Origin of the sequence: Parapedobacter sp. SGR-10 (genome assembly GCF_011030405.1) — a bacterium.
Classification (GTDB): Bacteria; Bacteroidota; Bacteroidia; order Sphingobacteriales; family Sphingobacteriaceae; genus Sphingobacterium.
Genome location: NZ_JAAJTJ010000012.1, coordinates 57,672 through 104,693 on the forward strand (window position 1 = coordinate 57,672; position 47,022 = coordinate 104,693).

Annotated in this window: 30 protein-coding genes (1 of these 30 cut by a window edge); 25 read left to right on the forward strand and 5 right to left on the reverse strand. The window is 44.8% G+C overall.

The genetic code is table 11. The annotated features are described in order from the left end of the window. The 4 genes from G5B00_RS10375 to G5B00_RS10390 form a co-directional block, all read right to left on the reverse strand. Positions 1–184: the beginning of a SusC/RagA family TonB-linked outer membrane protein gene (locus tag G5B00_RS10375; protein WP_163874588.1), read on the reverse strand. Its footprint begins 3,050 nt before the window's first position; only the first 184 of its 3,234 coding nucleotides appear in the window; it begins with the start codon at positions 182–184; its stop codon lies beyond the left edge, outside the window. Between the two features lie 77 nt (positions 185–261). Further along, positions 262–987 (reverse strand): MIP/aquaporin family protein, encoded by a 726-nt coding sequence (locus G5B00_RS10380; protein ID WP_163874591.1) that lies wholly within the window; start codon positions 985–987, stop codon positions 262–264. A 55-nt stretch (positions 988–1,042) separates the two neighbouring features. Continuing rightward, entirely contained in the window at positions 1,043–2,548 is a 1,506-nt protein-coding gene (glpK, locus tag G5B00_RS10385) for a glycerol kinase GlpK (protein ID WP_163874594.1), read from the reverse strand. Between the two features lie 29 nt (positions 2,549–2,577). Continuing rightward, entirely contained in the window at positions 2,578–4,137 is a 1,560-nt protein-coding gene (locus G5B00_RS10390; RefSeq protein WP_163874597.1) for a glycerol-3-phosphate dehydrogenase/oxidase, read from the reverse strand. A gap of 241 nt (positions 4,138–4,378) precedes the next feature. On the opposite strand from G5B00_RS10390, the gene G5B00_RS10395 reads away from it, so the two are divergent. Beyond that, a complete protein-coding gene (locus G5B00_RS10395) occupies positions 4,379–5,143 on the forward strand; it encodes a DeoR/GlpR family DNA-binding transcription regulator (protein ID WP_163874600.1) in 765 nt (254 codons plus the stop codon). 5 nt (positions 5,144–5,148) lie between these two features. Continuing rightward, positions 5,149–6,936, forward strand: a complete 1,788-nt coding sequence (locus tag G5B00_RS10400) for an ABC transporter ATP-binding protein (RefSeq protein WP_163874602.1) — start codon at positions 5,149–5,151, stop codon at positions 6,934–6,936. 36 nt (positions 6,937–6,972) lie between these two features. On the opposite strand, the gene G5B00_RS10405 is transcribed toward G5B00_RS10400, so the two are convergent. Continuing rightward, positions 6,973–9,522, reverse strand: coding sequence for an ATP-dependent Clp protease ATP-binding subunit (locus G5B00_RS10405; protein ID WP_163874605.1), 2,550 nt, complete (start codon positions 9,520–9,522; stop codon positions 6,973–6,975). Positions 9,523–9,751: 229 nt separating this feature from the next. On the opposite strand from G5B00_RS10405, the gene G5B00_RS10410 reads away from it, so the two are divergent. The 23 genes from G5B00_RS10410 to G5B00_RS10520 all read left to right on the forward strand — a co-directional run bounded on the left by G5B00_RS10410 (position 9,752) and on the right by G5B00_RS10520 (position 46,657). Continuing rightward, entirely contained in the window at positions 9,752–10,009 is a 258-nt protein-coding gene (locus G5B00_RS10410; RefSeq protein ID WP_163874608.1) for a hypothetical protein, read from the forward strand. A gap of 188 nt (positions 10,010–10,197) precedes the next feature. Next, entirely contained in the window at positions 10,198–11,880 is a 1,683-nt protein-coding gene (gene ettA, locus G5B00_RS10415; protein ID WP_163874611.1) for an energy-dependent translational throttle protein EttA, read from the forward strand. 48 nt (positions 11,881–11,928) lie between these two features. Beyond that, positions 11,929–13,113 (forward strand): PAS domain-containing sensor histidine kinase, encoded by a 1,185-nt coding sequence (locus G5B00_RS10420; protein ID WP_163874614.1) that lies wholly within the window; start codon positions 11,929–11,931, stop codon positions 13,111–13,113. Positions 13,114–13,321: 208 nt separating this feature from the next. Next, positions 13,322–14,383 (forward strand): response regulator, encoded by a 1,062-nt coding sequence (locus G5B00_RS10425; protein ID WP_163874617.1) that lies wholly within the window; start codon positions 13,322–13,324, stop codon positions 14,381–14,383. A 239-nt stretch (positions 14,384–14,622) separates the two neighbouring features. Next, positions 14,623–15,072 (forward strand): lactate dehydrogenase, encoded by a 450-nt coding sequence (locus tag G5B00_RS10430; protein WP_163874620.1) that lies wholly within the window; start codon positions 14,623–14,625, stop codon positions 15,070–15,072. A gap of 112 nt (positions 15,073–15,184) precedes the next feature. Further along, positions 15,185–16,540: an oxygen-independent coproporphyrinogen III oxidase gene (gene hemN / locus G5B00_RS10435; RefSeq protein ID WP_163874623.1), complete on the forward strand. Its 1,356-nt coding sequence runs from the start codon at positions 15,185–15,187 to the stop codon at positions 16,538–16,540. Positions 16,541–16,625: 85 nt separating this feature from the next. Next, positions 16,626–19,025, forward strand: coding sequence for a heavy metal translocating P-type ATPase (locus tag G5B00_RS10440; protein ID WP_163874626.1), 2,400 nt, complete (start codon positions 16,626–16,628; stop codon positions 19,023–19,025). 124 nt (positions 19,026–19,149) lie between these two features. Beyond that, on the forward strand, positions 19,150–19,320 hold the full coding sequence (ccoS, locus tag G5B00_RS10445) for a cbb3-type cytochrome oxidase assembly protein CcoS (protein WP_163874629.1): 171 nt from the start codon (positions 19,150–19,152) through the stop codon (positions 19,318–19,320). Between the two features lie 181 nt (positions 19,321–19,501). Beyond that, positions 19,502–21,625: an arylsulfatase gene (locus G5B00_RS10450; RefSeq protein ID WP_205966389.1), complete on the forward strand. Its 2,124-nt coding sequence runs from the start codon at positions 19,502–19,504 to the stop codon at positions 21,623–21,625. A 99-nt stretch (positions 21,626–21,724) separates the two neighbouring features. Then, positions 21,725–22,105: a hypothetical protein gene (locus tag G5B00_RS10455; RefSeq protein ID WP_163874632.1), complete on the forward strand. Its 381-nt coding sequence runs from the start codon at positions 21,725–21,727 to the stop codon at positions 22,103–22,105. A gap of 42 nt (positions 22,106–22,147) precedes the next feature. Beyond that, positions 22,148–23,548 (forward strand): sulfatase, encoded by a 1,401-nt coding sequence (locus G5B00_RS10460; protein ID WP_163874635.1) that lies wholly within the window; start codon positions 22,148–22,150, stop codon positions 23,546–23,548. 61 nt (positions 23,549–23,609) lie between these two features. After that, a complete protein-coding gene (locus G5B00_RS10465) occupies positions 23,610–24,602 on the forward strand; it encodes a glycoside hydrolase family 43 protein (protein WP_240894456.1) in 993 nt (330 codons plus the stop codon). A 15-nt stretch (positions 24,603–24,617) separates the two neighbouring features. Further along, the gene (locus tag G5B00_RS10470; RefSeq protein WP_163874642.1) at positions 24,618–25,841 is read left to right on the forward strand and encodes a purple acid phosphatase family protein; all 1,224 of its coding nucleotides are present in this window, start codon (positions 24,618–24,620) and stop codon (positions 25,839–25,841) included. A 32-nt stretch (positions 25,842–25,873) separates the two neighbouring features. Further along, on the forward strand, positions 25,874–27,964 hold the full coding sequence (locus tag G5B00_RS10475) for a hypothetical protein (RefSeq protein WP_205966390.1): 2,091 nt from the start codon (positions 25,874–25,876) through the stop codon (positions 27,962–27,964). A 15-nt stretch (positions 27,965–27,979) separates the two neighbouring features. Continuing rightward, on the forward strand, positions 27,980–29,572 hold the full coding sequence (locus G5B00_RS10480; protein ID WP_205966391.1) for a sulfatase: 1,593 nt from the start codon (positions 27,980–27,982) through the stop codon (positions 29,570–29,572). 12 nt (positions 29,573–29,584) lie between these two features. Further along, positions 29,585–31,261: a glycoside hydrolase 43 family protein gene (locus tag G5B00_RS10485; RefSeq protein ID WP_163874648.1), complete on the forward strand. Its 1,677-nt coding sequence runs from the start codon at positions 29,585–29,587 to the stop codon at positions 31,259–31,261. A gap of 235 nt (positions 31,262–31,496) precedes the next feature. Further along, complete coding sequence (locus G5B00_RS10490) at positions 31,497–34,625, forward strand: SusC/RagA family TonB-linked outer membrane protein (protein ID WP_163874651.1); 3,129 nt, start codon at positions 31,497–31,499, stop codon at positions 34,623–34,625. A gap of 20 nt (positions 34,626–34,645) precedes the next feature. After that, entirely contained in the window at positions 34,646–36,376 is a 1,731-nt protein-coding gene (locus G5B00_RS10495; protein ID WP_163874654.1) for a RagB/SusD family nutrient uptake outer membrane protein, read from the forward strand. 104 nt (positions 36,377–36,480) lie between these two features. Further along, positions 36,481–37,932, forward strand: coding sequence for a sulfatase (locus G5B00_RS10500; protein WP_163874657.1), 1,452 nt, complete (start codon positions 36,481–36,483; stop codon positions 37,930–37,932). 12 nt (positions 37,933–37,944) lie between these two features. After that, a complete protein-coding gene (locus G5B00_RS10505) occupies positions 37,945–39,384 on the forward strand; it encodes a sulfatase (protein ID WP_163874660.1) in 1,440 nt (479 codons plus the stop codon). Between the two features lie 47 nt (positions 39,385–39,431). After that, positions 39,432–40,871, forward strand: a complete 1,440-nt coding sequence (locus tag G5B00_RS10510; RefSeq protein WP_205966392.1) for a sulfatase-like hydrolase/transferase — start codon at positions 39,432–39,434, stop codon at positions 40,869–40,871. Between the two features lie 72 nt (positions 40,872–40,943). Then, the gene (locus G5B00_RS10515) at positions 40,944–42,602 is read left to right on the forward strand and encodes an arylsulfatase (protein ID WP_163874662.1); all 1,659 of its coding nucleotides are present in this window, start codon (positions 40,944–40,946) and stop codon (positions 42,600–42,602) included. A 50-nt stretch (positions 42,603–42,652) separates the two neighbouring features. Next, the gene (locus G5B00_RS10520; protein ID WP_163874665.1) at positions 42,653–46,657 is read left to right on the forward strand and encodes a two-component regulator propeller domain-containing protein; all 4,005 of its coding nucleotides are present in this window, start codon (positions 42,653–42,655) and stop codon (positions 46,655–46,657) included. Positions 46,658–47,022: the final 365 nt, after the last annotated feature.

Here is a 47,022-nt window from a genome sequence, read left to right on the forward strand (position 1 = left end):
CGTTGGTGGATTGATCCAATATCCGACCTTGGATCCTGATCTGTTCCTGGCTTTGGCTCATGCTGCTTTCTGCCTTGGGGATATCCTTGGCATAAAGATCATTCCCTGCGTAGCACGCAACAGCCAAAGCAGCCCATAAAACTTTCGTCGAAAATTTTATGCGTCTTATCCTTTTTTGTCTCATTGTAAACATAAGGTCTTTTAATTATAATGGTTGCGAAAATTGAAAATTAATATGAATAGTGTGTTAATTTAAAGTTTCTAATATATAACCAAATATAACACTGCAGCCAACGTAGCTCCCAACAGAGGACCCGCAACAGGTACCCAAGCGTAGGAAGCGTTGAAGGAGGCTTTGTTCTTGATCGGGAGTAGGGCGTGTACGATCCGCGGTCCTAGATCTCTGGCCGGGTTGATGGCATACCCTGTTGTTCCTCCCAATGACAACCCTATGGCCCAGACCAAAAAAGTCACCGGGATAGCACCGATAGAGCCCAGTCCGATAGGGGAGGCATCTGGCAATGAGGCATCCTTGAAATGGAGGATGGTAAAGATCAATACAAATGTACCTACAACTTCAGAAACCAGATTGATGGGGAGGTTTCTTATGGCTGGTGCTGTACAGAAAACTGCTTGTTTGGCTCCGGCATCCTCGGTTTGGTCAAAATGATCCTTGTATATCAGCCAGACCAGAAAAGCTCCGGTTATGGCGCCAATGAACTGCCCCGCCATGTATTCCAAAGCAGTATATAGTTCTATTTTGCTAAGTACCAGATTGGCCAGTGTGACTGCGCAATTGAGATGGGCCCCACTGTAAGGGCCGGCTATCGTGACACCTACAAAGACAGCAAATGCCCAAGCTGTGGTGATGACGATCCACCCGGAGTTATTGCCCTTGGTTCCTTTGAGCACAACATTGGCTACTACGCCTCCCCCCAAAAGGATCATAGCTCCTGTACCGATGATTTCTGCGACAAATGGGGTCATTGGTTATGATTTACGATTTTTGATTTACAAATTGTTCTCTCTCCACTCTCCATTTTCAATTGTCCACTCTATAATCTGCCCAAAACTTTGCTGTATCGGTCGCTCTCTGCCATTCTTTCAGTTGATCGCCGATATTCTTGTGTTTGATGGGTGAAAAAACCTTGTCTTCTTCCCATAGTTCTTGCAACTCTTTGATGTCTTTCCAAAAGCCTATCGCCAGACCAGCCAAAAAAGCTGCACCCATAGCGGTGGTTTCTGTGATAGAGGGACGAATGACTTTGGATGTGATAATGTCAGCCTGAAACTGCATCAAAAAATTGTTTTGTGTCGCTCCGCCGTCTACGCGCAATTCTTTGATTTTGGTCTTCGAGTCACTTTCCATGGCCTTGAGGATGTCGTACGTTTGAAACGCAATACTTTCCAATGCTGCACGGGCTATATGGGCATCTTTGGCACCACGTGAAAGTCCAACCAAGGTACCCCGTGCTTCTGCGTTCCAATGCGGTGCACCCAAACCCGAAAAGGCCGGTACAAGATATACGCCATTGGTATCCTGTACGCTTGTAGCCAAAGGCTCGATGTCACTGGATTTTTTGATGATGCCCAGTTCGTCTCTTAGCCACTGCACGACAGCGCCTCCGATGAATACGCTGCCCTCTAAAGCATAACTGACTTGTTTCCCAATTTTCCAGGCAACGGTTGTCACGAGTTTGTTTTGCGAAATGATAGGCTTGTTGCCGATGTTCATTAGCAGGAAGCACCCTGTACCGTAGGTATTCTTGACCATACCTTTGGAAGTGCAAAGCTGTCCAAATAAAGCAGACTGTTGATCACCGGCGATACCCGCTATAGGAATACTATGATTGATCAGTTCCTGGCTAGTCTCTCCATAGACTTCCGAACTGCTACATACTTGTGGCAGTAAGGATTTTGGTATGTCAAATATGGCTAACAACTCTTCATCCCAATCCAGGGTGTGGATATTGAAAAGTAATGTTCTTGAGGCATTGGATACATCTGTGATATGTTTTTTGCCGTTGGTCAGATTGTACACAAGCCAGGAATCTACTGTGCCAAAAGCCAGGTCTCCTTTGGCTGCAAGCGTCTTTGCACCTTTTACATTGTTCAATATCCAATGGATCTTGGAGGCAGAAAAATAAGCGTCGATCAGCAATCCTGTTTTTTCCTGTATGGCTTTTCCATGTCCTTTCTTACTGATCTCCTTGCAATAGTCGGCGGTACGTCTATCTTGCCATACAATGGCATTGTAGATAGGTTTGCCGGTCTTCTTGTTCCATACGATGGTCGTCTCCCGTTGGTTGGTGATGCCGATTGCTTTTATAGTGTCCAGTTTAGTCTTTGACTTGGCGACAACTTCGGCCATGACAGCTAGTTGTGTGGACCATATTTCCTGCGCATCATGCTCCACCCATCCCGAACGGGGGTAGATCTGCGTGAACTCTTTTTGGGCTATATTGACAATCGCTCCTTGTTGGTCGAATAGTATCGCCCGAGAGCTCGTGGTGCCCTGATCTAGTGCTAATATGTATTCCTTCCTCATCCCTAGGTTTATATTTTGGTTATATGTAATTATATAACATAGTTATTAACCAATTGTTCGTACTCCTTTATTTCGTTGGCTATCCAATCTTCGTTTTTGCCTAGTTCCTGCGCCATGATCCGGGCCACTGTGGGAGCTGCGACTAGCGAAGCTTTTGCATCCAACAACAGGAAACGGATGCGTCTGGCCAAAAAATCTTCTACCTTGCGAACCATTTCATGTTGGCATGCCCACACCACTTCAGCAGCGATAAAATCATAATCCGGATGCAGCTTTTCCTTCCATTCGGGATTTTGTTCGGCCAATTGTAGTATGGTATCTGCATCTGTGCCATATACTTGCCAGTGTCCGGCACGTTTTTGCTGCGTGGAGCCGTGGATCGGTAGATCGGTCGTGCGACATGCTTTGAATTCAAGCCCGCCCGTTTTGATAGCCAGGTCTACGGTTTCTTCGGCCATTTTGCGGTAGGTCGTCCATTTGCCTCCTGTGATGGTGATGACTCCCGATTCACTAGCGATTAGTTTGTGATCCCTGGAAATTTCCTTCGTGCTACCTGGATCTCCGTTCGTAGGTGCTGCCAAAGGGCGTAGACCGGCGAAAATGCTAAGTACGTCATTTTTAGTAGGTGCATTTTCCAGGTATTGATCTGCTGTATTTAGGATAAAATCAATTTCTTCTTTCAGTGGCCTTGGTTCGATCTGGTGTTCGTTGAGTGGGGTATCCGTTGTTCCAAGCAATACTTTGCCATGCCAAGGAACGCCAAACAGTACTCTACCGTCGCTTGTCTCTGGAATCATCAGCGCGTCTTCATTACCCAAGAACTTTTTATCTATGACAATATGTGTGCCTTGGCTGGGACGTACCAGGTTGCGATGGGTAGGAGAGTCTAGTTTTAATATGTCGTCCACGAAAATACCGGTTGCATTGATAATGGTTTTTGCCGATATCGTATGGCTTTCATGGGTTTCTCTGTCTACAAATGTAAGTCCATTGGCTTTGTTGTGTCCATCTTTTTCGATGCGGACAACTTCCGCATAGTTCAATACGGTGGCACCGTGCTCGATGGCTGTCTGTGCCAAGTTGACGGCAAGCCGGGCATCGTCAAATTGGCCGTCGTAATATAGTATGCCGCCCAACAGACCTTTGGTTTTGACTTTCGGTAATTTTTCGATGACTTCTTTTTTGCTCAGTAGAACCGATTTACCTATACGGAGTTTGCCGGCTAGCCAATCGTAGGCTTTTAGACCGATGAGAAATTTCATCTTGCCAAACCAATTGTAGGAAGGGATCACAAAACTCTGAACAAATGAAACATGAGGGGCATTTTTGAAGATCAATCCGCGTTCGCGCAAAGCAGAATAGACCAGTTTGACATCTCCGTTTGCCAGATAGCGTACCCCCCCGTGTACCAGCTTGGTGCTTTTGCTGGAAGTGCCCTTGGCAAAATCGTATTTTTCGATGAGTATGGTTTTGTAACCCCGTGAAGCAGCGTCCACGGCGATACCCACTCCGGTGGCTCCACCACCGATAATAGCAATGTCCCAACTCTTGTTTATAGTATGAATGGCTTCGTTTCTTGTTTGTTTCATTTTGTTTTGAGACGTTTTGATGTTTTGAAAGTGTAAATATATAAAATAATCGAAAACAAATGAAATAAATAAAATAAGTATATAAGAAAACGAATGGAAGAGTAAGTTCTTGTGTTTGCGCTTCTATAATGAAATCCTTGTGACTGTAAAAATGACAAGACCAGATGGAGAAGTTTAATCCATTTGCCTGTAAAACAAAGAAAAATGTGATTATTTGAAATAAGTTCCCTACATTAGATACATGAATAACGTAGAGCGGCATCAGTATATTATTAAACAAATCAAAAAGAACGGACATGTATCCGTTTTGGACTTGTGTGAAGAATTGGAAGTTTCATCAGTAACAATTCGAAAGGATTTGCAATTTCTCGAAGATTCTGGCTTAGTTTACCGGACACATGGTGGAGCTACGGGACATAATCCTTATCAGACAGACCGCCCTGTATTCGAAAAGGAAAAGATTCATGAGAGGGAAAAGCTGTTGATAGCGAAAGAGGCTTCAAAATTGATCACATCCAATGATTCGATCATTATCGGATCGGGAACCACCACGCAGTTTCTGGCAAGGGAAATGAATCCTATCGGAGATATCACCGTGGTCACGTCGGCCCTGAACGTAACTTTGCAACTCTTGAAGCACCAAAATGTGGAAGTCATTCAATTGGGAGGCTCCGTGCGGAAATCGTCCACTTCAGTGACCGGAGCCTATGCGCATTCAGTATTGAGTAATTTTTTCTGTTCCAAATTGTTTTTGGGTGTAGATGGGATCGATATCGATTATGGGATATCGACTACCAGTGCACAAGAGGCTATGTTGAATCAGAAGATGATAGAAGTAGCCCAACAAGTCATTGTATTGGCCGATTCTAGCAAGTTTGGGCGTAAGAGCTTCGGTAAGATTGTGGATTTTTCCAGGATCGATATCATCATCAGTGACGATATTCCTCCCTCATTCAAAGAATTATTTAAGGAAATGGGGATAGAGACAATTATTTGTAAAGGGTAGATTATATGACCATTAAAGCATTATTCGGTAAAGTACTCCCTTTTGTAAAGCCTTACAAAAAGTTGGTGGTTTATACCTTGCTGCTGACTGCAATAGGTTCCTTCGCAGCCCAGGTCAATGCATTCATTCTGAAGTACACGGTAGACACGATCAGTGATTTATTGGTGGCCAAGACGCCCTTGCGACAGGGTCTCTATATTCTGGGGGTGATCTCCGCCATTCTCTTGGGCAAGGAGGTGGTATATGCCTGTGTGCAATTTGGTCAAAAATATTTTGGAGAAAAGTTGCGGATTATGATTGCCCGTGATTTTTCGCAGACCATTGTCGACAAAATATTGACCTACCGGATGGCCTTTTATACTTCGACAGACAATGAATCGGGCAAACTCCAAACCAGGATAGATGCTGGGATCAGTTCATTGACCCGTTTGGTGCAAAATTTCTTTATCGATATTCTTCCTTTATTCACCAATGCTATAGTAGCGCTAGGGTGTATGTTCTATGCCAATTTCTACGTGGGATTGGTAGGTTTGTTGACTGTACCCATCTATTTTTATGTGTCTCAGTTGCAGGCCAATAAATTGTCCGGATTCCGGCGTAATATGCGTCGCTTTCGGGAAAACAAGAGCAACCAAATCATCAATCTGATCGAGTCCATTACGGTGATCAAATCTTTTGTGCGCGAAAAGGAGGAAGCTACTCGCCATCAGGATATACAGTATGAAATGACCGAAAACCAAATGGCCACCCGCAAGACAAGTTTTCTCTTTGACAGTATCAAAGGGTTTATCGAGCAGATTGGAGTGGTCATCGTAATTATCCTTACGGCCTATTTTGTGTTGAATGAGCAGATGACTTTGGGTGCAATTATGTTTCATATCATGCTCTTCAACAATGTCTCGGCACCCATACGGCAGTTGCACCGCATATACGATGAGGTCAATGATGCCTTGATCTACTCCGAAAGTTTTTTTGATATCCTCGAAGCAGATCAAGAAAGAGAGTCTACGGGAGAGTACAGACCAGCTTCTATCCGAGGAAAGATCGAGTTGCAAAATGTGGATTTTGCATATCCGAACGGAACCAAGGCCATTCATGGGGTTTCCATGCGTATCGAACCTAATCAGATTACGGCTTTGGTAGGTTTAAGCGGGGCTGGTAAAAGTACGGTCATCAATCTGTTAGACAAGTTTTATTCCCCTACATCGGGTAAAATTCTGTTGGACGGGGTAGATCTGGCAGCGTATGACACGGCATTCTTGCGGGAGAACATAGGCTTGGTTTTGCAGAAAAACCATATCTTCAAAGGATCTATTGCCGATAATATCCGTTACGGTAAAACTGAGGCTCCACTGGGAGAAGTCATAGAGGCGGCCAGAAAAGCCTATATACATGAGCAGATTATGGAGTTGCCCAAAGGTTACGATTCGGAGGCACATCTGCTTTCGGGAGGGCAACAGCAACGGATTGCTATCGCACGGATGTTTTTGAAAAATCCACCTATTATCTTTCTGGACGAACCTACGGCCAATCTGGATGCTATTGCCACCGAACAGATCAAGAACAGCTTGGATGCCATCAAAGTCGGACGTACAGTTGTTATTGTCTCGCATTCTATTTCCCAGATCATTGATGCTTCACATATCATCGTCATGGAGAGAGGGAGGGTGGTAGAGGATGGTACGCACGAAGAGCTCTACGAGAATAAAGGTACGTATCATCGTATATTCAGTGCGATGGCCAACAGCTTGAATATTCAGAAAATAACGGAGAGTATGAATAATGAGCATTAAAAAAGGTCACAGCTTAAGCTGTGACCTTTTTTAAGTTTAATGTTCGTTCTCTCCACTGACATCCGAGGAGACTGAATTGTCATGATCGTTTGACCCTTGGCCTTTGACGACGATTTCTTTTTTCTCCTCATCCAAATCGACAACAATAGTTTCATTGGGTTTGAGTTCCCCTTTGAGGATCTCTTCGGCAATAGGATCTTCCAGATGTTTTTGGATAGCCCGTTTCAGTGGCCTTGCACCAAAATTGCTGTCATAGCCTTTTTCGGCAATGTATTCCTTCGCTTTTTCGGTCAAGTTGATGGTATGTCCCAAAGCTTCGATACGGACAAATAGGGATTTCAATTCAATATCAATGATCTTGAAGATATGTTCTTTTGTCAATGAGTTGAATACGATTACGTCATCGATACGGTTTAAAAACTCAGGAGCAAAAGCACGTTTCAAAGCCGTCTCGATGACACCTCTCGAATGCGCATCGGCTTGCGTTTCCTTAGCCGTAGTTGTGAAGCCTACACCTTGTCCAAATTCCTTCAATTGGCGTACACCAATGTTGGACGTCATGATGATGATCGTGTTTCTGAAATCCACTTTACGTCCCAAGCTATCCGTCAACTGTCCTTCTTCCAGAACTTGCAGCAAGAGGTTGAATACATCAGGATGTGCCTTTTCGATTTCATCCAGCAATACGACGGCATAAGGCTTACGACGGACTTTTTCAGTCAACTGTCCACCTTCCTCATAGCCTACATATCCTGGAGGCGCACCGACCAAACGTGATACGGCAAATTTTTCCATATATTCACTCATGTCTACTTGGATGAGTGAATCTTCCGAATCAAACATAAAACGAGCCAATTCTTTGGCTAATTCGGTTTTACCGACACCCGTGGGACCCAGGAAGATAAAAGAGCCGATAGGTTTCTTTGGATCTTTCAACCCTGCTCTTGTACGTTGGATCGCTTTGACCAATTTTTGTACAGCATCGTCCTGACCGATGATACGACCTTTCATGGACTCAGCCATATTCAATAATTTTTGACTATCCGTTTGGCTCACACGCTGTACAGGGATACCTGTCATCATGGACACAACTTCGGCTACATTATCTTCGGTGACGGTATAGCGTTTGGTTTTCGTTTCCGCTTCCCAAGCTGCTTTTTCACGTTCCAATTCTTCCAAAAGCTTTTTTTCCGTGTCACGTAGTTTAGCCGCTTCTTCGTATTTCTGTGAGCGTACTACTTTGTTTTTTTCTACCTTGACCTCTTCGATCTTTTCCTCGATATCCAGGATTGTTTGCGGCACATGTATATTGGTGAGATGCACCCGAGAGCCTGCTTCATCCAGGGCATCAATGGCCTTGTCCGGTAAGAAGCGGTCGGTGATATACCTTGTGGTCAAGCTTACACAAGCTTCAATAGCCTCAGGTGTATAGATGACGTTGTGGTGTTCTTCGTACTTATCCTTGATACGGTTCAATATTTCGATCGTTTCATCATGGGTAGCAGGTTCTACCATGACTTTTTGAAAACGACGGTCCAGTGCACCGTCCTTCTCGATATACTGGCGGTATTCATCCAAAGTAGTCGCTCCGATACATTGGATTTCACCACGGGCCAACGCCGGTTTGAACATGTTTGAGGCATCCAAAGAGCCCGAAGCGCCTCCGGCACCAACGATTGTATGGATTTCATCGATAAAGAGGATGACATCGGGAGATTTTTCCAGTTCGTTCATCACCGCTTTCATGCGCTCTTCAAATTGTCCACGGTATTTAGTGCCGGCGACCAATGAGGCCAGGTCTAATGTTACGACCCGTTTATTGAACAATACACGGGACACCTTACGCTGTACGATACGCAGGGCAAGCCCTTCGGCAATGGCAGATTTACCCACACCGGGCTCACCGATCAGGATCGGATTGTTCTTTTTGCGGCGGGATAGGATCTGTGATACGCGTTCGATTTCTTTTTCGCGACCTACGATTGGATCCAGTTTGCCCTCTTCGGCCGCCCTTGTAAGATCACGCCCAAAATTGTCCAATACTGGAGTTTTGGATTTTATGTCGGATACTTTTTTGGGAGCCGAAAAGCTTTCTTCTTCCGCAAAGTCATCGTCTGGCGTAGAAGAACCAGGAGCCTCGTCCGTGATGGTTGTTTTATTTTGTTCCACCTCGTTTTTAAACAGATCGTAAGTCATGTTATATTGGTGCAAGATCTGTGAGGCGATATTGTCTTCGTCTCGCAATATGGCTAACAACAGGTGCTCTGTACCAATGATATCACTTTTAAAGATCTTAGCTTCAAGATAAGTGATTTTGAGGACTTTTTCAGCCTGTTTGGTCAGAGGCATGTTGCCTATAGGCGCTCTGGATACAGACGAACCTTTGACGGCATCCTCTATAGACTGACGAATAGCTCCAATATCTATTTGTAGATTTTTAAGAATTTTTATCGCCACACCATCACCTTCTCGGATCAACCCAAGCAAAAGATGCTCTGTACCGATATAGTCATGACGAAGTCTCAAGGCCTCTTCGCGGCTATACGATATTACGTCTTTTACTCTTGGTGAGAATTTTGCTTCCATGTAAATTACCTTTCTTTCTTAGAATAAGTTAAGAATGTTATAAATGTATGAAATTATTGTAAATCCCCAACTTATTATTTATTATAATTTATCAACAATTAAGCCACAAACAGATGTAGACAAAATGTCAGTGGGAACGTTGAAAGACTTCTGAAGTTTTCGAAACTTCGCAAGTCTGATACTTATCTAGATAACGCATAAAAGTCTCATTCAGCTACACTAGATTTTTATGAAAAGCGAATTATACGGGCTCGATTCGGTCAGTGTTCGGCAAGTATTCGGTTCGGCCTCGGGACACAGTCGGGATTCCGTCGGAACTTGTTCGGCTCTTGTTCGGCCCTCCTTCGACTGTTCTTCGGCAACGACCCGAACAGAGGCCGAAGAGGAGTCGAAGAACACCCGAAGAGCTCCCGAAGAGCTCCCGAAGAAAGCCCGAAGCAGTCCCGAAGCGGTCTCGAACAGGGGCCGAAGCCATGTCGAACGATAGCCGAAGGAACAGATTGCTTATATGATGCCCTAATGCGCACTGTCCGTAGTTTTACAATGTTTTTATATTTAATCGAAAATTTGATATCTTTTAATATCTTTGAAGCTAGGGGGTAATCTGTTCGAAACAATACCTAAGAATAATAAAACTAAATAGACTTGGGCTGTCGCCCGAGAATAACGATTGATATGTCAGACGAGAAAATAATCTTTTCCATGGCGGGAGTAAACAAAATTTATCCCCCGCAAAAGCAAGTTTTAAAAAATATATACCTGTCATTCTTCTATGGTGCCAAGATCGGTGTCATCGGTCTGAATGGTTCGGGCAAATCATCCCTGTTGAAAATCATTGCAGGATTGGACAAATCATACCAGGGTGAAGTGGTATTCTCTCCGGGATATTCTGTGGGTTATCTAGCACAGGAACCCGAGTTGGACAACGATAAGACTGTTCGTGAAATCGTAGAAGAGGGAGTCGCTGAAACTGCGGCCATATTGAAAGAATACGAGGAAATCAACGAAAAATTCGGCTTGCCCGAAGTGTATGAGAATCCCGATGAGATGGACAAGCTGTTGGCGAGACAAGGTGAATTGCAGGACAAGATCGATGCGACAAATGCCTGGGAGCTTGATACGAAGTTAGAGCGGGCGATGGATGCTTTACGTTGTCCCGAACCGGATGCCAAGATCGCCAATTTGTCAGGTGGCGAACGTCGTCGTGTAGCATTGTGTCGTCTGCTATTGCAAGAGCCGGACGTGTTGCTTTTGGACGAACCTACCAACCATTTGGACGCCGAGTCTATCGACTGGTTGGAGCAACATCTGCAACAGTATAAAGGAACCGTCATCGCTGTCACGCACGACCGGTACTTTTTGGACAATGTCGCTGGATGGATATTGGAGTTGGATAGGGGAGAAGGTATTCCTTGGAAGGGCAATTATTCCTCTTGGTTGGATCAGAAGGCCAAACGCCTCGCACAGGAAGAAAAACAGGAAACCAAACGACAGAAGACATTGGAACGGGAACTGGAATGGGTGCGTATGGCTCCCAAAGCCCGTCACGCCAAGTCCAAAGCCCGTCTGCACAATTATGAAAAATTGGCTTCGGAAGAGACAAAGGAACGTGAAGACAAGCTTGAGCTATTTATTCCACCTGGGCCGCGTTTGGGAAATGTAGTCATTGAGGCCGATAATATCTCGAAAGCATACGGAGACCGGATCCTGTTCGAAAACCTAAGCTTTTCCTTGCCTCCGGCAGGCATAGTCGGTATTATTGGACCTAACGGAGCTGGAAAAACGACCTTGTTTCGTTTGATTACGGGGCAGGAGCAGCCCGATACAGGTACATTCAAGGTCGGCGAAACCGTGGTGCTGGGCTATGTAGACCAAATGCACGATGACCTTGATCCCGAAAAGTCGGTATGGGAAAATATCACCGATGGGCAAGACAATATTCTGCTCGGCAATCGCCCGGTAAATTCCAGGGCCTATGTGTCGAAGTTCAATTTTAACGGTGCGGATCAACAGAAAAAAATCGGTGTGCTTTCAGGTGGAGAACGTAACCGTGTCCACTTGGCGATCACATTGAAAAAAGCATCCAACGTGTTGCTTTTGGACGAGCCTACCAACGATATTGATGTGAACACCCTACGGGCATTGGAAGAAGGCCTCGAAAACTTTGGCGGATGCGCCGTCATTATCTCCCATGACAGGTGGTTCTTGGATAGGATATGTACCCATATCTTGGCGTTTGAAGGAGATTCCCAAGTGTATTTCTTCGAAGGCAACTACTCTGAATATGAAGAAAACCGTAAAAAGCGCCTAGGAGATGTGGCACCGAAACGTATCAAGTATAAAAAATTGGTGAAATAGACAAATCTGGCGCTAGCAGGAGGGATCAAAGTAAAATATGAAATAAACATGGATTCGTCGAGGTTATTAGCAGCGATTATAGATACAGCGATAGATGGTATCGTTACGATTGATCATATGGGGATTGTAGAATCCATCAATCCCGCTGCATTGGCGTTGTTTGGATACGAAGCGCAGGAAGTGATCGGAAACAACATTTCCATGTTGATGCCCGAACCGGACAAAAGTCGTCACGATGGCTATATCGACAACTATAAAAGAACAGGAAAGAAAAAGATCATCGGTATCGGTCGCGAAGTGCGTGGACTCCGCAAGGACGGGACAACCTTTCCTTTTCGTTTGGCAGTCAGTGAAGTGTTTTACCAAAATAAAAGAGTCTTTACAGGGTTTGTGCACGATCTCACCAAGGAGAAAGAAGTAGAAGAACAATTGCTGAAACACACGCTAGAACTGGAAGAAATTGTCCGTGATCGAACCAAAGACTTGATTTCCTTGGTTTCTGAGCTCGAAAAGGCAAAGACAGATGTGAGCAATTCGCTAGAAAAAGAAAAAGAACTCAACCAGTTGAAGTCCCGTTTTGTCTCGATGGCCTCGCACGAGTTTCGCACACCGTTGAGCTCCGTACAGCTTTCGGCTTCCTTGATTGAAAAGTATATTGAAAAACCTGATTTCCAGGCCGTGCTGAAACATACTGCACGTATCAAAGGTGCCGTGCAGTTATTGAACAGTATATTGAATGATTTTTTATCTTTGGAAAAACTAGAGGCCGGCGTCGTGACGGTAAACAAGAACAAGATAAACGTCGTTCACCTTGGGGAAGAAATCGCAGAAGAGATGCAGTTGATCTGTAAGAAGAATCAGCATATCGTCTATCAGCATACAGGGTTGGAAGCAGAGTTTGTGTTGGACCCCCATCTCTTGAAGAGCAGTATTATCAATTTGGTGTCCAATGCCGTGAAATACTCGGGGGAAGACACATTTATCGAATTCTCGACCGAGATCAACGGTGATACATGCACTGTGATCGTCAAGGATAACGGTATAGGTATTCCCGACGAAGATCAGGTCAACCTGTTCGAACCCTTTTTTAGGGCGCACAATACCGGAAATATCCCCGGTACAGGGTTGGGGCTGAATATCGTAAAGAGGTACATTACACTCATGGGAGGCAAATTGGAGTATTGGTCAGCGATCCATAAAGGCACAATGTTTAAAATGATTTTTACACAATAATATGGCTGATGCGTGCGATCAATGTCATTAAGTTAGTGTTTTTTGTCATCCTGAGGCTCGTCCGAAGGATCTGAAAACCATGTCGTACAGATGTTTCGGCAAGCCTCAACATGACATGGTGGATATTGCATCCTTAACTTAATGACATTGCGTATACGCTAGCAGAAGAAAAAAAGGTTAAAATAAAGATTTTGTCAATATCCATACAATGAAAAAAAGAACCATTCTGATCATCGAAGACAATGAAGAAATCAGGGAGAGCACCCAAGAGATACTGGATCTGACCGGAGGCTATGAAGTCATCACAGCCGAAAACGGAAAGATAGGTGTAGAGATGGCTGTTAAGCACTTGCCCGACCTTATCCTTTGCGATATTATGATGCCGGAGCTCGATGGTTACGGGGTGCTGTATATGCTCAATAAATTCGAAAATACCATGCATATACCTTTTGTCTTTCTGACGGCTAAGTCAGAAAGAACCGATATACGCAAGGCCATGGAAATGGGGGCTGATGATTATCTGATCAAACCCTTCGATGATATCGAATTATTGAATGCGATTGAAAGTCGGTTGCGAAAGAGAGATAATCTGCAAGGCAGTATCCATAGTCCCAATTTTGTTGGTCTCGACATGGAAGAACAGGATTACCTGCTAACAGATCTTGTGGAACAGGCACGTATCAAGACATTCAAGAAAAAGCAGCTGATTTATGAATCTGGCGATACTCCCGTATTTGTTTACTTCATCCGTACCGGAAAAGTTCGTACCTTTCTGTACTACCAAGACGGCCGGGAATTGTCTACCGGTATCCATATAGACGGCCAATATTTGGGATACGAAACCGTGCTATTGAATGAAAAATATACCGACAATGCCATTGCCTTGGAAGATGCGGAGATAGCATTGATACCGAAGGAGAACTTTTTCGAGTTGATGTACAAAAAACCAGCAATTGCAAGCAAATTTATTAAAATGCTTTCCGGAAATGTCAAGGAAAAGGAAGAGCAGATGCTCGGGTTTGCCTATGATACTGTGCGGAAGCGTGTGGCCAATGCTTTGGTCAATGTTGCGCTAAAGACCATAGAAAACGATACCCAGGACGAAGTGGTCATTCGTATTTCTAGGGACGATTTAGCAGCTCTGGCGGGTACCGCAAACGAAACGATCAGCAGGATGCTCGCCGATTTCAAAGATGAAAAACTGATCACCAAAGAAGGAAATGCTATACGCATTTTCTCCATTCTCAGACTAAAAAACATTAAACAATGATTTAGTGGACAGTTGACAGAGGACAGTTGAGAGTTGAGAGTTGATAGGGGAGAGTTGATAGGGGAGAATGGAAGGGCATCACGTAACAATTCGTAATTCAAAAAAACGTAAATCATAGTTTAGTGGTTAATCACTCACCCTGTAAGTGATGAAAATCATATATTAAGCTGACCACCTACATTCACAAGTATTGGTACATGCCCTAGTTTTGGAGAAATCTTGTGAAATCAGGGGTGTACATGAAAGTCGTGGCATACAATATTCGGGAATTTGAGAAAGAACAACTTGCCTTGGCTAATGCCAAGGTGCATGACCTTACGTTGATATCAAACGGGTTGGATATGGGAACCCTACATTATGCAGTGGGGAAGGAAGTCGTCATCATTTCCGATAGGGATGTGCTTGATAGTACATTGTTGAACAAGCTGGATCAGATCGGCGTCAAGAAAATCATTACACGTTCCATTTCTCTGGATCATATCGACATTTCCCATGCCAACAAACTTGGTTTGCACATTGCCAACACTCCTTTCGAAGACCAAAGTACCCTTGGCATAGCCTATCAGACCATCATGAACCTCAACAACTGGGGGGACGAAAGATGCCTCGGTTTGGCCTGTCAGTGTGTGCTCGAATGTGAGAAAAAAGGAGTTCCTTTGAAGCAAAACTATGAACGACAAACAAAATGAAACATAAGGCCTGTTAACTCTGGCGCAAGCATTAGTGAAACGATGCTTGTGCCTTCTGTGCAAGCGTGCCGCTTGTGATCCCTATTGTCTGTGTTAACATAAAAAAAGACAAATGCAAATACACAACCTCATATCAAAATACAATGTTGCCGCACCACGGTACACAAGTTACCCTACCGTACCGTTTTGGGAAAATCACTGCTTTAATGCTGAGCAATGGAAAGAACGTGTCGTACAGAATTATCAAAAATCCGGTAAAGAAGGCATAAGCATTTATATACATTTACCCTATTGCGAAAGCCTCTGTACCTATTGTGGCTGTAATACGCGCATTACCAAAAACCACAATGTAGAAGAGCCCTATATCAATTCACTGCTTAAAGAATGGAAAATGTACAAGGAGATTTTGGGCGATAAAGAATTAAAAATTGCTGAAATCCATTTAGGTGGAGGTACGCCGACTTTTTTTCATCCCCTTCATCTGGAGAGGTTGCTTTTAGGTATTCTTGATGGACAGGCTAAAGCAGAAAATGCCTCATTTTCGTTCGAGGCGCATCCGGCTAATACAACCGCCGAACATTTGCAAGTGCTATATGATCTAGGCTTTAGACGGTTGAGTTTAGGAATTCAGGATTTTGACAAAAAAGTACAGTTTATTATCAATCGCCATCAGACAGTAGAAGATGTGATGCGTGTCATGGATCAGGCGAGGGGTATAGGCTACGAGTCGATCAACTTTGACTTGATTTACGGTTTGCCATTACAGACAGCTGATTCTGTGCGGATGACTATTGAACAATCCTTGTGTATGTCTCCAGACCGTATTTCCTTTTACAGTTACGCGCATGTACCATGGATCAAGCCCGGCCAGCGGCGCTTTACCGAGGAAGATTTGCCACAAGGTGAAGAAAAGCTATCTTTGTACAAGTTGGGAAAGGAGATGATCCAACAAGCTGGGTATAAGGATGTGGGGATGGATCATTTTGCGAAAGAAAAAGATGCTTTGTTCGTTGCAGCACAACAGGGACGATTACATCGCAATTTCATGGGCTACGCCGACCGATATACGCCTTTGTTGATAGGTCTGGGGGTATCCTCGATCAGCGACGCTTGGACTGCCTTTGCGCAAAATGTCAAAACTGTCGAAGAATATCATACACGGATTGCAGAAGGTCGGCTTCCTGTATTCAAGGGACATCTGTTGGGTGATACAGATGTTGTTATTCGCCAATATATTCTTGACATGATGTGTAGGGGAACGGTGAGGCTGCAAGAAGGATTTGTATGCAACGAACGGATTCTGGCTCGGTTAGATCCTTTGGTCGGAGATGGACTGGTCACGGTAGATGGGGACGTCGTCCATGCCACCGAAGTAGGTAAATCTTTTTTGCGTAATATATGTATGGCTTTCGACGAACGCCTGCATCGTAAAAAAGACCAGGAAAACCTTTTCAGTCAAGCGATATAGTAGGGGTAAATTGTTATTTGCCCATTATTTGCCCGAAGCCCCAAGGCACACGAAGGGATTCGTGCGCCAACATAAAAAACAAAAAATGTCGAAAGTCAACGATCTGACCATCAACAAAAAAATCTGTTACCACTGCGGAGATATGGCAGAGGACACCACATATATGCTGGACGACCGTCCATTCTGTTGTCTCGGTTGTCAGACCGTGTATCAGATACTGAACGAGAACAACCTTGGTAGTTACTATAGATATAATACTCACCCCGGCAAGTCCCAAAAAGTACAGAAGGAAGATCTGAGCTACTTGGATGAGCCTAATATTGTGGCCAAGCTTGTCGACTATCAGGATGATGAGATGGTGATCATGACTTTTTATATACCCGCCATACATTGTAGCTCCTGCATTTGGCTGTTGGAACACCTTTATAAGCTACATCCGGCCGTAAAATCTTCACAAGTTGATTTTATGAAAAAACAGGCCAGTATCACGTTCGACAAAAAGGGTATTTCCTTGAAAGCGCTTGTACAGTTGTTACACAATATCGGTTACGATCCTAAGATTACCCTACAGGACGTTGTCAAGGAAGGGAAGAAGTTCAATCAGAAAGGACTGATTGCCAAGATTACCGTGGCAGGATTCTGCTTTGGAAATTCGATGATGATCAGCTTCCCCGAATATTTCGGTATGGCAGAGTTCGAACGCCAGTATGCTGCCTTTTTTGGCTATATGAATTTGGCTTTCGGTATTCTGGTACTACTGTATTCGGCTTCCGATTACTTTAAATCGGCTTGGTATAGTCTCAAACAAAAACAGCTCAATCTCGATGTCCCGTTGGCATTGGGTATATTTGTCCTGTTTTTTCGTTCAGCCTTCGAGATATTGACCCAGACCGGAGCCGGATTTATGGATACCTTATGCAGTTTGGTGTTTTTTATCCTAATAGGTAAATGGGTACAGCAGCGTACCTATTATCACATCTCTTTTGAGCGTGATTACCGCTCCTATTTTCCAGTAGCTGTCACCGTATTGGAAGATGGAAGAGAACGGCCTACACAGATCGCGGATCTCAAAGTTGGCGATAGAATATTGGTCCGGAACAACGAGATTGTTCCTGCCGACGCCATTTTATGGAAAGGCACAGCTTCGATAGACTTTAGTTTTGTGACGGGAGAAAGCCGTCCTATAGAAAAAGTATTGGGCGAGATTGTATATGCCGGAGGACGACAAGTCGGAGAGGCTATTGAAATGGAAGTTGTCAAGCCTGTATCTCAAAGCTACTTAACCAAACTCTGGAACAACGAGAACTTTAAGGTTCAAGAAAAAAAATTCGATACCTTTGTGGGGTATATCAGTAAGTACTTTACCATAGGACTGTTGTGCATAGCTCTGTCGGCAGCTGTCTTTTGGTTGGCTGGAGGCAATACGGAAAGGGCATGGGCAGCCTTCACAGCTGTATTGATTATTGCCTGTCCCTGTGCATTGGCGCTCAGTTCTCCTTTTACACTTTCTGCAGCATTAAGTATTTTTGATAAAAATAAACTCTATATCAAAAATACAGCTGCTATAGAGCAGATGGCCGCCATCGACACCGTCGTATTTGACAAGACAGGAACCATATCCTCGCCTCATGTTTCCACCATGCACTTTGAGGGTGAGCTATCCACACGGGACAAAAGCCTAATTTATTCCCTCTGTCGCAATTCCAACCACCCCTTGAGTCGGGAGATTATCAAGTGGTTGGGCGAATGTACGGTCTTGCCTGTCACGGATTACGAAGAGATTGTAGGGCAGGGGCAGAAGGGGCGATTTCAGAATGATGAAATCAAATTGGGCAGTGCCACGTTCGTAGGAACAAACAAATCTCCTTTTGAAGGATCTGTTGTCTACATCCAGGTAAATGAAGAAATAAAAGGTTGTTTTACATTGGAACAATCTTGGCGTAAGGGTTTGTCTGAAGTTGTAGGCAAGTTAAGTCACTGCCATTATGACCTGCATCTGATTTCTGGCGATAACGAACGTCGTGCGGAATCCCTACGTTTGATATTTCCGGTACAGTCCGAACTGCTGTTTAATCAAAGTCCTGGCGACAAATTGCGCAGGATAGGCCAATGGCAGCAGGAAGGGAATAAGGTATGTATGTTGGGGGATGGATTGAACGATGCGGGAGCATTGCGCGAGGCTGATTTGGGTATAGCTGTTTCGGATGATATCAACAACTTTTCGCCCGGGTGTGATGCTATATTGGATGGGGAGGCTTTCGAGAGATTACCTCGGTTTTTTGTGTTCAGCAAAGATGCCGTCAAGGTCATTAAAATGAGCTTCGTGATCTCGCTGATGTATAATGTCATCGGTTTGAGTTTTGCGGTACAAGGCACGATGTCACCCTTGTTTGCGGCCATTTTAATGCCTATCAGTACCGTTACCATCATCTCCTTCACGAGCCTGACGACACGATGGTACGCACGACGCAGGAAACTTATTTGAGGGGGCAGTTGACAGAGGATAGTTGACAGCAAACAGAGAGCAGTAAACTCGCACCCCGAAACAAGTAACAAAGGAATTAGGAACAAAAACAATAAATCTCAATACGCAATACAATACTCAAAAAATGAACATCATATTCTTTCTAATCGGTTGTAGTGTTTTTATTGCCTTAATTTTTTTGGTTGCTTTCTTTTGGGCCAACAGGACCGGTCAACATGACGATACCTATACTCCCTCTGTACGGATTTTGTTCGATGACGAGGTAGAGGGAGAGGAAAAAGAAGAAACGAAATAATATTTTTAGAAAAAAAATGATTGTTTTGTTAACTATCTTATTATTAGATATTTAATTTGTTTTTGTTTGTGTTGTGGTCTTATTGTGCACAAAATTTCAAGTGTTTGACCTAAAATTTATAGGGGATAGAGGGATAGGTTTTGTAAACTTGTGAAAGTTATACTATATAAACCTACATGATATGCTGACCCGTATAAATAGGCTTGCACCAAAAGCAGTTTTAAGATTTATTCCCGCCAACATGTGGATTTGTCTGTTGGTGATCTCCTTATCCCCGAATAGGGTATTGGCAATGACCGATACATTATCCCATGATAGCCGTCCCAATATCGTACTAATTATGGCTGATGATTTGGGCTTTTCAGATATAGGCTGTTATGGGGGTGAAGTGGAGACACCACAGTTGAACGAATTGGCGAAAAATGGATTGCGATATAGACAATTTTACAATGCGGCGCGTTGTTGTCCATCCCGTGCGGCATTGATGACAGGCCTTTATCCACATCAAGCAGGAATGGGGTGGATGGCAGCAGCAGATATGGGTACACCTGCTTATGCAGGTAATCTCAATAACAATAGCGTGACCATTGCCGAAGTACTCCGTTCTGCCGGATACAGTACCTATATGAGTGGAAAATGGCATCTGACCAATGAACGTAAAATAGAAGGAAAAGTTATAGATAACTGGCCTATACAACGGGGTTTTGATCGTTATTTTGGGATTATTCCCGGTGGCGCAAATTATTTCAAAGCCACTATATACAGCAATAATCGTTCCTATCGTACCCCTAAAAATTTTTATTTGACCAATGCTATCAGCGATACCAGTATAGCCTATATCCGCGAACATGCCCAAGCCGGCAAGAAAAATCCTTTCTTCCTGTACGTAGCGTATACTGCTCCCCACTGGCCACTGCATGCGCTAAAACCGGAAATAGATAAATACGTGGAACGGTACAAAAAAGGATGGGATGTCCTTCGGCAAGAGCGATTTAAGAAGATACGTGAAATCGGTCTTATCAGACAAGATAATGCATTCTCTCCGAGAGATAGTAAGGTACAGGCATGGGATCGGCTATCGGATCAGGAAAAGGAAGATATGACGATGCGCATGGCCATCTATGCAGCGCAGATAGACCTTATGGACCAAGGGATCAAGCATATTGTCGATGAACTGAAAAAACAAGGACAATTTGAGAATACGCTTATTTTCTTTCTCAGTGACAATGGTGCTTGTGCCGAATATATCAGCCGGGAAAAAGAATATTTGGACGGAACAAAAGCAGATTCTTACGAAAGCTATCGACAGTCTTGGGCCAACCTGAGTAGTACACCTTTTAGAGAATACAAACATTATGTACACGAAGGCGGTATTGCATCACCTTTGATCGTACATTGGCCCAAGGGTATCCGCAAGGATTTGAACAACTCCTTTATTGATAGCTATGGACATATTATCGATCTGATGGCAACTTGTGCGGATGTAGCTGGTGCTTCTTATCCGGAAAAATATAATGGACATACCATTCAGCCTTTGGAAGGTAAAAGCCTTGCTCCCCAGTTTGTGGGAAAACAGGTAGATAGAGGGAAAATCTTTTGGGAGCATGAGGCCAATATCGCTATGCGGGATGGAAAATGGAAGATGGTCGCCAAAACCAAAGAACGCACCGATTTCGACAAGGCATCCCTTGAATTGTACGATATGGACAATGATCCATCCGAATTATATGATTTGGCCAAAAAATATCCTAAACAATTGGAGGACATGTATAAGGAGTGGCATGCTTGGGCAGAGAGGATAGGTGCCTTTCCTTTGAATACCCGTACCTATGGCGAACGTGCTCAAGCTTATAGAAGAATGATAAATGGGGATTTTGAGGATCGTCTCGGTGACTGGAAAATCTATCAAGCCGAACGAGGCTTGGCTCGGATAGAAGTGGATACAAAGGATGTGATTCAGGGACGAAATACGGCCAAAATTACGGTGCAACGTAAAGCTTCTAACACAAATGCTGTAGCCCTGCGCTGGCCTTATCCGGCAAAAAAAGGAGAAAAATTTAGGATTGAGTTGGCCTCTAAAGCCAATCGACCGAAAACTACCCTTACGATAGCCGTGGAGCCTGTGGCAGGAGGCAGGCCTGTTCTCAACGAACAAGTCGAAATATCTGGTGATGTGGCGGTGTATCGTTTTGAAACCGAGTGTATTCCAAAGGATGAAGGGTATAGGGTGAGTCTTAAGTTCGGAGATGTACCGGTCGCTACGAGTGTATGGGTAGATGATATCAAGTTGACTAGTCTACAGTAGGTTCGTTGATCCATATTTTAAAATGAATACGATCCGGGAGTAGCATTGGATGTCGGGTTGAGTAAGTAACTAAATAAACTAAAATTAAATGTTATGAAAATGAAAAGTTTAAAATCAGGTATGAAATTAGTGATCGGTACACTATTATCAGTCATGTTTTTAATGACGGCACAGGCACAGGAATCGCCGGAGATATTGGCAAAGCAAAAAACAAAGAGCTTTAAAAAAACCTTGAAGCTGACAGACGAACAGAACCAAAAGGTCGGAGAAACTTTTTTGACGTTCTATACCAAACTCCAGAAAGCAAAGGCTGAGGGTGTCGATCCGGCTGAACGGAAAAAAAGGACGCAGATAGCTGTCAAAGAGCGTGAAGAAAGTTTTAAGAAAATACTGACCACTGAGCAATGGGAAGGCCTGATGGAAAAGAGGAAAAGAGAGAAAGAACATGCTAGACAAAAAAGAGCGCAGCAAAATCAATAGTATAGGCAACCTTGTATAATGAGAGTATATCAATTTTAAAATATGAACACAGTTTGGTTAAGTAATGTGCTGGTCTCAGTATGTTGTTGGTTAGGAGTATCGCTGTTTGCTTTTGGGCAGACAAACCCCTCAAAAAACTATGCCGGGGATCATCGCAAACCCAATATCGTCATTATCATGGCCGATGATTTGGATTCTAAGCAATTGAGTTGCTATGGAGGACAAAATCTGAAAACACATCATATCGACGAATTGGCTGCATCCGGCATGCGTTTTACCAATATGATTGCTTCAGAGGCAATGTGTGTGCCTACTCGGGCATCGTTGTTTACGGGACTGTACCCGGCTAGGCATGGCGCATACCAAAATCATAAGGCTGTCAATGACGGGTTGAAAAGTGTCTGCCATTATTTGGCTGATCTGGGATACCGTGTAGGGCTAACGGGGAAAAATCACGTAACAAAACCCCGAGAAATATTTCCTTTCGATATAGTACCGGGGTTTGAACCCAATTGTGTAAAACGTACGGATGATTATTTCTTGGATAGTATTGAACGATATATCACGGCACCGGAGCCTTACTGTCTCTTTGTGATGAGTATCAATCCACATGTACCATGGACAGCCGGAGATCCCTCGGAGTTTGATCCCCAAAAGTTGATATTACCTGCGCATTGGGTGGACACGCCGGTTACCCGTCGTAACTTTGCTAATTTTTTGGCAGAAATACGACGTTTAGATAATCAAGTGGGGGATGTGATGAAGATGTTGGAAAAAAACGGACAGTTGGACAATACTATCGTCATGTTTCTGGGAGAGCAAGGCCCTCAATTTCCCAGAGGAAAATGGACGTTATGGGATTATGGTCAGCGTAGTTCCATGATTGTACGGTGGCCGGGTGTCGTAGGCAAAGGCAGCACTTCGGAAGCTTTAGCGCAGTATGAAGATGTCGTACCGACACTTATAGAAATTGCCGGTGGCCAAAAGCGGGATGATCTGGATGGTATTAGTTTTTTGAGCGTATTAAAAAACGGTGGTTTAGGAGCGCGTCAATATGCTTATGGTATCCATAATAATATTCCTGCCGGGACGGCTTATCCAATACGCAGTATTCGTGATAGAGACTACAAGTTTATATGGAATCTCAGCCCGGAAAGAGAATTTTATGTCAAGATGATGAATCCACAGTCCAAAGGTAGTCTTTGGAATACCTGGGTGAATAGGGCAAACCGCGATCCAGAAGCCGAACGAAAAGTACGACAGTTTGTCAAACGCCCAGAATTTGAATTGTACGATTTGAAATCCGATCCTAGCGAGATGAACAACCTCGCCGGAAACCCGAAGTATACCCGACAGTTGACATCATATAAAAAACAGCTAGAGCAGTGGATGGGACAGCAAGGCGACCCGGGAGCGGCATTGGATGTAGAGTTGAATAAGTAACCTAAAAAACGTTTAGTTGAGATATAACAATATGAATAAAACTTCGCTCAGCAGGGTATCTATGCTGATATACTATTGTCTTTTTATAATATCATGGAGTTGGGCACAAACTAGTCCATCGAAAGTCCATATTAAGGATTTAAATATTCGAGATCCTTATATTGTGGCAGACAAACAGTCGCAGACTTATTTCCTTTACAAAGCTGCGAAAGTAAAAAACGATCAAGGAAAGTTTTCGAGCGGAGTAGTCACCTATAAAAGTAAGGATTTAGAAACATGGGAAGGTCCGTATACAGTATTCGTGACTCCACCGGACAATTGGATCAGAGGTGTGATATGGGCACCCGAAGTACATCATTATAAGGGTAGGTATTACCTGTTTGCCACACTTAATTCCAGTATTCCGTGGAAAAAGAATCAGGAGGGGTGGCCTGAGTACAATTTTCGGGGTACGCAGATTTTTCATGCCGATAGTCCGATGGGACCTTTTCTCCCTTTTGAAGACAAACTCCCCCATACCCCAATAGATCGTATGGCTCTTGATGGGACTTTGTGGGAGGAGAATGGTAAGCCCTATATGATTTATTGCCACGAGTGGGTACAGATCAAAGATGGAAGTATGGTATTGGTAGAATTGGAGCCAGATCTATCTAGACCCAAAGGAGAGCACGTGACCTTGTTTTATGCTTCGAGTGCGAATTGGTCTACGGGGCAGAAAAAACCAAATGGTGATACCGCTTATGTGACCGATGGATGTTTTGTATACCGCACGAAAACGGGAAAACTGTTGATGCTGTGGTCGAGCTTTAAAAATGATAGTTATGCCATCGGGATTGCAGAATCTGCCACAGGTAAGCTGACAGGGCCTTGGAAGCAGCAACCTGACCTGCTTTTTGGTCAGAATAGCGGGCATGGAATGCTGTTTGAAACTTTTGACGGTCGCCTCATGCTGACATTCCACGGTCCCAACTCGCCATCTGGAAAGGAGCGGGCGCAGATTTTTGAAATGGAAGACACTGGAAATACTTTAGTGCTGAAAAAGAGGGTGCTTTAGTTTGAGGAAAATATCATGAAAGATTTAAAATCGAACAGAAGGAGTTTTCTGGGGAAGGCGGCAAAGATAGCAGGGTTATTGAGTGTTGCCAACTTGCCGGTTCTGCGGGCAGAAGTGCAACATAAAGGTGTTGCTGACGATCCGGAACACAAATTCTTAACAAAACCCTATTTGCAGAATCCGCTGCATGGAGAAATCACAGTGAGGTTTATGACCAACAAACCTACGTATAGTTGGGTAAAATACGGATTGGATGAAAGTCTGAAGAGTAGTGCGGAGACCGTAAAGCTTGGACTGGTAGAGGCTAATAACCGTATTCATGCCATCACATTAAGAAATCTGGAACCCGGCAAGAAATATTACTATAAAGTACTCTCTAAAGATTTTTTCGAATACAAACCCTATGACGTCGTCTTTGGAAATACCATTGAGAGCGAGATGTACAGCTTCACAGCACCGGACATGAAAAAAGAGGAGTTTTCAATGTTGGTGCTGAATGATATCCACGAGCGGCCAGATGCAATCGAGCAACATATTGGTTTACACGGCAACGCACCTTTGGATATGGTCTTCTTTAATGGGGATATATTCAATTTTCAGACAGATGAAAACCAAATTATCGAGAAGATGATAGATCCGTGTACGGCATCATTCGCGACGCATAAACCTTTTCTGTTTGTGCGCGGCAATCACGAGACAAGAGGGAAATTTGCGAGGCGATTACCGGACTATTTTGACAATATTGATCATGCTCCCTATTTCACCTTCTCGCGGGGATCAACTTTCTTTATCTGTCTGGACTCGGGCGAGGATAAGGCAGATAATCACAAGCAGTATTTTGGTCTGGCAGCGTTTGATGCTTATCGGGAGAAACAAGCCGAATGGCTGGAACAGCAGTTGGAGAGTGAAGCCTATAAAAAGGCAAAATACCGCATCGTATTGATACATATACCACTCTACCATTTTCACCGCGACCCGCCTGGGGTAGCTCATTGCAGAAAAGTATTTGGCCCGTTGCTCAACAAGTACAAAATAGACCTGATGATCAGCGGACATACGCACAGATATGGCTTCCACGAGGCAGAGAAAGGGAGGCACAATTACCCGATCATGATCGGAGGCGGCCCTAATCTGGGCACGCGGACACAGATTCATGTGGTTGTGGATAAGGAAAAGTTGGCGGTGGTGATGAAAAAAGACGATGGGGAGGTGCTTCATCGGTATGAAGTCAAAGGGTAGTGAAAATTAAGTATAGAGATAACCACATAAAGATGATAAAAAGCTATAAATACCTATTTTTCCTGCTAATTTTAGGAACTTTTGACATGGTTCACCATAGCCATGCCCAAAACCTGAATAGGTTGGAAATTTTTTCGGAAAACTATCCGCGGGCCGGATATTTTCGTGTCGCCGAATTTACCATACGGCAAAGCTACCGGGATCAACCTAGTAAATATAAAGAATGGCGGGATCGCTTCTCTGATCTCAGTGGTATTCTGGGAAAAACGGAGCATGAGGAACTTTTGCGCAACAACCCCCACGAACAAATATGGGATTGGTTCAACCGCTACAAGAAAGATTTTCCCGACAAGTTTGTTATTGTACACATGAATGGCCGGGGCCGTATTCCTAATTATCGGTTGGACAAATTCTCGGCAGGGCACTGGCTCTATTTTGAGGGTTCGGAGGTGCAGTCGGATCTGCCCGGAAGAAGTAGTCGGTTCGAGAAAGACATGTGGATCAAGGTAGCCAATCCCGATAAATTTCAGTTGGACAATGGTGCTAGAAGGCGCTCAAAAGATGACATTACACTGGTGCGCAAGAAAAAAGACGGAAGTTTGGATTGGGAGCATGCAGAATATGTCCGTTTATTGGAGAAGGATGGTGACAGGATTAAGATAAGACGTGCCATGTTTGGCTCCAAGCCACTCGAATTTTCAAAAGAAAACACATATGCTGCGCCCAAGGTGATGGAGGGACCTTGGGGCGAAACACAAAATATGGTTTGGTATTACAACCTCTCAACACACTGCCCCAAAGATAAAAATGGTAAAACCTGTGCCGACATCTTGTTGGAAGAACTATCCGGAAATTTTAAAAAAGGAGGACGTTGGCAGCACTTCGACGGCGTACAGTTTGATGTGATGATGGGGGTGCCGGTTATGGGTTCCCATGCCAGTCGCCGGGTGTTGGGGCAATGGCCTGATGTCAATATGGATGGGGTAGAAGATAAAGGTGTCGTTGATGATCTTCAAAGCTACGGTATCGGTGTATTTCATTTCGTGAATAGATTGCGGGAGGCTGTTGGTCCTGACAAGATCATTGCTGCGGATGGACGGAATGTCGCGAGCCAACAAGTAGGAAACAAGGCATTCAATGGTGCGGAGATGGAAGGTTTCCCTTCGCAAGAACCCCGTGGCTTTGTACACTGGTCGACACCCATTAATCTGCTGAACTTTTGGCGGGGTGTAACCGGAGAACCATATTTTAACTATGCGGCCTTTCGGTACGATGGACCGCATCATATAGATAAGAAAGATTTATTGGCCCATTACCGATTGGCCTTTGCAGGGACGGCGTTTACCAATAGCTTTATTTTAGCGAATAGTTGGACGACGAAAGACGGAATCCCTGAATTGCATGAAGTCTTCGGGTTGCCCCAAACAGAAAGCTCGATAGGATGGTTGGGCAAACCCATAGGCGAGGCAGTCCATCTGGCTGGAACTGCGCCGTACGGTGGATCTGATCTATTGGGGGGAAGAGGAGCTCCTGCACAAGCGGCTATCCTTAACCCCAGCAATAATGCGCCCTTTCTGTCTGTTGCGGAGAATACTACGGCTCGATTGAACGACAATGGTGTTCTAGAACTCGCTCCTGCCAAATCGGTCGATGGGTTGAAATTCAGTATCAAGAACCTCCCTTTTGAAAATGAACAGATCTATGTCGAACTTACGATACGGTCGGGCAAGATAGACAGCCGTTATCCTGAAGGATATTTGCGTTCGGCGAGTTTGATACTGAATGGCATAAGTCGACCAAAAGAAACCGTGAATTTTATCAAGATGAATGAAGATTGGTTCACCTACCGTATCTATTTTGGAAATGCTTTTGACACAAAGACCAAGAAACCTGTTGTGTACAACAAAAAAGGAGAGCAAGTGGTCGATCTTAACATGGTGGTGCACGATGGCTTGGGAACAGTGGAAATATCCAAAGTGACCGTCAACAACGCTCCAGAGATCGTATACCGTGACTTTGAGCATGGCACGATCGTCGCCAATCTTTCTACACAGGACTTTGTCTGGAAAGAGCGGAACCTAACGGTACCAGCTAAGGATGCACTGTTTATCCGTAAAAAATAAATTAAAAAGAGAGATATGAATACGTTGAACAACCGATTTATTTTTATGCTATTTTGCACGGTTATCCTTGCATCGTGTGAAAGACAAGCTCCTACCGAACTGCGAGGCAAGCGACCCAATATTTTATTGGTCATTGCAGACGATATTTCATATCCCCATATGGGGGCCTATGGAACCAAGTGGGTAAAAACGCCGGCCTTTGATATGATAGCGGAACAGGGAATCCTGTTTGGCAACTGCTACACGCCTAATGCCAAATGCGCACCGTCGAGGGCGGTACTACTCACTGGACGTAACTCATGGCAATTAGAAGAAGCCGCCAACCATATCGGATTTTGGCCACAGGACAAATATCCCACTTTTTGTGAAGTATTACAGGAAAACGGTTATGCGGTAGGCTTTACAGGCAAAGGCTGGGCACCGGGAAATCCGGGTAACAAAGACGGTGAGAGACGTCTGTTGACGGGAAAACCTTACCAAAAACGTAAACTGGTGCCACCCACAAAGATGATTAGCCCCAACGATTATGCTGCCAATTTTGCAGATTTTCTTGCTGATGTATCACAAAATGAACCTTGGATGTTTTGGGTCGGTGGGCATGAGCCCCATCGCGCATACGAATTTGGTACGGGTGTGTCTGTTGGGGGAGCATCCTTATCTGATATTGATCAAGTACCGAGTTTTTGGCCCGATAGTGATACCGTGCGCCACGATATGTTGGACTATGCACTCGAAATTAATCATTTCGATACCCATCTGATGCGTATTATGGCCAAATTGGAAGAAATCGGACAATTAGACAACACCATTATTATCGTGACAGCAGACAACGGTATGCCTTTTCCAAGAGCAAAAGGCTTGCAATATGAATATTCCAATCACTTGCCTTTGGCCGTGATGTGGAAAGACGGTATATCGCAAGCCGGACGAAGCGAGAAAAGTCTCATCAGCTTCGTGGATATAGCTCCCACGTTGATGGAACTTGCCGGTGTGCACGAAAACCAAATCAGTGATTTGGATATGGCAGGCAAGGATATGTTGGATATTTTCGCTAACGATAAACAGCATGACCGTTCGTTCATACTATTGGGGCAAGAGCGCCATGATTACGGAAGACCACAGAATCAAGGATATCCCATTCGTTCCATCATCCAGGACGGTTACCTGTACAGTTACACGTTTAAACCCGATTTATGGCCAGCCGGGAACCCGGAGACGGGATACCTTAATACCGATGGATCGCCTACCAAGACGCAGATCTTGAACATGAGAAGGCGAAACGAAAATGCCAAGTACTGGAAACTGAACTTCGGCAAACATCCGCAGGAAGAGTTGTATCACCTCACCAATGATCGCGAATGTATGCACAATCTTGCACAGGAGGATGTACACTGGGAACGTAAAGAAAAAATGAAAAAATTGCTATTTGCGCAACTTGAAAAACAAGGGGATCCACGAGTGCTGGGAAGAGGCGATATCTTTGATCGATATCCTTTTCATCAACAATCAAGTTTCTTTTTTTATGAACGATTCAAAGAAGGGGAAATTATCGAATACCAGACGGATTGGGTGAGCCCAACAGATTATGAAACGGAGGTTATTCAATAAATGGATACCATTATGAAATATTTTATCATCCTATATGGGGTATTGCTCTATGCTTGTGTAGGACAAACGCAGGAACAAACACAAATACTGCTCTTAGAAACACCCAAAACCGGGACTTGGGGAGACCAGGGAGACGGTACGTTCCGCAATCCGGTACTCAATAGCAATTATCCGGACAGCGATGTGGAAAAGTGGGGCGATAAGTGGTACATGATTTCCTCTAAAGGGAGGTATATGAAAGGTATGACCATTCTAGAGTCAGAAGACTTGGTGAACTGGTCTATTTTGGGCGGTATTGTAGACAGTGTAGATTGGTATGATGCAGATGAAAAAGATGGCGAAGGAGTATGGGCAGGTGATTTGGTGCGACATGGAGATCGTTGGCTCTGTTATTTCATCGACATAGACAAGGGTTTGTTTGTCTGTACCAGTACAGATATCGAGGGGCGATGGAGTGCACCACAGCTTATCTTGGAGCGTAAGGGCATGACGGATCCGGCCGTTTATTTTGATGACGACACTCAGGAAGGCTATTTGATCTGTAACTATAAAATTGAAGACGTCCACAATGAAAAACGCCTATACTATAATAGACTGTTTAGGCTGAGTTGGGATGGAATGAAAGTGCTGGATAAAGGGCAAGATATATATGTGGAATCCGGAGCAGAAGCGGCCAAAATCTATAGGATCAATAGCTACTTTTATCTGTTTTTTTCGGAGTGGACAACCAATGGGCAGGGAAAAAAAGTAGATCGTAGGCAAATTGTACTGCGCTCTAAACATATCGCCGGGCCATACGAAAAGAAGATACTGCTCGAACGGGACCCCGTCACAGGGCGAAGTAGCAGTCAAGGATCGTTGGTACAGGCACCGGACAGTTCCTGGTGGTATTTCCACCAGCTAGTCCAAAAACCGAACACATTTGAAGGCCGGCCTCAATGCTTAATTCCGGTCACTTGGCAAGACGATTGGCCGTTGTTGGGTACAGATCCAGATGGTAACGGGATAGGCAATACCGTATGGCGCAATCGTAAACCGATAACCGGAAAGCCTATCCGCAGTCCGCAAACGGATGATGATTTCCGAGCGCGTACGTTGGGTGTCCAGTGGCTATGGGACGGTAACCCTGTCAATCATTTGTGGACACTGGAAGAATCGCCTGGAAATATGCGTATGTATGGAGCGCGTCCGCGAGATGAAAACCGACCCTATGAAAGCTTGCCAAATAAATTGTTACAACGAAAAATGGGTACAGGAAAAGATACGGTAACCACAAAAATGGATGTCAGTGGTATGCAAACCGGGCAATCCGCAGGATTAATCGTGACGGGCTTTAATCACGCTGTTATCGGTGTCCACTACCATCCATCGAAAGAAAAAAGAATATATGTGGAACGGGCTGACGGCAAAATAGTGGAGGTGCCACTTGACGGTACAAAACAGTCAGTTTATCTGCGTGCTGTCATGGACGAGCGGAATCTCGACCTGATGTATAGCTTAGACGGTGTAAATTATCATTCGATAGGAGAGACTTATCTGTTGCAAACGCGAGGGTTCAACGGACTTTTTATAGGGTTTTACAGTATGTCGGCAGAGGACAATGTTCCGAAAAATGGGTACGTGGATTTTGACTGGTTTACCTACAGCTATGATGGGCCAAAGAATATGCAACTTATGGAAATAAAATGAGGTAGTTGGCGCAAAAATTCAAGTGTTTAACCTAAAAGTTATAACCTAAAACCATTATTTATAATAAAATTGTGACAATAAAGCGTAGGGGGTTGGTGTCTTTCGGAACCATCTCTTGGCCCGCTTGTCTGTGACAGTAATCTCGCGTACATGCGAGATAGTTTGTAAACCAATATAAGCAAATGTTAACAATACAATTATAACAGAATATAGACAATTTTAATCTTAAAAAATTATGACAGCAAAAAACAGAAAAACATTAGGGATGTGGTTCACGTTGCTGTGTCTGTTGCTTGGTTTTTCGGACCCGGCGATAGCAAAGTCGGGCCAGCAGAACCGTCGGGTGAGGGGGACGGTATTGTCGATCACGGACAACACACCCTTGGAGGGAGCAAGTGTACGCATCCAAGGGCGAGGTAGAAGTACGATTACCAACAGTGCCGGAGAGTTCTCATTGAATGGTGTGCGACCCAATGATATATTGGTCATTGCTCACTTGGGATACACGACTCAGGAGTATAGGCTATCCGGCACACAACAAGTCAGAATCCTTTTAGTGCCTTCTGCGGAGGATCTGGAAGAAGTTGTGGTCGTAGGGTACGGTACGATTGCCAAGAGTGATTTTACCGGATCGAGCAGTAGGGCTGACATGGAAGGTGTAGAGGAAAACAGGTTTACCTCTCCGTTGGAAGCTTTGCAAGGACGCATGGCCGGTGTGCAGGTCATCACCAATACCGGAGAAGCCGGTGGCGGTATCACGTTCAACGTGCGTGGCGTGACCTCCATGAGCGGTGGAAGACCTTTAATTGTTGTCGATGGACAGCCCATTGAGTCCGAATATGGAGCTACTCAAGCCGGAATGGATCTGGAAGCAACAATGACCGCTATACCTATGGACCCGTTGGCAGGGCTCAATCCTGCGGACATCGAGTCCATAGAAGTACTCAAAGATGCCTCTTCCATCGCCATTTATGGATCACGTGGCGCTGATGGAGTGGTATTGATCACCACTAAGTCCGGAAGAGCGGGGAAAGACAGGATCAGCTACACGAGCCGGCTAGATTATAATACCATGCCCAAATACCTTGATGTGCTCAACTCGCGTGAATATATGTTGCGTACTAACGAAGCCAGGGAAAATATGGGATTGACACCTACCTATACCGAGGAACAGATCGAAAATCCCGAAGTCGATGTTAACTGGCAAAGGGAGGTTTTGCAGAATCGGTATTCGCACAATCAGCAACTGACTGTGTCCGGAAGGGATGATAGAACCCGGTACATGCTCTCGGGCAACTTTTCTGACCAGAATAGTATGATAAAAAACAGAGGATTCGATCGGTACAGCCTGCGTGCTAACTATCAGCGGAATGTATCGGATAAATTCATAGTATCTCTCAACGCCAATATGGCGATGATGAACAGGCAGTTTGGACTGCAGTCCAATGCCGGTGCAATTCCAAACTCCAGTGTCGTCATGACATCCCTGATGTGGGCGCCTAACCGCAGGGCATACGATGAAGAAGGAGAAATTGACGATCAGTTTGCCAATAATCCTTTGCTGATTAGTGAAATAGTGAAAGATCATTCCAGGGTGCGCCAGACTACGGCAAATGCCACACTGCGCTACAATTTCAACAGAAATCTTTGGTACACGCTGAAAGTCGGGGTCAATGACAATTATACCTTGCGCAATGTATATCACCCTCGGGGTACGTTAGCAGGTGATGCGGCGAATGGCGTAGCTGTCCGGGGTGATAATTGGAATACCAACTATTTGGTAGACAATTTGTTGAACTTCAACAAGGTATTGTACAAAAAACACCGTATCAATGCTGTGGGAGGCTTCTCTTACCAGTTTTGGGATTATAAGAGTTCCAGTATGACCGCTCGGGATTTTCCGTCAGATGCTTTAGGCTATTATAACTTTCGGATAGCCAATGCACCGGGGATTATGCGGACTGTTTATCAGGAAAGAGCGTTGCAGTCGGTATTGGCACGTGGCAACTATGCTTATGACAGGCGGTATCTGCTGACCTTGACCGGACGTGCCGATGGTTCTTCAAGATTGGCAGCAGGTCGGAAATGGGGATCTTTCTATTCTCTTGGTCTGGGTTGGAACCTGCATAACGAGAGTTTCTTCAAAGCAGATTTTGTCAATGAACTGAAACTTCGCGGCAGCTACGGGGTAACAGGGATGGAAAGGATTGCCATAGGGGCTACGCAGGCGACTTTTACCTACAATATGGTCAATGTCGGTGATGTGATTATACCGGGCTATGTACAGAGTGATTTCGATAATCCTTATCCTACCTGGGAATCCACAACGCAGGCAAATGTAGGAATGGATGTAGAGTTGTGGAAAAATAGATTGGCGTTTTCTGTGGATCTTTACCGCAAGCGCACCACCGATCTGTTGCACAATCTGCAACTGCCTCCAAGTGCTACATATTCTAGCTATCCCGTCAATATGGGAGAAGTGCTGAATGAAGGAATCGATATAGAGGGAAACCTGTCGGATATTTTGCGGGGCAAGTCTCCTGTAAAATGGAATGCCGGTTTTAACCTTTCGGTACTGCGCAATGAAATGGTACACGTAGGTGTATTGGAAGCATTATATGGACAACATTATTTTGCGGGAGGCGGCATGTTGTTGGGGCAGCCGGTGCATACCGCCGTGCCTGGTGGACCGCTCCCGTCTTTTTGGGGCTACAAAACGAATGGCATATACCAAAATGCGGACGAGATAGCGGCAGGTCCTGAAGCTTCCACGGCAAGACCGGGAGATGTGAGGTGGGTGGATGTCAATGGTGATGGTCAGATAACAGACGACGATAAAACCATTATAGGTAATCCTTTTCCGGACTTTACCTATGGTTTTAACACCAATTTGGCCTATAAACGCTTTACGCTGTCAATGGCTTTTATGGGAAGCCAAGGCAACCAGTTGCTCAACATGAACAGTTGGATATTGGAAGCCAATAGCATCACGAATGCTTTTACGTCCACGAGCAGAGCTTACGAAGGAGCTTGGCGCGGAGAGGGGACCAGCAATAAGTATCCCAGGTTAACGAATGATTCACCACGGCTGAGCGGACGTTTCCCGGATTGGATGGTGGAAGATGCTTCCTTTTTCCGTATGCAGAGCCTGGTATTGGGCTATACTTTCCATCTGCCTCAATATCTGGGTGCATCCTCCCTGAGAGCGTATGTCTCGGGTACTAACCTGTTTACGATTACCAAGTACTCGGGCTTAGATCCGGCCATCAATGCCTTTGGTCACAGCGTGCTGAACTCGGGTGTGGACCTGGGTACATTGCCTCAGCCACGCACCTATTCCGTAGGTTTTGAATGGACATTTTAATCATTAAACTTCTAATCAAGATGAAAAAGATAACTATATTTTTTACAGGTCTTGCCCTCATGTGGATGGCAGCGGCCTGTAGTCTCGACGAAAGGATATTGGATACGCCCGGCCCCGTACAAGTGACGAGTGATCAGGAGCTGCTTCCTTTGATCAATGGGCTATATTCACGGTTCAATGATGCCAATGCGTTCAAGTTCAGAGGCTGGCTGATGTTGACTCTCTGCGCCGATGATTTCTATTCCGTAGCGGCCAATGAATTCCAACCTTTTGCAAACCGTACATACGGGGGGCCGAATGTCTCTCATTTCTACAACAGCCTATACCTTGCTGTGGGCGCGGCCAATCAGCTGATCGGGATATTGGACAAGGTGGGGGACAAGCTGACACCAGAGCTTGTAAGCCGTGCGTATGGTGAAGCCTACTTTGTCCGGGCATTTTCGTACTACTATCTGGTGCGCCTGTACGGAGGAGTCCCGCTGCGTATCAGCCCGGTCAATGCCGACAGCGATATGTACCTGCCCCGTGCCAGCATACACGAGGTATACGAACAGATATTTGCCGATTTCCGGGAAGCATCTCTCCGTTTGCCCCAAGCCTCTGAGCTGCCCGTTTCCGAACTGGGACGGGCGACAAAAGGTGCGGCGCAAGCCATTGTTGCCCAAGCTTACTTGACCTACGGAAACCAGCGCTCTCTAAGGGGCATGGACCCTACCCAACAGTACGAGGAAGCCGTCCTCTTTGCTGATTCGGTCATCCACAGCGGACAGTACCAATTGATACCGAATTATGCAGATATCTTTGATATCAATAAAGAGGTGGATGCTTATAAGGAAGTGATTTTTGGCATCCGTTTTCAGGCAGATCCTATGGCGATACTGCTCGGGTCGGCAGGATCCGAATATGCTTTCCGCTTTGGTAACTCTAATACCCACTTTGTCTCCGGTAATGCGAATAACGGGCAGGGAGATGGTAGTGTACGACCTATGCACTGGATGGCAGATTATTATCTGAATCACAATGATTATGTCCATCCTACGCAAGGCATAAGAGATTATCGCCATGAGGTGACGTTTGTAACGAGAGGTTATAACAGCACCAATGATCGTTATGTGGTACCATACCCTTTCCTTCCGACCACCCAAGAAAATCCTATTGTCTTTCCATTGCTGGCAAAATACCAGGATCCCAATGGAAGGGATCACCGCAACAATGGCAATGATTTTTTTGTGATACGATTTTCTGAAATGTATTTTATCTTAGTAGAAGCACTGAACGAACTACATGGAGGCCCGACATACAATTATAAAGGACAACAGTTGTTTTGGTGGTTTAACCGTGTCCGTGCAAGAGCACAACTAGCTGACGGCACTTCACGTAACAGACCGTTCCTGATCAATAATAGTAATTCACCGGGTATGACGCAGGACGAGTTTAGGATGAGAATATTTCATGAGAGAGGATTGGAGTTGCTGGGTGAGGGGCAACGTTGGTTTGATCTGGTACGTATGCGTCATCCTAGCGACCCGACCAAGACTATGTACGAGTACCAATTGGTGGAGGAGCTTACAAAAAGTACGTATCCTAAAGATGCGCCGACATATACCCGGAGCAGCAACAGCTACAGTAACTCTTTTTATGTCTACGAACCGTCTCTAAATGTATCTGTTCCTAAACATTTGCTGTTCCCCATCCCGATAGAAGAGATGGTGCGAAACCCGAATTTTGGCGAGCAGAATCCGAGGTGGTAATGTTGCCATTTGTAATATGAACCACATAGACACATAGGCCATATAGACTGTTGTTAATCCTATGTTTTCTATGTATCTATGTGGTTAAAAAAAGAAAAAGAACAATGATTTTAAATAAGTTAAAACAATTGTCGATCCTGATAGCCGCATTGGCCGGATTGACTGTTAAAGCACAAGAGACGAGTCAGCGTACTTCCAAGCCAAATTTCGTGTTCATTATGCCCGACCAATGGCGTGGACAGGCCTTAGGCTTTCTGGGCATCGAACCGGTCATGACCCCGCATTTGGATGCACTTGCAAAAGAAAGCCATGTTTTCACGCAGGCGATCGCCAATTATCCGGTTTGTTCACCGTCAAGGGCTATGATGATGACCGGCCAGTTGCCACTTGAGAACGGAGTGTGGTCCAATGTCAATTCAGCTACTGCGCCTTACGGAATAGAATTGGCACCGGATAAGATCTGTTGGTCGAATCTGCTGAAAGAAGCAGGGTATACCAACGCTTGGATAGGAAAGTGGCATTTGGATTCGCCTCATGAACCATACGTCCCGACCTACAACAATAAAGGTAAAGTCGCCTGGAACGAGTGGACACCGCCGGATCGTCGGCCCGGATTTGATTTTTGGTATGCTTATGGCACTTACGACAGACATTTGCGCCCCATGTACTGGGATACGCACGCCAAACGCGATGAGTTTAAGTATGTAGATCAGTGGGGACCGGAACATGAGGTGGACAAAGCCCTTGAATTTATCGAGCAGTTGGACGGAAAAACTCCGTTTTCCGTGACATTGTCCATCAATCCGCCCCATTCGGTGTACAGCCATGTGCCGGACAAGTATTTGGCCATGTACAAAGATCTGCCCGTCGCTGAATTGGCCAAACAGCCTGGTATTCCTGCGGCAGACACCGAGATGGGCAAATTGTACCGCAATACCATACAGCAGTATTATGCCGCTATCACGGGGGTAGACGAACAGATAGGAAGACTGGTGAAGGGGTTGGAAGATAAAGGCTTGATGGAAAATACCGTGCTGATTTTCCTTTCCGACCACGGTAACTGCCTCGGCAGAAACGGCGAACACGCAAAAAACAACCATTTTGAGGAATCGTTGCGTATCCCGGCCATGATTTACTGGAAAAACCGGATAAAACCCAATATGGACAACAAAAGCCTGTTTTCCTTGCTGGATCTGTACCCGACCATTCTTGGCCTACTGGGTGTGGAAGACAAGCAGTCTGTCCCCGGAACAGACTTTACAGATTTGCTGGTGCACGGAAAGCCGGTGAATGTGAAGCACCAGTTTTTTATGGGACGGATCAATCCGAGGAACAAGTCCGGCGGGTTTAGGGGAATACGTACCGCAACCTACAAACTGGCGTATGTCAAGAACAGACCTGTGGACAAATCGCAGGTGTATCTGTACAATGTGGCAAACGACCCGTACGATCAACAGAATATCGCCGATACTCACCCGGAGGTGGTCAAGGAGTTGACCAAAGAATTGAAAGTCTGGCTGAAGAAAGCGAATGATCCGTTTTTGTCGGATATATAAAAATTAATAAAAATGGATTTACTGTATTGTTTTCTTTATAGGTATAAAATAGCTGTTTGTTTACTAATAGGGTGGTCTCTGTTTTTCTCAGAAATCTCCCTCGCTCATGGTCAAGAAAAAACAGCGCGCCCCAATATCGTCTTTATTATCGTGGATGATTTGGGGTGGGGCGATTTGGGAAGCTACGGCAATACATTTAATGAAACGCCTAATTTGGACCGTCTGGCGGCATCGGGCGTACGCTTTACCGATGCGTATGCCGCGGCACCAGTCTGCTCGCCCACACGTGCCAGTATCATGACCGGTCTCTATCCGGCAAAGGTCAGGATTACCGACTTTTTGCCCGAAGGCTGGAAAACAGAGCGTTTTCTTGATCCGGCATCCTATACCACACTGAACGAAGTACTGGCATTGCAGGGATACCATACCGGTATAGTTGGCAAGTGGCATCTGGATACCCGTTTCAGAAGGCATACCGGCAGTCCCAAAGCGCATGGATTTCATGAAGTGATCGGGAGCGAAACCAAATATATCGCGGGAGGAGATTACTTCTATCCATATGACAAAATCAATACGTACACAGCAGGTGAGGAGGGTGAATACCTAACGGATAGACAAAGTCAGGATGCTTGCGATTTTATTCGCAGAAATAAAGAGAAGCCGTTTTTTCTATACCTAAGCTATTACAGTGTGCACACACGCTCGGATGCGCCAAAGCGTGCCGTGGACAAGTACAAACGAAAATTTGACCAAAAATATGGAGACGGACTTGCCGACAAGTATTTTGAAGCCCGGGATAACCATGAACATCCGCATATAGATAACCCTTATCTGGCCGCGATGCTCGAACACATCGACCACGGTGTAGGCGACGTTATGAAAACATTGCAAGAGCTGGAACTGGACAAGAATACGTTGGTCGTATTTATATCCGACAACGGAGGAGCGGTCAATGTATCTAACAACGGCGCTTTGCGCGGGCACAAAACCTGGTTGTATGAGGGAGGCATTCGGGTTCCGTTACTGATGAGCTGGCCCGGGGTGATCCCCACGGAAACTACCGTTGGCGATCCGGTCAGCACTATAGATTTTTATCCGACATTGGCGGCCGCGTCTGGAGCCGGTGTGGACATCACCGTGGACGGTGTAAACCTGATGCCATTATTCAACAAGGGCTACCGCATGCCCCGGCGACCGCTCTATTGGCATTATCCGGCTGAGACGGCCAAGTGGACGAAAAAAATGGCCACAGCCGTCCGTATCGGACCGTATAAGTTGATTCGGTTTTATGAGGGTGACCGTTATGAGCTTTATGATCTGGAGAAGGATATATCCGAAACAGAAAATTTGGTCGAGCGGGAAATCGCTATTTTCAACGAATTAAAAAGACTTATGGAGCAGTGGAAAGCAGTGGTCAATGCGGAAGAGCCTGATTTGACCTCGGGGAAATGAACTTGACAGATTGTTGTCCAAAAGCTCAAAATTTTAAGGAATAAAAAATGAAGATACGAAATAGATTTTTACTGTTGCATATCATGCTATCGGGCATCTTTATGGTCATTTTTCCAGGGGGAGATGTGCTTGCACAGCCCGCCCAAAGACCCAATATTGTCATCATTGTTGCTGATGACTTGGGATGGGGCGATGTAGGATATCATGGAAGCAAGATCCGGACACCCCATATAGACCGGCTTGCTCAAGAAGGGATAAGACTGGATAACTTCTATACAACACCCATATGCTCTCCCACCAGGGCAGGACTGATGACAGGCAGGTATCCCAACCGTTTTGGGCTGCGGGCTAATGTGATATCCCCCTGGCTACAGTTTGGGGTAGACACCTCAGAGGTTTTCATAGCCGACATGCTCGCAGAGGCAGGCTATAAACACCGGGCAGCGCTGGGGAAATGGCATTTAGGGCATTATAAACGGAGGTACCTGCCCTTACAGCGAGGTTTCACCTATTTCTATGGCGCATATAACGGCGCTTTCGATTATTTCACCCGCAAACGGGAAGGGGAGTTGGACTGGCATGAAAATGAAGAAAGCAGTTACGACAAAGGATATGCCACGGATCTGATTTCGGCAAAAGCCGTTAGCTGTATACAGGAATATGCCGATGATGGTGCGCCTTTCTTTGTATATGTAGCCTATAATGCGCCGCATGGTCCTTTGCAGGCCAAGGAAAAGGATTTGAAAACGTATGGTTTTGACCCCTCAAAACCCCGCTTTAATGAAGGAAAAGGGGGCGGTAGGGGCAAGGGAAACACGATATGGCAAACCTACGCGGCCATGGTAAGCTGCATGGACGAGGGGATTGGGAAGATATTGGGAGCGCTTGAGGAGAAAGGGGTCGCAGACAATACCATCGTGCTGTTTTTTAGTGACAATGGTGCAGAAAAAGGGGCTGGAAGCAGCAACGGTGAATTGAGGGGCTGGAAGTTTCAGGAATGGGAAGGAGGGGTTCGTGTGCCTGCCGTCATTCGATGGCCGTCAGGATTCAAAGGGGGCCGGACGATCTCGCAGGTGACGGGTTATATCGATATTTTTCCAACGTTGAGAGAGGTCGCAGGTCTTGCAGGCCCTGTCAAAAAGCCTTTGGACGGCATCAGCATACTGCCGGTTTTGAAGGAAAAGGAATCACACATCATGCGTGATTTTTACCTGGGCTTTGGAGCAATGGTCAGTGATAACCGCTGGAAACTGGTGAAAAAGGACGGCGGAAATCCAGGTAGGAGCAACAAGATAGACTGGCTGTTCGACATCATTTCCGACCCTCTTGAAAAATCGGATGTGAAAGAAAAATTTCCGGAAATCTATCAGCAATTATTGCAGAAAGTAGCTACATATGACGCAATAGAGCCGCATGTAGCTGTACCACCGTATGGAAAGGGAAAGGCAACGTTTAAAGCGCCTCCGGAGTGGAAAATTATAGAATAAAAAATAGGATTGGAGTTTAAAGACAGCGTTGTAGAGTTAAAAAGAATAACTATTGAAAATAGGAGGAATAGCATGAAATCATTTTGTTTTTTTGTGGCGGTTAGCCTTTTTGTAAGTTGGTCTTGTCGCTCATCGGACCAAAAAACTTCTCCGGCCCGTCCCAATATTATCCTGATCATGTCGGATGATATGGGATATTCCGATCTGGGGTGTTATGGAGGAGAGATTGAGACACCTGTACTGGACAAGTTGGCCGAAGAAGGCGTACGTCTCACGCAGTTTTATAACGGTGCCAGATGCTGTCCGACAAGAGCATCTTTGCTGACAGGATTGTACCCACATCAAACGGGAATAGGGCATATGACCAATCCTTCGGAAAATTTTGAAGTACATGACTATCATGTGCCAGGCTATCGCGGAGAACTTAGTCATCAAACACACACACTGGCCGAAGTACTGAAAACCGCAGGCTACCGCACTTTGATGACCGGAAAATGGCACGTAGGCATGGAGCATAGAGAACAGTGGCCTTTGCAACGTGGTTTCGATCGTTTTTACGGTCTTTTGGACGGTGCAAGCAACTTTTTTCTGCCAGTACATCCGCGGGGAATTACGTTGGACAACGACCCAATTGAGATAGACGACCCTAATTATTATACAACCGATGCCTTTACGTCGAATGCGATTGATTTCATTCATGAAGGTCAGCAGAGTGGAGACGATGCCCCGTTTTTCCTGTACCTGTCTTACACGGCACCGCACTGGCCGTTGCAGGCACCGAAGGAGAATATTGACAAATACCGTGACCGGTACCATGATGGATGGGAGGTCATGCGCAGAGAACGTCACAAACGGATGTTGGAAATGGGGCTGGTTAATTCTGCATGGGATATTACCCCGCTTGATGCGCCTGTATGGGACACGATCAATGCGGAGCAGCGTGAAGAACTGGCTTTGAGGCGTGCCATTTATGCCGCGCAGGTGGATCGCATGGATCAAAACATCGGTAAACTGGTGGATTATTTGAAGGAGAATGATTTATTGGACAATACTTTGATTATCTTTATAAATGATAACGGAGCATGTGCTGAAGGAGGTAATATGGGAGGCGGGCCAAAAGAAGAACTCGAAACCAAGAAAGGCTATTTTCTGAGCTACGGCCAGGGATGGGCCAATGCATCCAATACGCCTTATCGGGAATATAAACACTGGGTGCATGAGGGGGGTATTTCGACACCGTTTATAGCCCATTGGCCCAAAGGTATTCCCGAAACGCTCAAAGGCCATATTATCCATCAATACAGCTTTCTTCCGGATATTATGGCTACCTTTATCGATATTTCGGGTGCTCAATATGCCTTAGAAAAGGACGGAAAACCTGTTCCGGTAGTAGCCGGGAAGAGTTTTTTGCCTCTGTTGAAAGGGAATGACAGCCCAATTCATAAACAGCCGATTTTCTGGGAGCATGAAGGCAACAAAGCAGTAAGGTTGGGCAATTACAAAGCCGTGGTGAAATGGGAGCGGGGCAAGTCTGATAAATGGGAGCTGTACGATATAGCAAAAGACCGTACTGAATTGAACGATCTGAGTACCGAAAAACAGGACGTACTTCTCGAACTGAAAGAAGCATGGGAGCAATGGGCATCCACACATCAGGTAGAGCCGTGGGCGCAGATGCTGGACAGCCTCGAAAGCAACCGTGCAAAAGCACGTGCGGCAAGAGGGAAATAAATTAAATAATGAGGAGGCAACAACTAGTTCTTCTGTTATGCAAGTATTTGGTGGTTTGGTTTGTTTTGATCGCCATGCCATTATCTATGTTCGGACAGGCACAGTTGCTGTTTCGCCACTATACAGTCGAGCAAAATTTTTCCTCCAATTTTATCCGGGCCATCCTGCAGGACAGTACGGGTTATATGTGGTTTGCGACAAAACGTGGATTAGATCGTTTTGATGGAATTCGTGTGAAAACCTATCGGCACGATGAGTCTGTGCCGGGATCTATCGACAGTGACTTTATCCAATCCTTTGCACAGATCAGTGACAGCACGATCTGGGTTGCGACCAACCGGGGAATATCTATTTTGAATCTCCGGACAGATCGTTTTTCGACATTCCCTCCGTTGAAAGGAGTATTGGTATATGACATTACGAAAGACAAGAGGGGACGCGTCTGGATCGCCACACACGGCAAGGGTGTATTTTGCTTTGACCCTAAAACAGAAAAACTAAGAAGCTTTGATACGACTCTTGGCGCTTTGGCCAAGGTAGTGCCTGCTACAAAAATAATAGAAGATAAGCAGGGCAGGATATGGGTAGCTACTGAAACGAGAGGTATTATCGTACTCGATTCGGATCTGAAGAGGGTGAAGTATTACAGTACCGCCAATAGTGACCTACCCAGTAATAACATATTGACGTTGTACCAAGATAGGGCAGGTACGATATGGGTAGGAACGATGAATGCGGGCCTGGCCCGATTTGATACAGGAGAGGGACGGTTTACAGTATATCAAAAAGGAGGAAAAGCCGGACTGAACAACAATATTGTACGAACGATTTATCAGCCTTCTCCCGACAAGCTCTTTGTGGGGACAGAAGAGGGGCTAAATGTATTGGATATCGAGAAAGATAGCTTTAGGAGCTACACCCGTCAGTACAATAATGAAAACAGTATCAGCGACAATGCAATCTATGCGATCTACGGAGATTTTGAAGGTGGGATATGGATCGGTACATATTTTGGCGGTGTCAACTACCTCCATCAGCCACCTAGTGGCATAGAACGCTATTTGCCGACAGGCAATCCCCGCAATCTTTCCGGTGGTGCAGTGGCCTGTTTTCTCGAAGACAGGTTGGGAAATATGTGGATCGGCACAGAAGATGCGGGTCTTAACTATTTTGACAGTAAAAGTAAGGAATTTAGGCGCTATCCTTTTTTAAAAAGCCACCAGCCGCTTCCTTACCACAATATACATGCACTGACAAGAGACAGCCGGGGGCTGATATGGATCGGTACTTTTTCGGGAGGGCTGAGTGTGCTTGATCCGGTACGGAACAGCATGAAAACCTATAGGCACCGTCCTAATGATGCTACTTCTCTCAATTCCAACAGTATCAATTTTATCTATGAAGACAGCGAACAGCAAATCTGGATCGGTACATCGGACGGTGTGAACAAGTACGACCCTGTTTCGGACTCCTTTGTCCGGATAGGAAATATGGAGAAGTATGCCATTTATGGCATCCATGAAGACGCCCAGAAGATAATGTGGTTTGTCAGCAACAATTTTGGCATGCAGTCCTACAACAAAAGAACGGGCCAATGGCAGCAGTTTACTGCTGAAAATCAAGAGGGTGCGTTGAGTTCTCCCAAAGTGATTACCCTGCTAGACGACAAAAAAGGGAACCTTTGGATAGGTACGGAAGGGGGCGGACTGAACCGGTTTTCCTTGAAAACAAAAAGGGCAGAAGTGATAGGAGAAGAAGAGGGGCTGCCTGCAAAGATCATTTATAGTCTGGTGCTGGATCAAAAAGGATATCTCTGGATAGCCACCGAAAAAGGATTGTACAGCTTGGACACCAGCAATGGAATGACCAGGCATTATTCCATTTGGGACGGTGCCAAAAGTCTGATTTTTAACTACAAATCGATACATCAGGCAAAGGACGGTAAGATATATATCGGCGGGATTAATGGTTTTGGGGTATTTCATCCGGACAGTATCCGTAATATGAATGTGATACCCAGAATTGTTTTGAGCAATTTGCAGATATTTAATCGGGATATATCGCCTCATACACCTAAGAGTCCATTGAGCAAAGCTCTTACCTATACGGATAAGATTGTTTTGAATCATGACCAGACAGTCATCAATATTGAGTATGCCGGATTAAGCTATATCTCGCCTGAGAAAATAAATTATAGTTATAAGTTGGAGGGACTGGATGAGGATTGGAACCATGTAGGCAACCAACAGCGTGTGAGTTATAGCAATTTGCCTCCTGGTAAGTACACCTTTCGGATCAAGGCAGATGTAGGCTATCAGAGCGACGATTTGTCCGAAACCGTGTTGCATATTGTTGTCAGGCCACCTTTCTATAAAACATCGTTGGCGTACATATTGTATGCGTTGATCGTGTCGGGCATATTGCTGTGGTTACGCCATTCCTTTATCAAAAAGCACAAACGGGAAAATGAAATCAGATTAGAGCGGCTGAGGATAAAAAATGAAAAAGAATTTTATAACCAAAAAATAGAGTTTTTTACGATGATGGCACATGAAGTGCGTACACCATTATCGTTGATCAGTGGACCGGTAGAAAAAATGCTGGAGTCGGATACATTAGGCCCCGAAGTGCGATCACAATTGGAAATGGTCAATAAAAGCACAAACCGGTTGACCACGCTGGTCGATCAGTTGTTGGATTTTCGACGTATCGAAAGTGATTTTTATAAATTGAATCCCGAAAATATTGATGTTGTACCATTGGTCAGGAATATCTGTACCACATTTGCTTCGGCAGCACGTCATCATAGGGGGCTGAATTTTGCCTATAGCAGCGATGTGGAGCATCTGATTGTCCATGTTGATGTAGAAGCGTTAACAAAAATATTGAATAATCTGATAGTCAATGCATTGAAATTTGCAAGGAGTATAGTAAGTGTTCATCTTCGGATAGAAGAAGGAGAAGAAGGTTATTTTCTAGCCGTTGATGTCGAGGATGACGGGATCGGTATACCTGCTGGCGAATTAGAGAATATTTTCAAAAAATTTTTCAAGGTCAATTCAGGTAAACATCAGTACAATAACCTGGGAGGATCGGGAATCGGCCTAGCTTTGGCAAAAGCGTTGACCGAAAAATCCGGTGGTGATATGAAGGTAATCAGTAACGAAGGAGAAAGGACGGTTTTTACAATGCTCATCCCTTGTCATTCACTTGAACAGGAATCGGAATTGGAAAAGTTGGAGGATGATATTCGTCCTGAGTATGAAGGAGAGGCATCCATATTAGTCGTGGAAGATGATGACGATCTACAACATTTTATCGCTTCAAACCTTCGGGCAGAAGGCTATAGTGTATCAACAGCAACGGGGGGTAATGAGGCGCTTGAAGTATTGGTCGTACATGATATCAACCTGATTATTTCTGATATTATGATGCCTGATATGGATGGTACCGAACTGTGTAAAAAAATAAAAGATAATATTGCCCATAGTCATATTCCAGTTATACTGCTTACCGCAAAAACAGATTCCAACACGGAGTTGGAAGGTATTGAAAGTGGTGCAGATATATATATGACCAAACCATTTAAAATCAGACATCTCACGGCAACAGTAAAGAATCTGTTGGAAAGTAGAGCTAGGCTTAAGCAGAAGTTTGCGACCTATCCATTTGCATCAGAATCCCAATCGTCTATTGTCCCTACTAAAGATCAATCATTTATTGAGAAAATTGTAAAATTTATAGAGGAAAACATTTCAGATCCAAGTTTATCAGTCGAAGATATAAGCTTGGCTGCTGCTATGAGCAAGTCTGCATTCCAGCGGAAGATGAAGGCACTCACAGGGTACACCCCTAATGAATTTACGAGGCTTATACGTTTGCAATACGCGGCCAAGTTGTTGATGTCCAATGAATATCGGGTTTCCGAAATAGGGTACATGTGTGGATTTAGTTCGCATTCTTATTTCTCCAAATGTTTTTTTAATCATTTTCATATCACCCCAAGCGATTTTATGGACAAGCAGTTCTCTGAGAAAGGATCTACAGGAGAGTGAAGGAAGTAAGGTTAAATTTATTTGTTTTCCTATGGTGAGCAAATAAAGGTCGAATTGATGGAGTTTGTGAAGTCAAGATAAAATTATCTCTCAAATTTATAGATAGTTAAGGGGTGTTTTTGAAAAAACAATAATAAAGCCTTTGAAAAGTCGTTAAAAACTTTCTATCTTTGCACTCGCTCCGCAAGGGGGCGTTTTGCTGGTCTTTTGGGCCGGTGTTTTTTGAAAGGGATTTTTTATGGGGTTTGCGGTTTTAATTATTTTGAGATAATTTTTGTGCATTCGTAAAAATTTTCTACCTTTGCAGTCCGTTCCCAGGAACGGTCTGGTTACAGTGAGAGATATACGGGCGTCAGCCTGTTTAT

Excerpts from the sequence above, each read along its gene's own strand:
- glpK (WP_163874594.1), bottom strand. The coding sequence starts at position 2,548 with ATGAGGAAGGAATACATATTAGCACTAGATCAGGGCACCACGAGCTCT.
- G5B00_RS10505 (WP_163874660.1), top strand. The coding sequence starts at position 37,945 with ATGGATTTACTGTATTGTTTTCTTTATAGGTATAAAATAGCTGTTTGT.
- G5B00_RS10425 (WP_163874617.1), top strand. The coding sequence starts at position 13,322 with ATGAAAAAAAGAACCATTCTGATCATCGAAGACAATGAAGAAATCAGG.
- G5B00_RS10490 (WP_163874651.1), top strand. The coding sequence starts at position 31,497 with ATGACAGCAAAAAACAGAAAAACATTAGGGATGTGGTTCACGTTGCTG.
- G5B00_RS10460 (WP_163874635.1), top strand. The coding sequence starts at position 22,148 with ATGAACACAGTTTGGTTAAGTAATGTGCTGGTCTCAGTATGTTGTTGG.
- G5B00_RS10465 (WP_240894456.1), top strand. The coding sequence starts at position 23,610 with ATGCTGATATACTATTGTCTTTTTATAATATCATGGAGTTGGGCACAA.
- G5B00_RS10440 (WP_163874626.1), top strand. The coding sequence starts at position 16,626 with ATGTCGAAAGTCAACGATCTGACCATCAACAAAAAAATCTGTTACCAC.
- G5B00_RS10455 (WP_163874632.1), top strand. The coding sequence starts at position 21,725 with ATGAAAAGTTTAAAATCAGGTATGAAATTAGTGATCGGTACACTATTA.
- G5B00_RS10390 (WP_163874597.1), bottom strand. The coding sequence starts at position 4,137 with ATGAAACAAACAAGAAACGAAGCCATTCATACTATAAACAAGAGTTGG.
- G5B00_RS10470 (WP_163874642.1), top strand. The coding sequence starts at position 24,618 with ATGAAAGATTTAAAATCGAACAGAAGGAGTTTTCTGGGGAAGGCGGCA.
- G5B00_RS10405 (WP_163874605.1), bottom strand. The coding sequence starts at position 9,522 with ATGGAAGCAAAATTCTCACCAAGAGTAAAAGACGTAATATCGTATAGC.
- G5B00_RS10495 (WP_163874654.1), top strand. The coding sequence starts at position 34,646 with ATGAAAAAGATAACTATATTTTTTACAGGTCTTGCCCTCATGTGGATG.
- G5B00_RS10395 (WP_163874600.1), top strand. The coding sequence starts at position 4,379 with ATGAATAACGTAGAGCGGCATCAGTATATTATTAAACAAATCAAAAAG.
- ccoS (WP_163874629.1), top strand. The coding sequence starts at position 19,150 with ATGAACATCATATTCTTTCTAATCGGTTGTAGTGTTTTTATTGCCTTA.
- G5B00_RS10410 (WP_163874608.1), top strand. The coding sequence starts at position 9,752 with ATGAAAAGCGAATTATACGGGCTCGATTCGGTCAGTGTTCGGCAAGTA.
- G5B00_RS10500 (WP_163874657.1), top strand. The coding sequence starts at position 36,481 with ATGATTTTAAATAAGTTAAAACAATTGTCGATCCTGATAGCCGCATTG.
- G5B00_RS10420 (WP_163874614.1), top strand. The coding sequence starts at position 11,929 with ATGGATTCGTCGAGGTTATTAGCAGCGATTATAGATACAGCGATAGAT.
- hemN (WP_163874623.1), top strand. The coding sequence starts at position 15,185 with ATGCAAATACACAACCTCATATCAAAATACAATGTTGCCGCACCACGG.
- ettA (WP_163874611.1), top strand. The coding sequence starts at position 10,198 with ATGTCAGACGAGAAAATAATCTTTTCCATGGCGGGAGTAAACAAAATT.
- G5B00_RS10400 (WP_163874602.1), top strand. The coding sequence starts at position 5,149 with ATGACCATTAAAGCATTATTCGGTAAAGTACTCCCTTTTGTAAAGCCT.
- G5B00_RS10450 (WP_205966389.1), top strand. The coding sequence starts at position 19,502 with ATGCTGACCCGTATAAATAGGCTTGCACCAAAAGCAGTTTTAAGATTT.
- G5B00_RS10480 (WP_205966391.1), top strand. The coding sequence starts at position 27,980 with ATGAATACGTTGAACAACCGATTTATTTTTATGCTATTTTGCACGGTT.
- G5B00_RS10515 (WP_163874662.1), top strand. The coding sequence starts at position 40,944 with ATGAAATCATTTTGTTTTTTTGTGGCGGTTAGCCTTTTTGTAAGTTGG.
- G5B00_RS10430 (WP_163874620.1), top strand. The coding sequence starts at position 14,623 with ATGAAAGTCGTGGCATACAATATTCGGGAATTTGAGAAAGAACAACTT.
- G5B00_RS10510 (WP_205966392.1), top strand. The coding sequence starts at position 39,432 with ATGAAGATACGAAATAGATTTTTACTGTTGCATATCATGCTATCGGGC.
- G5B00_RS10475 (WP_205966390.1), top strand. The coding sequence starts at position 25,874 with ATGATAAAAAGCTATAAATACCTATTTTTCCTGCTAATTTTAGGAACT.
- G5B00_RS10485 (WP_163874648.1), top strand. The coding sequence starts at position 29,585 with ATGAAATATTTTATCATCCTATATGGGGTATTGCTCTATGCTTGTGTA.
- G5B00_RS10380 (WP_163874591.1), bottom strand. The coding sequence starts at position 987 with ATGACCCCATTTGTCGCAGAAATCATCGGTACAGGAGCTATGATCCTT.